Source organism: Knoellia sp. B-D-2 (assembly GCF_057714695.1).
Genome location: NZ_CM173189.1, coordinates 2,657,460 through 2,715,130, shown reverse-complemented (window position 1 = coordinate 2,715,130; position 57,671 = coordinate 2,657,460). Strand labels below are relative to the sequence as shown.

At 72.5% G+C, this 57,671-nt stretch carries 51 protein-coding genes (2 of these 51 cut by a window edge); 27 read left to right on the top strand and 24 right to left on the bottom strand.

The genetic code is table 11. The features are described from left to right. The 3 genes from AC3EU2_RS12855 to AC3EU2_RS12845 form a co-directional block, all read left to right on the top strand. Window positions 1-293, top strand: partial view of a hypothetical protein gene (locus AC3EU2_RS12855; protein WP_488176693.1) — the 3' end only. 322 nt of this gene lie to the left of the window's left edge; only the last 293 of its 615 coding nucleotides appear in the window; the start codon falls outside the window, past its left edge; its stop codon occupies window positions 291-293. Window positions 294-443: 150 nt separating this feature from the next. After that, window positions 444-2,321, top strand: coding sequence for an HNH endonuclease signature motif containing protein (locus AC3EU2_RS12850; protein WP_488176692.1), 1,878 nt, complete (start codon window positions 444-446; stop codon window positions 2,319-2,321). A gap of 97 nt (window positions 2,322-2,418) precedes the next feature. Continuing rightward, window positions 2,419-3,987, top strand: coding sequence for a vWA domain-containing protein (locus AC3EU2_RS12845; RefSeq protein WP_488176691.1), 1,569 nt, complete (start codon window positions 2,419-2,421; stop codon window positions 3,985-3,987). 79 nt (window positions 3,988-4,066) lie between these two features. On the opposite strand, the gene AC3EU2_RS12840 is transcribed toward AC3EU2_RS12845, so the two are convergent. The 7 genes from AC3EU2_RS12840 to AC3EU2_RS12810 all read right to left on the bottom strand — a co-directional run bounded on the left by AC3EU2_RS12840 (window position 4,067) and on the right by AC3EU2_RS12810 (window position 11,680). After that, window positions 4,067-4,951, bottom strand: a complete 885-nt coding sequence (locus AC3EU2_RS12840; protein ID WP_488176690.1) for a DNA-3-methyladenine glycosylase family protein — start codon at window positions 4,949-4,951, stop codon at window positions 4,067-4,069. Between the two features lie 70 nt (window positions 4,952-5,021). Beyond that, window positions 5,022-5,843 carry a class I SAM-dependent methyltransferase gene (locus AC3EU2_RS12835; protein WP_488176689.1) on the bottom strand — a complete coding sequence of 274 codons (822 nt, stop codon included), beginning with the start codon at window positions 5,841-5,843 and terminating at the stop codon, window positions 5,022-5,024. After that, window positions 5,840-6,769, bottom strand: a complete 930-nt coding sequence (locus AC3EU2_RS12830) for a lysylphosphatidylglycerol synthase domain-containing protein (RefSeq protein ID WP_488176688.1) — start codon at window positions 6,767-6,769, stop codon at window positions 5,840-5,842. Before AC3EU2_RS12830 ends, AC3EU2_RS12835 begins: the two co-directional genes overlap by 4 nt. 12 nt (window positions 6,770-6,781) lie before the next feature. After that, window positions 6,782-8,740 carry a glycosyltransferase gene (locus AC3EU2_RS12825; RefSeq protein ID WP_488176687.1) on the bottom strand — a complete coding sequence of 653 codons (1,959 nt, stop codon included), beginning with the start codon at window positions 8,738-8,740 and terminating at the stop codon, window positions 6,782-6,784. Beyond that, on the bottom strand, window positions 8,733-9,791 hold the full coding sequence (locus AC3EU2_RS12820) for a glycosyltransferase family 2 protein (protein WP_488176686.1): 1,059 nt from the start codon (window positions 9,789-9,791) through the stop codon (window positions 8,733-8,735). The genes AC3EU2_RS12825 and AC3EU2_RS12820 overlap by 8 nt, the downstream gene beginning before the upstream one ends. Then, window positions 9,775-11,061, bottom strand: coding sequence for an MFS transporter (locus AC3EU2_RS12815; RefSeq protein ID WP_488176685.1), 1,287 nt, complete (start codon window positions 11,059-11,061; stop codon window positions 9,775-9,777). The genes AC3EU2_RS12820 and AC3EU2_RS12815 overlap by 17 nt, the downstream gene beginning before the upstream one ends. Beyond that, entirely contained in the window at window positions 11,054-11,680 is a 627-nt protein-coding gene (locus AC3EU2_RS12810) for a trimeric intracellular cation channel family protein (protein WP_488176684.1), read from the bottom strand. Before AC3EU2_RS12810 ends, AC3EU2_RS12815 begins: the two co-directional genes overlap by 8 nt. A gap of 43 nt (window positions 11,681-11,723) precedes the next feature. On the opposite strand from AC3EU2_RS12810, the gene AC3EU2_RS12805 reads away from it, so the two are divergent. After that, on the top strand, window positions 11,724-12,491 hold the full coding sequence (locus tag AC3EU2_RS12805) for an alpha/beta hydrolase family protein (RefSeq protein ID WP_488176683.1): 768 nt from the start codon (window positions 11,724-11,726) through the stop codon (window positions 12,489-12,491). Window positions 12,492-12,535: 44 nt separating this feature from the next. After that, window positions 12,536-13,324 carry an inositol monophosphatase family protein gene (locus AC3EU2_RS12800; RefSeq protein WP_488179488.1) on the top strand — a complete coding sequence of 263 codons (789 nt, stop codon included), beginning with the start codon at window positions 12,536-12,538 and terminating at the stop codon, window positions 13,322-13,324. Window position 13,325: 1 nt separating this feature from the next. On the opposite strand, the gene AC3EU2_RS12795 is transcribed toward AC3EU2_RS12800, so the two are convergent. After that, entirely contained in the window at window positions 13,326-15,431 is a 2,106-nt protein-coding gene (locus tag AC3EU2_RS12795; RefSeq protein ID WP_488176682.1) for a hypothetical protein, read from the bottom strand. A 43-nt stretch (window positions 15,432-15,474) separates the two neighbouring features. Between AC3EU2_RS12795 and AC3EU2_RS12790 the strand changes: the two genes are divergently transcribed. Further along, entirely contained in the window at window positions 15,475-16,200 is a 726-nt protein-coding gene (locus AC3EU2_RS12790) for a TIGR03089 family protein (protein ID WP_488176681.1), read from the top strand. Between the two features lie 3 nt (window positions 16,201-16,203). On the opposite strand, the gene AC3EU2_RS12785 is transcribed toward AC3EU2_RS12790, so the two are convergent. Then, window positions 16,204-17,781 (bottom strand): peptidoglycan-binding domain-containing protein, encoded by a 1,578-nt coding sequence (locus tag AC3EU2_RS12785; RefSeq protein ID WP_488176680.1) that lies wholly within the window; start codon window positions 17,779-17,781, stop codon window positions 16,204-16,206. Between the two features lie 359 nt (window positions 17,782-18,140). Between AC3EU2_RS12785 and AC3EU2_RS12780 the strand changes: the two genes are divergently transcribed. Further along, entirely contained in the window at window positions 18,141-18,926 is a 786-nt protein-coding gene (locus AC3EU2_RS12780) for a CoA transferase subunit A (RefSeq protein WP_488176679.1), read from the top strand. 1 nt (window position 18,927) lies between these two features. Further along, entirely contained in the window at window positions 18,928-19,569 is a 642-nt protein-coding gene (locus AC3EU2_RS12775) for a 3-oxoacid CoA-transferase subunit B (RefSeq protein ID WP_488176678.1), read from the top strand. Between the two features lie 25 nt (window positions 19,570-19,594). Here the strand turns inward: AC3EU2_RS12775 and AC3EU2_RS12770 are convergent, their stop codons facing one another. Continuing rightward, window positions 19,595-21,127, bottom strand: a complete 1,533-nt coding sequence (locus AC3EU2_RS12770) for an N-acetylmuramoyl-L-alanine amidase (protein ID WP_488176677.1) — start codon at window positions 21,125-21,127, stop codon at window positions 19,595-19,597. 92 nt (window positions 21,128-21,219) lie between these two features. After that, the gene (locus AC3EU2_RS12765) at window positions 21,220-22,521 is read right to left on the bottom strand and encodes a nucleotide sugar dehydrogenase (RefSeq protein WP_488176676.1); all 1,302 of its coding nucleotides are present in this window, start codon (window positions 22,519-22,521) and stop codon (window positions 21,220-21,222) included. A gap of 160 nt (window positions 22,522-22,681) precedes the next feature. Here AC3EU2_RS12765 and wecB point away from each other — a divergent pair, with 160 nt between their 5' ends. From wecB to AC3EU2_RS12745, 4 genes are read left to right on the top strand one after another with little or no spacing between them, the layout of a single operon-like run. After that, window positions 22,682-23,752 (top strand): non-hydrolyzing UDP-N-acetylglucosamine 2-epimerase, encoded by a 1,071-nt coding sequence (gene wecB / locus AC3EU2_RS12760; protein ID WP_488176675.1) that lies wholly within the window; start codon window positions 22,682-22,684, stop codon window positions 23,750-23,752. An 11-nt stretch (window positions 23,753-23,763) separates the two neighbouring features. Further along, window positions 23,764-24,924, top strand: coding sequence for an LCP family protein (locus AC3EU2_RS12755; protein ID WP_488176674.1), 1,161 nt, complete (start codon window positions 23,764-23,766; stop codon window positions 24,922-24,924). Then, the gene (locus tag AC3EU2_RS12750) at window positions 24,921-26,291 is read left to right on the top strand and encodes a glycosyltransferase family protein (protein ID WP_488176673.1); all 1,371 of its coding nucleotides are present in this window, start codon (window positions 24,921-24,923) and stop codon (window positions 26,289-26,291) included. Before AC3EU2_RS12755 ends, AC3EU2_RS12750 begins: the two co-directional genes overlap by 4 nt. After that, window positions 26,288-26,764, top strand: a complete 477-nt coding sequence (locus AC3EU2_RS12745) for a hypothetical protein (protein ID WP_488176672.1) — start codon at window positions 26,288-26,290, stop codon at window positions 26,762-26,764. The genes AC3EU2_RS12750 and AC3EU2_RS12745 overlap by 4 nt, the downstream gene beginning before the upstream one ends. 12 nt (window positions 26,765-26,776) lie before the next feature. On the opposite strand, the gene AC3EU2_RS12740 is transcribed toward AC3EU2_RS12745, so the two are convergent. The 3 genes from AC3EU2_RS12740 to AC3EU2_RS12730 are packed head-to-tail and all read right to left on the bottom strand — an operon-like array spanning window position 26,777 to window position 29,448. Next, window positions 26,777-27,763, bottom strand: a complete 987-nt coding sequence (locus AC3EU2_RS12740; protein ID WP_488176671.1) for a Gfo/Idh/MocA family protein — start codon at window positions 27,761-27,763, stop codon at window positions 26,777-26,779. Window positions 27,764-27,766: 3 nt separating this feature from the next. Next, window positions 27,767-28,855, bottom strand: coding sequence for a DegT/DnrJ/EryC1/StrS family aminotransferase (locus tag AC3EU2_RS12735; RefSeq protein ID WP_488176670.1), 1,089 nt, complete (start codon window positions 28,853-28,855; stop codon window positions 27,767-27,769). Next, window positions 28,852-29,448 carry an acyltransferase gene (locus tag AC3EU2_RS12730; protein WP_488176669.1) on the bottom strand — a complete coding sequence of 199 codons (597 nt, stop codon included), beginning with the start codon at window positions 29,446-29,448 and terminating at the stop codon, window positions 28,852-28,854. The genes AC3EU2_RS12735 and AC3EU2_RS12730 overlap by 4 nt, the downstream gene beginning before the upstream one ends. A 163-nt stretch (window positions 29,449-29,611) precedes the next feature. Between AC3EU2_RS12730 and AC3EU2_RS12725 the strand changes: the two genes are divergently transcribed. The 8 genes from AC3EU2_RS12725 (at window position 29,612) to AC3EU2_RS12690 (ending at window position 39,725) form a co-directional block, all read left to right on the top strand. Then, window positions 29,612-31,468: a hypothetical protein gene (locus AC3EU2_RS12725; protein WP_488176668.1), complete on the top strand. Its 1,857-nt coding sequence runs from the start codon at window positions 29,612-29,614 to the stop codon at window positions 31,466-31,468. Further along, a complete protein-coding gene (locus AC3EU2_RS12720) occupies window positions 31,465-33,354 on the top strand; it encodes a glycosyltransferase family protein (RefSeq protein WP_488176667.1) in 1,890 nt (629 codons plus the stop codon). Before AC3EU2_RS12725 ends, AC3EU2_RS12720 begins: the two co-directional genes overlap by 4 nt. Then, complete coding sequence (locus AC3EU2_RS12715; protein WP_488176666.1) at window positions 33,351-34,343, top strand: glycosyltransferase family 2 protein; 993 nt, start codon at window positions 33,351-33,353, stop codon at window positions 34,341-34,343. Before AC3EU2_RS12720 ends, AC3EU2_RS12715 begins: the two co-directional genes overlap by 4 nt. Then, a complete protein-coding gene (locus AC3EU2_RS12710) occupies window positions 34,340-35,488 on the top strand; it encodes a glycosyltransferase (protein ID WP_488176665.1) in 1,149 nt (382 codons plus the stop codon). Before AC3EU2_RS12715 ends, AC3EU2_RS12710 begins: the two co-directional genes overlap by 4 nt. A gap of 81 nt (window positions 35,489-35,569) precedes the next feature. Further along, window positions 35,570-36,499, top strand: coding sequence for an ABC transporter permease (locus AC3EU2_RS12705; RefSeq protein WP_488176664.1), 930 nt, complete (start codon window positions 35,570-35,572; stop codon window positions 36,497-36,499). A 46-nt stretch (window positions 36,500-36,545) separates the two neighbouring features. Beyond that, the gene (locus AC3EU2_RS12700; protein WP_488176663.1) at window positions 36,546-37,319 is read left to right on the top strand and encodes an ABC transporter ATP-binding protein; all 774 of its coding nucleotides are present in this window, start codon (window positions 36,546-36,548) and stop codon (window positions 37,317-37,319) included. A gap of 98 nt (window positions 37,320-37,417) precedes the next feature. Continuing rightward, window positions 37,418-38,431: a glycosyltransferase gene (locus tag AC3EU2_RS12695; protein WP_488176662.1), complete on the top strand. Its 1,014-nt coding sequence runs from the start codon at window positions 37,418-37,420 to the stop codon at window positions 38,429-38,431. Continuing rightward, window positions 38,424-39,725, top strand: coding sequence for a glycosyltransferase (locus AC3EU2_RS12690; protein ID WP_488176661.1), 1,302 nt, complete (start codon window positions 38,424-38,426; stop codon window positions 39,723-39,725). Before AC3EU2_RS12695 ends, AC3EU2_RS12690 begins: the two co-directional genes overlap by 8 nt. A gap of 26 nt (window positions 39,726-39,751) precedes the next feature. Here AC3EU2_RS12690 and AC3EU2_RS12685 read toward each other — a convergent pair whose 3' ends face one another. Continuing rightward, window positions 39,752-41,809, bottom strand: coding sequence for a glycosyltransferase family protein (locus AC3EU2_RS12685; protein WP_488176660.1), 2,058 nt, complete (start codon window positions 41,807-41,809; stop codon window positions 39,752-39,754). Window positions 41,810-41,931: 122 nt separating this feature from the next. Here AC3EU2_RS12685 and AC3EU2_RS12680 point away from each other — a divergent pair, with 122 nt between their 5' ends. The 3 genes from AC3EU2_RS12680 to AC3EU2_RS12670 are packed head-to-tail and all read left to right on the top strand — an operon-like array spanning window position 41,932 to window position 45,544. After that, entirely contained in the window at window positions 41,932-43,281 is a 1,350-nt protein-coding gene (locus AC3EU2_RS12680; RefSeq protein WP_488176659.1) for a hypothetical protein, read from the top strand. Beyond that, window positions 43,278-44,447: a glycosyltransferase family 2 protein gene (locus AC3EU2_RS12675; protein WP_488176658.1), complete on the top strand. Its 1,170-nt coding sequence runs from the start codon at window positions 43,278-43,280 to the stop codon at window positions 44,445-44,447. The genes AC3EU2_RS12680 and AC3EU2_RS12675 overlap by 4 nt, the downstream gene beginning before the upstream one ends. Then, entirely contained in the window at window positions 44,444-45,544 is a 1,101-nt protein-coding gene (locus AC3EU2_RS12670; protein ID WP_488176657.1) for a hypothetical protein, read from the top strand. Before AC3EU2_RS12675 ends, AC3EU2_RS12670 begins: the two co-directional genes overlap by 4 nt. Window positions 45,545-45,554: 10 nt before the next feature. Here AC3EU2_RS12670 and AC3EU2_RS12665 read toward each other — a convergent pair whose 3' ends face one another. Together AC3EU2_RS12665 and AC3EU2_RS12660 are read right to left on the bottom strand one after the other, a co-directional pair. Continuing rightward, window positions 45,555-46,181, bottom strand: coding sequence for a class I SAM-dependent methyltransferase (locus tag AC3EU2_RS12665; RefSeq protein ID WP_488176656.1), 627 nt, complete (start codon window positions 46,179-46,181; stop codon window positions 45,555-45,557). Between the two features lie 35 nt (window positions 46,182-46,216). After that, complete coding sequence (locus AC3EU2_RS12660) at window positions 46,217-47,383, bottom strand: acyl-CoA dehydrogenase family protein (protein WP_488176655.1); 1,167 nt, start codon at window positions 47,381-47,383, stop codon at window positions 46,217-46,219. A 199-nt stretch (window positions 47,384-47,582) separates the two neighbouring features. On the opposite strand from AC3EU2_RS12660, the gene AC3EU2_RS12655 reads away from it, so the two are divergent. Then, window positions 47,583-48,587 (top strand): cell wall-binding repeat-containing protein, encoded by a 1,005-nt coding sequence (locus AC3EU2_RS12655; RefSeq protein ID WP_488176654.1) that lies wholly within the window; start codon window positions 47,583-47,585, stop codon window positions 48,585-48,587. A gap of 27 nt (window positions 48,588-48,614) precedes the next feature. Here the strand turns inward: AC3EU2_RS12655 and AC3EU2_RS12650 are convergent, their stop codons facing one another. Next, complete coding sequence (locus tag AC3EU2_RS12650; RefSeq protein ID WP_488176653.1) at window positions 48,615-49,631, bottom strand: LLM class F420-dependent oxidoreductase; 1,017 nt, start codon at window positions 49,629-49,631, stop codon at window positions 48,615-48,617. Window positions 49,632-49,797: 166 nt separating this feature from the next. On the opposite strand from AC3EU2_RS12650, the gene AC3EU2_RS12645 reads away from it, so the two are divergent. After that, window positions 49,798-50,250 (top strand): CoA-binding protein, encoded by a 453-nt coding sequence (locus AC3EU2_RS12645; RefSeq protein WP_488176652.1) that lies wholly within the window; start codon window positions 49,798-49,800, stop codon window positions 50,248-50,250. 71 nt (window positions 50,251-50,321) lie between these two features. Here AC3EU2_RS12645 and purE read toward each other — a convergent pair whose 3' ends face one another. Further along, on the bottom strand, window positions 50,322-50,861 hold the full coding sequence (gene purE / locus AC3EU2_RS12640) for a 5-(carboxyamino)imidazole ribonucleotide mutase (RefSeq protein ID WP_488176651.1): 540 nt from the start codon (window positions 50,859-50,861) through the stop codon (window positions 50,322-50,324). Then, window positions 50,858-52,030, bottom strand: a complete 1,173-nt coding sequence (locus AC3EU2_RS12635) for a 5-(carboxyamino)imidazole ribonucleotide synthase (RefSeq protein ID WP_488176650.1) — start codon at window positions 52,028-52,030, stop codon at window positions 50,858-50,860. The genes purE and AC3EU2_RS12635 overlap by 4 nt, the downstream gene beginning before the upstream one ends. Window positions 52,031-52,110: 80 nt before the next feature. Between AC3EU2_RS12635 and AC3EU2_RS12630 the strand changes: the two genes are divergently transcribed. Then, a complete protein-coding gene (locus tag AC3EU2_RS12630) occupies window positions 52,111-52,626 on the top strand; it encodes a GtrA family protein (protein ID WP_488176649.1) in 516 nt (171 codons plus the stop codon). A gap of 19 nt (window positions 52,627-52,645) precedes the next feature. Here AC3EU2_RS12630 and AC3EU2_RS12625 read toward each other — a convergent pair whose 3' ends face one another. From AC3EU2_RS12625 to AC3EU2_RS12610, 4 genes are read right to left on the bottom strand one after another with little or no spacing between them, the layout of a single operon-like run. Then, window positions 52,646-53,662, bottom strand: a complete 1,017-nt coding sequence (locus AC3EU2_RS12625; RefSeq protein WP_488176648.1) for a sensor histidine kinase — start codon at window positions 53,660-53,662, stop codon at window positions 52,646-52,648. A gap of 6 nt (window positions 53,663-53,668) precedes the next feature. Continuing rightward, window positions 53,669-54,349 carry a response regulator transcription factor gene (locus tag AC3EU2_RS12620; protein WP_488176647.1) on the bottom strand — a complete coding sequence of 227 codons (681 nt, stop codon included), beginning with the start codon at window positions 54,347-54,349 and terminating at the stop codon, window positions 53,669-53,671. Window positions 54,350-54,378: 29 nt separating this feature from the next. Then, window positions 54,379-55,446, bottom strand: a complete 1,068-nt coding sequence (locus AC3EU2_RS12615; RefSeq protein ID WP_488176646.1) for an adenylate/guanylate cyclase domain-containing protein — start codon at window positions 55,444-55,446, stop codon at window positions 54,379-54,381. A gap of 26 nt (window positions 55,447-55,472) precedes the next feature. Continuing rightward, a complete protein-coding gene (locus AC3EU2_RS12610) occupies window positions 55,473-56,234 on the bottom strand; it encodes a biotin--[acetyl-CoA-carboxylase] ligase (protein ID WP_488176645.1) in 762 nt (253 codons plus the stop codon). Window positions 56,235-56,258: 24 nt separating this feature from the next. On the opposite strand from AC3EU2_RS12610, the gene AC3EU2_RS12605 reads away from it, so the two are divergent. Continuing rightward, window positions 56,259-57,671, top strand: the 5' portion of a protein-coding gene (locus tag AC3EU2_RS12605) for an acyl-CoA carboxylase subunit beta (RefSeq protein WP_488176644.1). The gene runs 228 nt beyond the window's last position; only the first 1,413 of its 1,641 coding nucleotides appear in the window; it begins with the start codon at window positions 56,259-56,261; its stop codon lies beyond the right edge, outside the window.

Here is a 57,671-nt window from a genome sequence, read left to right as displayed (position 1 = left end):
CGGCCCACGGCTTCCACGTGTGTCGGCGCGACCTGGAGGACGAGCTGATCCGCGCGCTCGGCGTCGACGGAACGCGCATGGTGCTGGCCGAGGTGGGGCTCGATGGCGCGTTCGCCGCGTTCACCCGCCAGCCCGCGTGGCAGGGCCGTCCCGCTCACGAGCAGCTGCACCGGTTCTGCGGCACGACCTCCGGGCGCAAGGAGCTGCTTGCGGCGGCTCTCGCCGGCGCCATCGCCGAGGCGTCGTGCCCTCCCCCGCTGGCGGCCCTGCTGGACTCGATGCCCGTCGACTGACGGTCGAACAAGGGTCGGCCACTGGGCCGACCTTTCGGTCGAACGAAGGTGGCCTGAGGCAACCGCCGATCAACGGATTCGCTTGCAGCACAGACGAATTGACTGTGGACAACTCTTGTCTGCGAACGTGCGTTCGAGTAGAATCGGGGTATGGATCTCGGGGCGGTGAAGGTGGCGTTGACGGAGCTGTATGCCGCCGTCGCGGCGCCCGCGGACGAGGGTGGGGCGGGGTCGTCGGGTGTCGAGGAGCTGCTCGAGACCGTGGAGGTGTCGCAGCAGGTGCTCAACATCGCCTCCGCCATCCAGACCCGCGCGATCGCGCACGTCGCCGCGCACGACGAGGTCCGCGACGACGAGGCCGAGCAGGGCTGGTCCTGGCGCCGGCACGGCCTGGGGTTCGTCGCCGAGGACGCGCCCGCGCTGGTCTCGACCCGGCTCGGGGTCTCCGCACCGGTCGCGGCCCGGCGGGTCGAGGCCGCGGTGCACCAGGTCGGGGTCACCCCGCAGCTCGTCGACGCGATGGGCGCCGGGGACCTCGACCAGTGGCGTGCCGCGGTCGTCACCAAGGAGCTGGTCCGCTGCCCCGACCAGGTCGCCCACGACATCGCCGACCGGCTCGTGGCCCGGTTCGAGCACCCGCGCGGGTGGGACGAGACGGCCGGACCGTTGGCGTCGCGCACCCGCCGGCTCATCGCCCGCCTGGCCCCCGAGGTCGCCGACAAGGAGGCCGCACGGGCCCGCAAGGAACGCTCCCTGATCCGGCGGGCGGTCTCCGCCGCCGCCGACCAGTGGGACGGGCTGGTCCCGGTCGAGCAGTCCCTGGTGATGTGGCAGGCGGTCGACTCCCTGGCCCGCGACCTGCGCGCCGAGGACCCCACCCTCACCCTCGACCAGGCCCGGATGGACGCCATGGCCCAGCTCATCCTCCAGCAGGCCGACGTCACCCTCCACCTCCACGCCACCACCCCCGCCACCACAGCCGGTGACCAGACCCAGACCGAGACCGAGCCGGCCACCGACGACGCCGGACCCGAACCGGCACCCGCGCCTGCACCCGCGCCCGAGCCCGCGGCCCGCGCCGACTCCGCGACGACCAGGACGGCAGGACGCCGCACCCCCGCGTCCTCGCCGCGCGACGCAGCCGGCGACACGACCACACGGGCCGAACGTGAGGACCGCGACGACGTCGCCACTCCCGCAGGGCGGGGCGAGCCGCGCGACGCGGTCACCCGGGCCGATGGTGCTGCCCGGCGCGGGGTCGTCGAGCTCGGCGGGCTCGGACGACCGGGCACGACGACCGTGGACCTGGCCCAGCTCCCCGCCCACGTACGGATCGTTCACTCCACCGCACTGGACTGCGACCCCGACACCGGCGCCATCGTCGCCGGAACCGTCCCCAAGAGCCTCGCCCCCTGCGACCTGAGACCACCCCCACCGGGCACGGTCGAGGACCGCTACCGACCCTCCCCCGCACTCCAACGCCTCATCCGCCTGCGCGACGGACACTGCCGCTTCCCCGGCTGCGCCGTCAACGCCCGCTCCTGCGACCTCGACCACGTCACCCCCTGGCCCACCGGGGCCACCACCGCCACGAACCTCATCTGCCTCTGCCGGCGCCACCACCGCGTCAAGCAACGACCCGGCTGGACCGCCCACCTCGACCCCGACGGCACCGTGCACTGGACCGACCCCACCGGCCACACCACCGACACCCACCCCGTCGACCACCTCGACCGCATCCACCACCCCGCACCCGCACCCACCCGCGCCGCAGTGGCGGACGAGCACGCCCACGGCGACGCCCAATCCCCAGCCACGGCAGCACCCGTCGCGCGACCCGCCGACCCAGCACTCATCCCCACCCTCCTCGAGCTCAGCCTCACCCGGCTGCTCGACCTCGCCGAGGCCGACACCCGACCCCGCCCACCCGTACGCATCGACTGGCACACCGACATCACGCCCGTCCTCGTCGACATCCCCACCCCCAGAAGCGCTCCGCCGGACCCCTCGGACGACCCGCCGTTCTGACTTGAGGCACTTGCCTGTGTTGCGGTTCGGCAACGGCCGGAACCATGGAGACCCCAAGTCTCGTCCCAGCCGCATGAGACCCCGTCACGCAGCATGGATGGTTAGCATCGTCGTCGTCGCCTCCGGGTGTTCGGCCACAGGTGGGGACGACGCGTCCCCGGACGCGAAGAAGTACTACGACACCTACTCCGAGCAGCAGGACGACACGGCGTCAGGGAGCGTCTCCGGTCAGGCCGCCGGACCCATGGCGGGCCAGAACGGTTCGGGCGGCACCGCGCTGCCCCTGCCCGCACCGAGCGAGCCCGGGCTCCTTGACGACAACACCTTCGTCGACGCGGGCACCCAGGGGTTCGTCGACACCCGCGAAAACCCCCGGTCGACGTTCGCGGCCGACGTGGACACTGGCTCGTACCGTGTGGCCCGGACCCTGCTCGCGGACGGGCACCTCCCGCCGCCGGAGTCCGTGCGAGCCGAGGAGTGGGTGAACTCGTTCGACAGCGGCTTCCCCCACCCCGAACGACAGGACCTCGAGCTGCGCTCCGACCAGTCCGCGGCGCCATCCGGAACGGGCGGGACCCGGCTGGTGCGGATCGGCCTCCAGGCCCGCGAGATCGACCCGGAGGAGTGGCGGCCCGTGGCCCTGACGATGGTCGTGGACACGTCCGGCTCGATGGACATCCGCGAACGCCTCGGCCTCGTGAAGGCCTCTCTCGCACTCCTCGTCGGGAGTCTCCGCCCGAGCGACACCATCGCCATCGTCACCTACGAGACCAATGCCACGCCGCTGCTCGAACCCACGCCCGTGCGGCGGGCGGACGAGATCCTCGCCGCCATCGACCGACTCAGGGCCGGTGGCAGCACCAACCTCGAAGCCGGGCTCCTCCTCGGCTACGACCAAGCCCGCTCGGCCCACCGGGCGGACGCGACGAACGTCGTCATCCTCGCCTCGGACGGCGTCGCCAACGTCGGGGTGACCGACGGGGGCCGGCTCGCCTCGGCCATCCGCGACAACGGACGACGCGGAGTCCACCTCGTCACCGTCGGCTTCGGGATGGGCAACTACAACGACCACCTCATGGAGCAGCTCGCCGACCGGGGCGACGGCTTCTACGCCTACGTCGACACGTTCGAGGAGGCCGAGCGCCTCTTCGTCGACGACCTCCGAGCCACCCTGACGCCGGTGGCCAAGGACACCAAGATCCAGGTCGAGTTCGACCCGACGACCGTCTCCGCCTACCGGCTCATCGGCTACGAGAACCGTGCGCTGGCCGACGAGGACTTCGAGGACGTGGCCGTCGACGCGGGCGAGGTCGGCTCCGGGCACCGGGTCGCCGCCCTCTACGAGGTGCGGCCCACCGCGCGGGCCGAGGTCGGCGACAGCATCGGGACGGTGAGTGTGAAGTGGCGCTCCGTCGAGGGCGACGACCAGCGCGAGGACTCCCTGGCGCTGACCCTGGGCGCAGCGCAGCCGCCGTCCGGGACGCTTGGAGTCGCTGCGGCCGTCGCCGACCTCGCGCAGCTCGTCAAGGGCGGCGAGGGCGGCGTCGGCGGAGAGGAACGCAGCCCGAGCTCACTCCAGCGGCGAGTGGACGCCCTCCTCGAGCAGGAGGCTCCGGGAGCGTCCGAGCTCGCCGGGCTGCTGGCGGACGTGGTCGCCGCTCGCTGACCGGAGGCCCGACGCATCGCCGCTCGGTGACCGGCGCCGCGGACCCCACCACAGCGCCACACCTCATGCCCAACCCGGGTCAGCGGCGACCCGGCAGGTGCGTGGGCAGGGTGAACCGGGGACCGTGCCTGGGGCGCATCGCCCCCGAGAGCTCGAGCAGGCGCTGCACCCGGTAGCGGTGCCCGGCATACGGCTCGAGCAGCTCGGCGAGACCGTCGTCGTCGACGGGAGTGCCGGTCAGCGCCCAGCCGATGTTCTTGGCCACGTGGTAGTCGCCGAAGCTCACCGCATCCGGGTCGCCGAGCGCCCGTTGCGCCACCTCGGCACTGGACCACCGGCCCACCCCGGGCAGCGACTCGATGCGGCGACGCGCCTCGAGCAACGGCAGGTCCACGACGTCCTCGAGCCGGCCGGCGCGGGTGGCGACGGTCACGGCCGGGCGGGACCGGGCCCCGTCGACACCGGCGCGCAGCCACTCCCACGACGGGATGAGCGCCCACGTCCGGGCCTCGGGGGGCACGACGAGGCGCAGGTCGGCGCCGAGGCCAGGCGCAGTGGAACCGTTGCGGCGCACCAGCATCCGGTAGGCCGCAAAGGCCTCCTTGCCCGTGACGCGCTGCTCGATGATCGTGGGGATGAGCGCCTGGACGACGAGGCCGGACGCCGGCACCCGCCACCCGGCGAAGCGACGCCTGGCCTGCGCCACGACGTCATGGTGGCTGGTGAACCCCTCGTCGTCGTCGTGCTCGCCGAGCAGGTGCGGCAGCCGGTCGAGGATCCACGCGGCGCCGTCGCCCCACGCGTGCGCCTCGACCTCACCGAGCCGGTGCCGGTCGACGAGGCGCAGCGTCACCGGCCCCGTCGGTACCCGCCAGGCGAAGACCCACGTGCCGACCCGGTCGCTCCACGAGGTCGGGTCCCCGGACCCTCGACGGAAGGCGTTGACGACGCTGCCCAGCTGCAACGGCCGACTCGGACGGAACGTGCGCTCCAAGCCGGCTGAGCCGATTGAGCCGCTCATCCGGCTGTGCCGCTCATCCGACGTGGCGCGGAGCCACGCGCAGCGGCGGACCGGCCGGCCGCGCCGGCTCCTTGAACGCGAGCCACACATAGGTCGGCACGAGCGGAAGCGCTGCGGCGAGCGCCTGCTCGGGCAGCCGGCCCACCCACGCGGGCACGACGTCGCCACCCGCGAACGCCGCCGGGTCGGCGAGCACGGGCAGGGTGTAGTCCCACACGTCGAACGCCGCGAACATCCGTCGCAGCCCGGCCGGGGTCGAGTAGTGCTCGTAGTAGTGGTCGCCCTTGCGCGTGAGGCGCAGGTAGCGGTCGGCGGCCCGTTGCGGCAACCACGACAGGAACGGCAGTCGGTGGTGCGGCTCGATGACCTGCCACCGGTGGCCGATGCCGAGGTAGAGGACGCCGCCGGGCGCGAGGACGCGGTGGATGTCGGCGACGACCGCCTCGGGGTCCACGACGTGCTCGTAGATGTGGTTGAGCACGACGACGTCGACCGAGCCGTCCTCGAACGGGAGGTCCTCGCCGCGCGCGAGCCGGAAGTCGACCCGCTCGCCGAAGCGGGCGCGTGCCTTGGCCAGCCCGGGCTCGTCGATGTCGACGCCGGTCGTCGTCGCACCGGCGAGCGCGAGCTCGTCGGCGATGAAGCCGGCCGAGCAGCCGACGTCGACGGCGCGCAGGCCGGCCAGCGGCCCGCCGTCGTCGGAGGCGGTCCGGCCCAGCCCGTGCGAGATGACGGAGATGAGCTTGGCGGCCTTCTGCCGCCGACCCTGCTCGTCGAGCATCTTGTCCATCAGCTCGGAGTAGGCCAGCTGTTCCTCGCGGGGACGCTCGCTCATGTCCGTGATCCTAGGAGGTGGTGCGACCGCGCCCACCCCCACCCGACCGTCGCGACGAGGACGTCGGCGACCACCGAGAAGAACCGGGCGATGACGACGATCGTGAACGCGGCGGGGAACGGCATGAGCGCACCGAGCAGCAGGGCGAGGATGCCGTCGCGCACGCCGACGCCCGCCGGCACGATGATCGAGAACATCCCGATCGCCGACGCGAGGGCGAAGCCGCACACCGTCGTGACGACCAGCGATCCGACCGGCGCGGACGGCGACATGGCGTGGGCCAGCACGAGCACGGACAGCCCGGCGCCAGACCAGCCGAGGACGAACCACATCGCCGTCAGCGCGATCGCCGGTGCCGTGAGCCGGTGCTCGAGGGGCTCGCGTCGCAGCATCCGCAGCAGCAGCGCGATCCCCCAGTTGATCAGCCGCGGCCACAGCAGCAGGAGCAGCAGCACCGCCGGGAGGAACCACCACCAGCGGAAGTCCTCCGAGCGCGCCAGGAGCAGCGGGACGGCCGGCACCCCGATGATCGCGCCGGTGATCACCGAGAGAAGGATCGACAGCAGCCCGACGACGCCCATCCGCCGCCGTGGGACGCCGAGCCGCGACCCGAGGTCGGCCTGCGCGACGACGCTCCACACCGAGCCGGGCAGGTACTTGCCCAGCTGACCGACGAAGAACACGCTGGCGCTCGGCGGGAGCGGGAGACGCGTGCCGAGGTCGGCCAGGAGCACCCTCCACCCGAGGAGGCTGAGGACCGGCGCGAGCAGGGTGAGCGCGAACGCGCCGGCGAGCGTGCGCGGATCGATCTCGCGCAGGTGCGCCGACACCTCGCTCCAGTTGCGCCACACCGCCAGCGCGACGGCCACCGTGACGAGGAGCGCGACGACGACGCGTACGACGTCGAGCCACCGCTTGCGCGTCACCTCATCACCGGCTCACCGGCGCCGGAACGTCAGGCGCAGGATCCCGTATGCCGGCGCCACACCCTCGCTGCGCCCCTCCGGCCGCAGGCCCCGCAGCTCCCGCAGGTCCCGCGCGGAGGCCGACGCCTGACGGATGCGCTCGGTGATGTCACCGTCGACGTCACCGACGAGCACGAGCCCGAGGTCGTCGGCACGGGCGAGCACGCCCCGGATCCCGGCCGGGCTGACCGCCCACTCGGGGTCGTCCTCACCGATCGGGAGGGTGATGAGGAGCAGGCCGCCGGACCGCAGGGCCCAGGACGCCTGGGACACGGTGTGGTCGACGTCCTCGGCGCCGCACCCACCCGGGTGGAGGCGGGCGATGACGTCGAGGCTCGCGGTGTCGACCTCGAGCACCTCGACGGAGGTGCGGCGCCCGGTCACCTCGAGCTCGACAGGCTCGAACCCGAGCGCCCGCAGCCACCGCGCGAACGGGCTGCCGGTCCCCGACTCGTCGACGACGACCGCACCGCGGCGGCCGTCGTCCCTGATCCGCAGGACCGCGGCGAGGGCCCCGAGGGCGGCCCAGGCCGCGACGGCGTCGGAGCACCGGGGCAGCCCGAGCTGGCGGGCCATCGCCTGCGCGTCGAGGGCGTCGTCGTCGAGCGCGAGGACGTCGGAGGCGCGCACCCACTCGGGGATGTCACTGGGCCGCAGCGTGAGCCGGTGCCGGCGTCGCAGCCGGGTCGCGGCGACGAGGTCCTTCGCGCGCTGGACGATCCCGTCCGGCGCGGCCGGGTCCCCGGTTCCGTCCCCGGGTTCGGGACCGAGGTCGAGCACGGCGTTCGACTCGGCGCTGGCCAGCGCCTCGATCCCCCCGACGTAGTGCGCCCACGGACCGCTGAGGTCGGGCGGGCGGACGGCGGAGCGGAGCCGGCCGGCATACGCGGGGTCGGAGAGGCGACGCAACGCCTCGACGAGCGCGTCCCGGTCACCGGGCGGGACGAGGAGCCCGTCGACCCCGTCCCGGACCTGGCCGCCGAACGTGCCGACCCGGGACGCGAGCACCGGCAGGCCGTGGCGTCGGGCGAGCAGGACGTTCTGCGAGGCCGTCGCGGAGCGGTAGGTCAGGGTCAGCGCGTCGTGGCGGGCCAGCAGCGAGGCGATCCGGTCGGCGGGGACGTAGCCGCTGTGCACCTCGACGCGGTCGGCGAGGCGCGGGTCGGCGGCGAGCTCCTTGACGCGGCGGCCGCTGTCGCCCCACATCTCCCCGGCGATGGTGAGCCGGACGTCGGGGACGTCGAGCATCGCGTCGAGGAGGAGGTCGATGCCCTTGTAGTCGCGCACGATCCCCAACGAGAGCAGCCGCGTGGGGCCGCTCGAGTCGACGTGCTCCTCGGGATCCCCCCCAGGCAGGTGCGGCGGCAGGTCGAGCTCGCGCACGTGCACGGCGCCGAGCTCGGTGGCGAGCCGGGCCTGCGAGTCCGAGTGGACGACGACCGAGTCGACGCGCGAGAACAGCGACTGCATGAGGCGACGGTCGCCCGGGCGCGGCTCGTGCGGAAGGACGTTGTGGGTGATGACGATCGAGCGCGGTCCCACCCCGGACCCGGACGTGCGCCCGACGCCGGCGGCGCGCAGCAGGGCGAGGTGCGCCGGCACGACGGGCGGGATGACGTGGACGACGATGACCGCGTCGACGTCGCGCAGCCGGCGCCCGGTCCGCACCCACGTGTCGGGGCGGGCCCAGGACAGGGAGCGGACGGTGCGTGGGAACGGCTCGACGTCGGGCGCCCCACCGGGGACGGCCTGCTCCCCCGGGTACAGCAGTGTCGGGTAGAGGTGGCTCCACGAGACGAGGGTGACGTCGTGGCCGGCCTCGGCGAGCTCGTGGCACAGCTCGGTGGTGTGCGAGGCGACGCCGCCCTTGTAGGGGTGGGTGGGGCCGACGACCGCGAGCCGGAGCGACGCGGATTTATCCCCCTCAAACACCGTCCCTGGACCTCACCACGAGGTCGGAGAGGAGCGCGAGCGAGGCGATCATGATCCCGCTGACGATGAGCAGCACGGTCGAGGCCGGGAAGTAGAACGGGTGGCGGACCATGTCGACGACACCCTTGACGAAGCCGAGGACGATCATCCACAGCGCCGGCGGCATGAGGACCTTGAGCGGGTCGAAGTACATGACCATCCGCAGCACCTGGAGGATGTAGCGGTAGGCGTCGTTGACGAAGTGGAACTTGCTGACCCCGGCACGCTTCGCGTACGACGTCTCGACGTACTTGATGTCGTGCTGGTTGGACAGGAACGCGATGGTGATCGTCGTGACGCAGGAGAACCCGGCCGGTAGCAGCCGCAGGTAGGGCAGGCTCACGTCGCGGCGGAACGCCCGCAGGCCGCTGTTGAGGTCCGGGATCCTCGTCTTGGTCAGCCACTCGGCGACCTTGCGGATGAACCACTTCGCGGGGACGCGCGCCCACTTGTGGGTGCCCTCCTCGGTGGTCCGGGCCCCGACGACCTGGTCGTAGCTCGCGTCGTCCACCAGGATGCGGACCAGCTCGGGGATGCGCTCGTTCTCGTAGGTCATGTCGGCGTCGGTCCACACGACGATCTCGCCGTGCGCCTGCTGCGTCCCGATCCGGCGGGCCGTGCCCGAGCCGCCGTTGCGACGGAACGGCATGATCCGCAGGTTCGCGTAGCGGGTCGCCGCGTCCTGCAGGACCGCGAGGGTGTCGTCGGTCGACGCGTCGTCGATGCAGAGCAGCTCGTAGGTGAACTCGCTGCTGTTCATCGCCGCCGTGATGCGGTCGATCTCCTTGAGGACGTGCGCCCCCTCGTTGAAGCAGGGCAGCACGATCGTCACGTAGGGACGCGGGGAGCCGTCGGCGAGCACCGCCGACCGGGTCTCCGTCTCAGGCGTGTCGTATGCCGGCCGCGCGGCGACCGTGCCCGTCTCGCCGGGGTCGTCGCTGCCGCCCGCGAGCTCCCCCGTGCGGACGGGGATGCGCTCGGTCAGGGCGGAGGTCTCACGGTGCTCGTTCATCGCTGTCGAGCGTACCCGCCGACCCCAGCTCGCCCCGTCCCCCGCTGGTCCCCCCGCTGGTCACCCGCACCCCGGCGACCGGGAGGACGCGCGGCAACCCGACGGCATACACGGCGCCGGCGATCCCCACGGCACCCAGCACCGCCCAGATGGTGAAGGTGCCGTTCCCGAGCAGCCAGGTGAACAGGACCGGGGTGACGGTGCCGCCGACACCCCAGGTGAGCTGCACGAGGCCGAGGTAGCGCCCGCGCAGGTGGTCGGGCGCCGCCTCCGCCGCCGTGGCGCTGTAGACGGGACCGGCGGCGAGCTCACCGGTGGTGTAGACGACCGCGCCGAGCAGCATCGCCACCACGGCCGCCCACACGGGCAACCAGCCGGCGACGACGAAGAGGACGTACCCGGCGACGAACAGCACCTGCGCCAGCGCCATCATCCGGGCCCGCACCCGCCCGGTCATCCAGCGCACCATGAGCCCCTGCCCGAGACCCACCATGACGGTGTTGAGCGTGAAGATCGCCCCCACGAGCCAGCCCGGGAGGTCGAGCGTCTCGGCGGCGTACACGGGCAGGGCGAAGTTGAGGACCATGGTCGCGACGACGAAGGCGAGCTGGGCGATGACGAGGCTCAGGTAGGACCGGTCCCGCAGCACCACGCCCCACCCCTCGGCTGGAGCGTCCACCGCCCGCGGTGAGCGGTGGTCGGGCACCCCGAGCAGGAGCACGAAGGCGAGGACGAACGTCAGCGCGTTGGTGACGACCACGGTCTTGAACGCCGCCTCGGTGTCGACCTGCAGCGCGACGCCGGCGAGCAGCCCCCCGACGGCGAAGCCGAGGTTGCGCAGGGCCTGGAGGAACCCGAACCACAGCTCCCGCTCCCCCTGTCTCGTGATGGCGGTGACGACGTTGCCGAACGAGCCCCAGAAGGCCTGGCGCCCGAGGTTGAGGAGCACGGTGCACAGCGCCACCGGCCAGAACGCCTCCACCCAGAGGTACGCGAGCATGCCGGCGGCCTGGAGGAGGTTGCCGACGAGCATCATCCGGCGTCCGCCGAACCGGTCCACGAGGGACCCGATGACGAACGCTGCTGGCAGCGTGAGCAGGGCTGACAGCGACAGGGCCGCCCCGATCCGGACGAGGGAGAGGTCGGTGACCTTGAGGAAGTACAGGATCGTCACCGGCATGAACAGACCGCTGCCGAGCGTGTCGGTGACGATGGCCGTGACGAAGCGGCGATGGCTCCCCACGCGCGGGAAGCCGAGGCGCTCAAGCACGCCGACGACCGGTCTGCCAGTTGAGCGACCAGGACGACATGCGGACGGTGATGACGACCCCGACGGCGACGACGGCGGAGACGAGCACCGGGAGCTCGAGGGTGCGCAGGGCGAAGTAGGCGATGCAGCCCGGGACGGCCGCGAGCACGTAGAACGAGCCGGGCTTGAAGTGCTCCGGCTGCTCGTTGATGAGGACGTCCCGGATGAGCGCCCCGCCCACCCCTGCCACCGTGCCGACGAAGACGCACGAGATCGGCGGCAGCCCGACGGTCATGGCGCGGTCGGTGCCGAGCACCGAGTACATCGCCAGCGACATGGCGTCGAGCAGCGTGAACGCGACGTCCCGCCGGAAGCGCAGCGGTCCGACGACGGCGAGCAGCGGGGCGACGAGCAAGCCGCCGAGGAAGGCCGACGGGAGCAGCCACGGGGAGGTGAGGGCCCGCACCGGGACCTGGAGGAGCAGGTCGCGCAGGAGCGCCCCGCCGAGCCCGCCGATCACGGCGAGGAAGAGGACGCCGACGATGTCGAAGCCGCGCCGCCGCGCCGCGAGCGCACCGGCCAGCCCGCCGAACCCGACCGCCACGACGTCCAGCCACAGCGGGATCGCGAGCGAGTTCACCCGAGCAGGCTAGGGCACCTCGCGGCGGTGCGAGGATGCAGCCATGCACAGCACCACGGAGCGCGTGCGCTTCCCCAGTTCCTCCGGCGAGGTGCTCGCCGGGATCGTCGACCTGCCGCACGGCACGGTCCGCGGCTGGGGCGTCTTCTCGCACGGCTTCACCCTCGGCAAGGACTGCCCGGCCGCCTCCCGCATCTGCAAGCAGCTGGCCGCAGAGGGCGTGGGCATGCTCCGGTTCGACAACCTCGGACTCGGCGACTCCGAGGGCGACTGGGGCGACGGGTCGTTCTCGCACAAGGTCGCCGACACGGTCGAGGCGACGCGCTTCATGGCCGCGACGGACCGGCCGGTCGAGCTGCTCGTCGGGCACTCGTTCGGCGGCGCCGCCGTGCTCGCCGCCGCGGCCGACACCCCGCACGTCCGGGCGGTCGCGACGGTGGGGGCGCCGTTCGACCCGTCGCACATCGAGCACCAGTACGACGCCGTCGTCGAGCGCGTCATCGCCGAGGGCGAGGCGCCGGTGACCTTCGGCAACAAGGCCCTCACGCTGCGCCGCGAGTTCGTCGAGGACGTCCGCCGCGCCGACCTGCGCGCCTGCATCACGACCCTGCGCCGCCCGCTGCTCGTCATGCACTCCCCCACCGACAACACGGTCGGCATCGCCAACGCGAGCGACATCTTCCGCACCGCCCGCCACCCCCGCAGCTTCGTCTCCCTCGAGGGCTCGGACCACCTGCTCACCGCTCCCGGGCAGGCGAAGCGGGCCGCGCGGATCATCAGCGCCTGGGCCGACCAGTACCTCCTGCTCTGACCCGATGCCGCGTCCCACCGCAGGGTGTGGAAGCGTGTGTGACCGTGGACACAGGCGCAGTTCTCGAGCTCATGAAGCAGGTGGCCGCCGAGGTCATCACCCCGAGGTTCCGGTCGTTGGCCGACGGTGAGGTGATCGAGAAGAACCCCGGTGACCTCGTCACCGTCGCGGACCGCGAGGCCGAGGTGCTCATCACCCGGGCGCTCCTCGCCGCCCACCCCGACGCCGTGGTCCTGGGCGAGGAGGCGCACGCCGCTGACCACGGCGTGCTCGAGCGCTACCTCGCCGCCGAGCACGCGTTCACCGTCGACCCGGTCGACGGCACGAAGAACTTCGTCCACGGCAACCCCGACCACGCCGTGATGATCGCCGAGACCGTGGCCGGCGAGACCGTGCGCGGCTGGATCTGGCAGCCCGAGCACGAGGTGGCGTGGGTCGTCGAGCGCGGCGCCGGCGTCGAGCGCAACGGCGAGCGCGTGACGCGCCGCCCCGTCGGCGACGACGAGTACCCGCGTGGTGCGACCTCGATCTGGTCCCTGCGGGGGCACACCCTGGACGGCCTGCCCCCGCTGCAGCCGTCGTGGGTCTGCTGCGGCGTCGACTACCCCAAGCTCCTCGAGGGCGAGATCGACTACATCCTCTACAGCCGCTCCAACGCGTGGGACCACGCGCCGGGATCGCTCATGGTCACCGAGGTCGGTGGCTTCGTCGGCCACCTCGACGGCACGACCTACGGCCCTCGCTCGACCCAGCCGGGGATGGTCGTCGCCGCCGACCGTGCGACGTACCGGGCAGTCCAACGGCGTATGCCGCAGGAGTTCGCCTCGCGCTGAGTCACCCCTGCCGGCTCGGCACCGGCGGGACGCCGACCCACACCCGCAGCGGCAGCGTGACGAGGTGGTCGGGTCGTCGCTCGAGCAGGCGCTGGTCCTCGAGGACGCTCATGTCCAGGGCCGGACGGACCGAGCCCGGCGTCAGCGTCTCCAGCACCTCGGGTGAGTCCGCGGCGAGCAGGAGCAGCCGGCCACCGCCCTCCTCGACGCGCGCTGCCACCGCCGCGACCGACTCCGCGAGGGCCGCCTCGTCCTTGCGCAGGGCCGACGTCGTCGACAGCGCGGACCGACCGCACTGCCCGCGGACCACCTGTGGCCACTCGTTGGCCGCGCGGGAGTCGACCGCGAGGACGACGTCGTCCTCACCGAGCTGGAGGCAGAGGGCCTCCACGGCGTCGAGCTCACCGAGCTCGACGCGCTCGGCGCGGTGCGGCCACGTCGCCGCGGCTGTCGGGACCAGGGTCGCCGCGATGACGACGACGCCGGCAGCCGCGGCGAGCGCGACGGGCGCGCGGCGCGCGAGGTGGCGGACGGCATACGCCGCTGCTGCCACGCAGAGGACGATGACGAACGGCAGCACGATGAGCAGCCGGCGCTCGGCCCACGGGTGGTCCGGCGTGATCCCCGGCCGCCACAGGGTGAGGACGGTCGAGCCGCTCGCGACGAGCAGCGGCCCGGTCCACGCCGGCAGGAGGACTCCGGCCGTCCATCGAGCGGCCACCTGACGCAGGGCCCAGGCGAGCGCGGCCAGCGCGACGACGAGCGCCGGGACGCCGACCCACCACGAGAGCCACGAGACGGTCTGCTCGGCGTAGGTGCGGCCCCCGTCGACGGTGAGGCCCTGGCGCAGCTGCAGCCCGGCGACGACGCGCGACCCGGGGTCGTCCGGCGACTGGCGCACCGTCTGCCAGAGCGGCCGGCTCGCGAGGAACAGCCCCGTCACCACGACGCCGACCCCCACGACGTTTGGGAGCACCCGCGAGAGCCGCGGTGGCAGGGCGCCGCCACGACGCTGCCACCACAGCAGCCCGACGGTGACGAGCCCCAGGAGGACACCGAGGGCGAGCAGCGGGACGAGGCTGGCGGCGATGGTGGCGAGGTACTGGTTCGACAGCCACAGCGCCGCGAGGCCGGCGAGCAGCGTCGAGACGCCCGCGCCGAGCAGCGTCGCGCGCGGCCACCGCTGCCCCTGGGCCAGCGCGAGAGCCGCCACCGGGACGAGCAGGATCGTCTCGCGCAGCCCGTCGATCCGCACGAACGCCGTTCCCCCGACGAGGACCCCGGCGAGCAGCGCCGCTCGGCCGACGGCGCCGTCCCTGCCCTGACGGGCGGCGACGACGAGGGCGAGCAGCCCTCCCCCGAGCGTCACCATGGCCAGCGGCTCGGAGTAGGTCGAGCGGGCGGTGTGCAGCACCGGGAAGAGCAGGGCGACGCCGAGCGAGGCCAGCGGAGACCAGCGCGGGGCGCCGATCCGCGCCGTGAGGAGGCCGATCCCGAGGATGCCCAGGGCAGAGAACAGGGCCGGGAGGAGCATCGCCCCGGCCGGCCCCCCGAGCCAGACGCCCAGAGACCAGACGGCTCCCGGGCCGATGACGAACTGCGGCTGGACCGCCGGCCCCCGCCACGTCCCCACCTCGTAGAAGGCGGGGCTGTCGAGGGTGATCCCGTCGATGTCGAGCAGGTCCTCGCCGCCGAAGCGCTCGAGGTCGGCCGGCACGACCCGCTCGTGCGTCTGCGCCATGGAGATCGCGGCCTGCAGGTAGCTGCCCGAATCCCGCCGCGGCAGCACCTGCTCGGCATGCGTCGCGGCCGTCCAGATCCCGGCGCCGGCGGCCACGACGACCAGCAGGGCGGCCGTCCACACCGGCAGCGCACGTGCCGGTATGCCGTTCGCCCACCACCCGCAGCCGACCGCGGCCACGACCGCCAGCGGCAGGACCAGCCACGGGAACCACAGACCGAGGCCCGCGAGCACGACGGCGAGCAGCGACATGACGACCACCCAGGTGCCCGCCCCGAGGACGAGGGTCTGGTGCCAGCGCCCGACGTTCCGCTCGAGACCCGACGTCGGCAGGTCCTCGTCGGCGGTATGGGGCGGGCGGGTCATGGTCGGCCACGCTATCCGGCCGCCGACGCCATAGCCTGCTGGCGTGACCCGACCCGCTGACGTGCTCCGGCAGATGCTCCGCTCCGACTCCGCGAGGCCGCGGATCACGACCTACGACGACACCGACGGCCCGACCCGGGGCGAGCGGATCGAGCTGTCCGCGCGCGTCCTCGACAACTGGGTCAGCAAGGCCGCGAACGCCCTCCAGGACGAGTTCGACGTCGTGCCCGGCTCCGTCGTGCGCCTCGACCTGCCGCCCCACTGGCGCACGGCCTACTGGGCGCTGGCGACGTGGTCGGTGGGCGGCACCGTCTCCGTGGACGCGGACGCCGACGCCGACGCCGACGGCAGCGGCCCCGACGTGCTCGTCACGACCGACCCGGCCGCCGCGGTGACCGCCGGCTGTCCCGGCGTCCTCGTCACCCTCGCCGGCCTCGCCCGGTCGGCTGCCCTCGCCGTGCCGTCCGGGGTGATGGACGAGGCCAAGGAGCTCAGCACCCACGGTGACCAGTTCGTCGCGTGGGAGCAGCCCGCCGACGACGACGCGGCCCTGGTCGCGGGAGGCGAGCGGACGGCATACGCCGACCTCGTCGCACCGCACGCGGGCGGAGCCGAACGCCGACACCTCACCACGACGAGCACGGCCGACTTCCTCCGCGCCTGCCTCGCCCTGTGGGCGGCAGACGGCTCGGTCGTGCTCAGTCGCGGCGAGGCGCCGGCGGACGTCCTGGTGGAGCGGTCCCGCACCGAGGGTGCGGTCGGCCCCTGAGGGTCACATCTGCTTCTCGAGGGCCCTCCACGTCACCGTGGCGACCACACCGGTGGTGGCGATCTTGGCGCGGGTCTGGGCGGCCTTGACCGCGGCCTCCGTCCCCGGACCGAAGGCGCCGTCGGCGGCGACCCGCACCGCCTTCTGCAGCGCGACGACGTTCGCCCCCGTCGACCCCCGTCTGGCCACCGTGCCCCAGTAGGGCAGCAGGGGGTGGACCTGCAGCTCGACCGCGTCCCACGTGGTCCGGTCCACGACACCGGTCGCCGGGCGACCCGCGAGCTTCTGGAGGGCCACCACCCGCGACGTCGTCGCCGGACCGAACGACCCGTCGACCGCGATGCCGCCGAGGCCCGCCTGGAGCACCTTGACCGCCGCCCCCTTCGCGCCGGGACGCAGGACGGTCGCCTTGTGGGCCGTGAACGCCGTTGCCGTCGCCGCCGGTGCGGTGGTCGTGGGCGGCGGAGTGGGCGTCGTCGGCGCCGTGGGCGTCGTGGGCGTGCCGGTCGAGGACTGACGCATGAGCGCGGTCCACGTCGACGCCGCCACCACCCCGGTGGCGGGGATCCCCTTGGACTTCTGGTAGGCGACGACCGTGGTGTGCGTGCCCGGCCCGAACGAGCCGTCGGCGGTGATGCCGAGCGCCTTCTGCAGCGCGACGACCGCGGCGCCGGTCGACCCCCGCTTGAGGATGGTCTTGACGTATGCCGTGAGCGGGCTCGGCGTCGTCGTGCTGGTGCCGTTGCGCGCCGGGACGAGGCCCAGCTGGATCATCTTCGTCCAGGTCGCGGCGTCGAGCTGCTTGGTGACCGGGACGCCCTGACGTGACTGCCACGACGCGAGGGTGGTCTCCGTCGCCGGCCCGAACTGGCCGTCCTTGGGCAGCCCGAGGACGCCCTGCGCGAGCATGACGTCCTTGTGCGTGTCACCGCGCTTGAGCAGCGGATAGCCGCTCGTCGTCGGCAGCGGTGTGCTCACCACGGGGGTCGGGAGGGTCGCGCCCGAGGTGGGGCCCGTGAACCGCACGGCCGTGAGCGCCGTGCCCGTCCACCACGAGGTCTGCTGGTAGGCGCCGTCCCACGTGAACGAGATGTGGATGTGGTCGGTGTGCGGCGACGAGCCGACGTAGGGCGCCCAACCGCGGGCCGGGTCGTAGGCGCGCCACATCTGCCGGTTCCAGATGATGTAGTTGATGCCGAAGCGGCGGGCCATCGCTCCCGGCCGGCCCTGGGCGTCAGGCGCCGAGAGCCACCGCGTGATCGCGTTGCCGAGGGCGAGACCGTCGGCGGTGTAGGCGTTGACCATCCAGTCGAGCGCGCGACCCTCGCCGTGCTCCGCGGCGCAGGTGCGGTTGATGCCGTAGATGTGGTTGCCGTAGTGGCCGTTGAGGAGCTTCGCGAAGGCCGTCGGCCCGGGCAGGTTCCCGCTGAGGCAGCGGTAGCCCTCCTGGTACTTCGGCGCGATGTCGAGCTCGGCCGGCAGGGTCTTGGTCGGCGGCGGCTTCACGCCCGTCGCGAGTCCGGATGCGCTCCCTCCGGCGAAGGACAGACCGAGCGGGATCGACAGGAGGGAGACGGTCACGGCGCCGAGGGCGCGGACCGGCCCTCGGGTCGGCGACGGTGCAAACGGTGTGGCGCGCGTCAACGAGGGCTCCTCAGGTGCGGCTGGGTCAGGGGTGCGTGCCCGGAGGTGGCGTCCCAGACGTCACTTCAGACACATCGGCTGGACAGTTGTCCCACTGGTCCCACCCGTTGCGCAAGTAGTGACTAGGTAATTACATGCATGTACTTCAGGTCACCCCGCTTGTCGGAAGAGATTCTCCTGTCCAAACGCCAGAAGTCAGGAGATCCTGCGGTGAGCGGCCAGACCCCATGGCCCGGGTCTGCCCATGGACCCCCACCACATCCGCGGCGCGAGACGGGGTGGCTAGAGTTCCCGCCATGGACAAGGTCGTCTCCTCTGCAGCCGCAGCCCTCCAGGACGTCCGCGACGGTGCGAGTCTGGCCGTCGGCGGGTTCGGGCTCTGCGGCATCCCCAGCATCCTCATCGCCGAGCTGCACGCCAAGGGGGTGCGCGACCTCGAGGTCTACTCGAACAACTGCGGCGTCGACGACTGGGGCCTGGGCATCCTGCTCGGGGCCAAGCAGATCCGACGGATGGTCTCCTCCTACGTCGGCGAGAACAAGGAGTTCGCCCGCCAGTACCTCGAGGGCGAGCTCGAGGTCGAGCTCACCCCGCAGGGGACGCTGGCCGAGCGGCTGCGCGCCGGCGGCGCCGGCATCGCCGCGTTCTTCACCCCGACCGGGGTCGGCAGCCAGGTCGCCGACGGTGGCCTTCCCTGGCGGTATGCCGCCGACGGCAGCGTCGCCCTCGCCTCACCTCCCAAGGAGACGCGGACCTTCACCCTCGGTGGTGAGGAGCGCACCTTCGTCCTCGAGGAGGGCATCGCCGCCGACTTCGGGCTCGTGCGCGCCTGGAGGGGCGACCGCCACGGCAACCTCGTCTTCAACAAGTCCTCACGGAACTTCAACCCGCTCTGCGCCATGTCCGGGCGGGTGACGATCGCCGAGGTCGAGGAGCTCGTCGAGCCCGGCGAGCTCGATCCCGACGAGGTCCACCTCCCCGGGATCTACGTCCAGCGCGTGGTCCCCCTCACGCCCGAACAGGCTCGGGACAAGCGCATCGAGAAGCGGACGGTCCGCGCAGCGGCCGGCGAGGAGAACTGACATGGCGTTGACGCGTGACGAGATGGCGGCCAGGGCCGCCAGCGAGCTGACCGACGGGTCCTACGTCAACCTCGGCATCGGGCTGCCGACGCTCGTGCCCAACCACGTCCCGGACGACGTCGAGATCGTCCTCCAGTCCGAGAACGGCATCCTCGGCGTCGGTGCGTACCCGGCCGAGGACGCCGTCGACCCCGACCTCATCAACGCCGGCAAGGAGACCGTGACGACCCGGCGCGGCGCCAGCTACTTCGACAGCGCCACGAGCTTCGGCATGATCCGCGGCGGCAAGGTCGACGCCGCGATCCTCGGGGCGATGCAGGTCTCCCGGGCCGGCGACATCGCCAACTGGATGATCCCCGGCAAGATGGTCAAGGGCATGGGTGGCGCGATGGATCTCGTGCACGGTGCCAAGCAGGTCATCGTGCTCATGGAGCACGTCGCCAAGGACGGCAGCCACAAGATCGTCGACGAGTGCGACCTCCCGATCACCGGGCTCGGCGTCGTCCAGCGGATCATCACCGACCTCGCGGTCATCGACATCACCACCGACGGCCTCGTCGTGCGTGAGCTGGCCCCCGGCGTGACCGAGGACGAGCTGCGTCAGAAGACCGGCCCTGAGCTGACCTTCGCCCTGACGTCCTGACGTCCTGCCGTCACCGGGGACGCGGTCAGCCGCGGGGGCGCGGGGGCATCCGGTCGGTCCGGCCGAGCAGGTCGTCGAGCGAGGTGTCCCTCGTGACCCGGACCGTCGTGCGGAACGGCGGCACTGCTCCGGCGGCACCAGCCGCGCTGCCCGTCGCGGTGAGGGTGAGCTCGTAGGAGCCCGCGGGAGCGTGGAGTCCGCCGACGAGCCCGTCCCACCGCGCGACCACACCCCCCGTCGCCGTCGCCGTGCCGCTGCGTGAGGTGAGGACGGACGGGCTTCCTGCCGACCTGACGTCAAGGCGCCAGCTGAGCGTGGTGGTGGCCCGGGCCCGCACGGTGAGGCCGCCCTGTGCGCCCTCCGCCCACGTCTCACGGTCGGTGGTCGGCTCGTAGAACATGTCGCCCTGGGCAGCCTTCACCTTCGGGCGAAGGCCGTCGATCAGGGCGTAGAGGCGGGCGCCGGGGCACGCCGTGGACTTCCCGGAGTCACCGAAGTCCCGGTGTCCCGAGATGTTGCGGAACGTCTTGGTCGGCGCGCCGTCGGCGTCGGTGAGCGAGGTGACCCCGGTGGGGTCGACGTGGTGCTGGCCGAGCTTCCACGCGAAGAGGGACGTGTACGCGTCCTGCACCGCGACCGGGACCGCGGTGGAGTCGTAGGTGCCCAGGGCAGCCATCGCGAAGGAGTGCGAGTTGTAGCCCAGGGTGTGGGCCCCGACCACGGGTCGGTCCGTGCCACCGGCACGCCCTTCCCAGATCCGCCCCCACTTGTCGACGAGGAAGTTGTACCCGATGTCGTTCCAGCCCAACGACTTCACGTGATAGGCGTAGATGCCGCGGATGACGCCCGGCACGTCGCTGCTCGTGTACGAGTTGGTCCCCGCCGTGTGGTGGACGTAACCGACGTCGACCGTCCCGTAGGACGGCGTGCCGCCCCGGATGGACTCGTCGGCACCCCAGGCGGACCGGGCGAAGATCGAGGGGCGCACTCCGCCGGCTGCGGCGGTCGGGATGCGCGGGCCACTGTCGGCGGCAGAGTCTCCCGCGTCGACGCGCTCGACCCTCAGGTCCCGGGGGACGCGACCGCTGGACGTGGCCACCCGCACCTGGACGTCTTCGGCGCCGAGCACGACGAGCGGTGCGCTGCCGCGCCGCGACCTGGCCGCCTCCGGGGTGCCGGGGTCGGGCCCGTGGCTGTCGTCGACGTGCAGCTCCTCCCACGCCGACCACGTGTCCTCGCTGCGCGTCCGGACCATCACGTCACCGACGTCGCTGTGGCCCGCACCCGCATCTTCGGACCACGTGACCCCGACGACGGCGTGCCTCGTCACGTCGATGGGCGGCGAGATGGCCGCGACCCGCAGCCGGGCCGGGACCTCCGGTGACGTCGCGAGGTCCCGGGCACCCCGGGCGTCCACCCCGGAGAGGGGCACCGCAGCCGTCTCCGGCGCGACCGGGCGCGGCGTGGCGCCGCTCGACACCAGCGGTGTGACGACGAGGGCGAGGGTGACGAGCAGCGCCGCCGAGGATCGGCGGGCGAACGGGCGCAGCGGCCACATGACAGGTCTCCAGTGCAAGGGACGGACTAGTGCGGACAGGCTAGTCGCAACAGCCCGAGTGGGCCATCGACGGCATGGGTACGCCCCTTCGTTCAGCCCGCGGTGGCGAGACCGATCACCCGGTGGGCGACGCCCTCGAAGTGGGCCGGGTCGGTGATCTTGCGGCCGTCGACGAGGGCCGTGATCCCGGGGAGGTCCGCGGCCGCGAGGTCGCGGTAGGCGGCGTGGTCGGCCTGGATCACGGCGGCGTCGGCCCGGTCACCCAGGTGGTAGGGCTCCCAGCCGAACGCCTCGATCTCGGCGTCGCTGAACATCGGGTCGTGCACGGCCACCTCCGCGCCTCGGTCGCGCAGGGCCTGCACGAGGGGGAAGACGCCCGAGAACGCCGTCTCCTTGACCCCGCCACGGTAGGACGCACCGAGGACGGCGACCCGGGCACCCGCGAGGTCGCCGTAGGCGCCCTCGAGGAGCAGCGTGGCGTGGGTCGGCATCCCCATGTTGGCCTCGCGGGCCGCGCGCACCACGGTGGCATCGGGGTCGTTGAAGAGGTAGAGCCGCGGGTAGACGGGGATGCAGTGGCCGCCGACGGCGATGCCGGGGCGGTGGATGTGGCTGTACGGCTGCGAGTTGCTCGCGTCGATGACCTGGTGGATGTCGATGCCGTTGCTCTCGGCGAACTTGGCGAACTGGTTGGCCAGCCCGATGTTGACGTCGCGATAGGTCGTCTCCGCGAGTTTCGCGAGCTCGGAGGCCTCGACCGAACCGAGGTCCCAGACACCGTTGGCGCGCTCGAGGTCGGGGCGGTCGTCGAAGTCGAGCACCGCCTCGTAGAACTCCGTCGCCCTGGCGGCACCCTCGGGGCTGAGGCCACCGACGAGCTTGGGGTACTTGCGGAGGTCGGCGAAGACCCGGCCGGTGAGGACCCGCTCGGGTGAGAACACGACGTGGAAGTCCCGGCCCTCGGTGAGCCCGGAGCCCTGCTCGAGCATCGGCTTCCAGCGGTTGCGCGTGGTGCCGACGGGGAGCGTGGTCTCGTAGGAGACGAGGGTCCCGGGCGTGAGGTGGGCGGCGATCGACTCGGTCGCGGAGTCCATCCAGCCGAAGTCCGGCTGCCAGGTCTCGTCGTTGACGAACAGCGGCACGACGACGACGACCGCGTCCGCATCGGGGATCGCCCGCGAGTAGTCGGTCGTCGCGACGAGGCGACCCTCGGGCACGAGCCGGGACAGGCGCTCGTCGAGCTCGGCCTCGCCGGGGAAGGGCTCGCGCCCCTCGTTGACGACGTCGACGAGAGCCTGGTTCACGTCCACCCCGACGACGTCGTGACCCTTGCTGGCGAACTGGACGGCCAGGGGGAGGCCGATCTTGCCGAGGGCGACGACGGCGATCTTCACGGGTGACTCCTTGGGATGGGGGGCTCTCCGACCGAGCAACGCGTGACATCGTACCGACGCGTCACCGGGACGATGTCCGACGCGTCACCGGGACGATGTCCGACGTGTCCGGCGCCGGTCGGTCCCGAGCACCACACGGTGCGCCCTCTACATTGGTCCCGTGAAAGTACTCAGCATCGTCGGCGCCCGCCCCCAGTTCGTGAAGCTGGCCCCGATCGCCAAGGCGCTCGAGGAGGCCGGCCACGACCACGTCATCGTCCACACCGGACAGCACTACGACGCGAAGATGTCGGACGTGTTCTTCGACGACCTCGAGATCCCGGCGCCGGACGTCCACCTCGGGGTGGGGTCGGGCTCGCACGGCGTCCAGACCGGCTCGATGCTCGTCAAGCTCGACGACGTCCTCCTCGAGCACGACCCGGACTGGGTGCTCGTCTACGGGGACACGAACTCGACCATCGCCGGCGCACTCTCGGCCGTGAAGCTGCACCTCCCGCTGGCCCACCTCGAAGCCGGACTCCGCTCGTTCAACCGGCGCATGCCCGAGGAGCACAACCGGGTCCTCACCGACCACGCCGCCGACCTCTGCCTCGCCCCGACCGCCGTCGCGTCCTCGCACCTCGCGGACGAGGGCCTCGCCGAGCGCTGCGTCGTGACCGGTGACGTCATGACCGACGTCTGCCTCGTCACCGCCGAGCGGGTCCGCGACCTGGTTCCGCAGCTGCCAGCGGGCGTCTCCCCCGACGACTACGTCCTGTCGACGATCCACCGAGCGGAGAACACCGACGACCCGGTCCGTCTCGGCGCCATCATCCGCGGCCTCGCGGCCCTGCCCCACCCGGTGGTCCTCACCGCCCACCCCCGCCTCGTCGCGAAGGCGGCCGAGCACGACATCGACCTCACCCAGGGCTCCCTCCACACGGTGGAGCCGCTCGACTACCCGGCGATGGTCAACGCCATCCAGCACGCCAGGGCGGTCGTCACCGACTCGGGTGGTCTGCAGAAGGAGGCCTTCCTCCTGCGCACCCCGTGCACGACGGTCCGCACGGAGACGGAGTGGACGGAGACGGTCGACCTCGGCTGGAACGTCCTCGCGCTCGACCTGGACGCACTGACCGACCTCGTCGGCCGCCCCGCACCACAGCCCACCGACGCGGCGCCCTATGGCGACGGCCGAGCGGCGCAGGCCACCGTCGCGGCCCTCTCCGCCCGGCTGCGCCCGCGCGGCTGAGCGGAACGACGATGACGCCGCAGCCCCCCGGCCCCGAGGACGACGACGCCTACGTCGTCGACACCCGCCGCGGCCCCCGTCGTCCCACGCGCGAGCCCCGGGAGCCCCGCGCGCCCCGGGAGCCCCGCGCGCCCCGGGGTCCCCGGGAGGCTGGAGAGGCTCGGCAGCCCCGGCCTCGTGGACGGGTCGGCGTCCGTACGGTCGTCGTCGTCGGGCTCGTCCTCGTCGCCGCGTGGGTCGCCTTCCTCGTCCTGGTGCCGGCACGGGCGTGGAGCAACGTCCCCCGCGTCGACGCCACCCCCGCCGGTGACCGGCCCGCCGAGGGCTCCGGGCGCAACTACGTCCTCGTCGGCTCCGACAGCCGGGAGGGACTGACGCCGGCGCAGCGCAACGAGCTCACCACCGGGAGCGCCGAGGGGCGGCGAACCGACACGATCATGCTGGTGCACGTCTCGCAGAGCGGCGGCAAACCGGTCCTCGTCTCGATCCCCCGCGACTCCTACGTCCCCATCCCGGGCCACGGTCGGCAGAAGATCAACGCGGCCTACTCCATCGGCGGCGCCAAGCTGCTCAACCAGACCCTCGAGCAGGTCACCGGCATCCACATCGACGGGTACGTCGAGATCGGTCTGGGCGGCTTCGCCACGATGGTCGAGGCGGTCGGCGGCGTCAACGTCTGCGTCAAGACCGACATGGTCGACCCCAAGGCCGGCATCGACCTCAAGAAGGGCTGCCAGGTCCTCGACGGCAAGAACGCCCTCGGCTACGTGCGCAGCCGCTACGTCGACCCGCTCGGCGACATCGGTCGCGCCGCCCGCCAACGCCAGTTCCTCAGCGCCCTGATGAAGCAGGCCGCGACACCGTCGACCGTCCTGCTCCCGTGGCGCTACAAGGGTTTCGTCGAGGCCTCGGTGGGCGGACTCACCGTGGGTGAGGACACCTCCCTCGTCGATGCCTACCGGGTCATGTCGGCGATGCGTGCAGTGAGTGCCGACAAGGGGCTCTCACTCTCGGTGCCGACGTCGGACACGTCGTTCCAGACCCCGGCCTCCGGTGTGGCCGTCAAGTGGGACAGCGAGAAGGCCCTGGCCCTGTTCACCGCCCTGAGGGATGACGAACCGCTGACCGAACCCCCTGCCGGCACGGTCCCGGAGGGGTCGACGGCCCGATGACGACGCCGGGCCCGGATGCCGGGGACGAGCACACTGAGGCCCCTCACCTGCTCTACCTCGCGTGGGGGTTCCCCCCGGCGGCGAAGTCGTGCGCGTACCGCATGCTCGCGACGGCGAACTCCTTCGCCCGGGCCGGCTGGCGGGTCACGGTCCTCACCCTCACCGAGGACGCGTGGCTGCGCGAGCACGGGCTCGACCCCTCGCTCCTCCCCCTCGTCGACGACCGGATCGTCGTGCACCGGCTCCCCCTCTACCGCGACGACCTGGACACCGACATCCGCTCCTACGGACGACTGCGGGCGCAGCGACCCTCCCAGTGGCTCGCATGGCACCGGCGCCGGGACCAGCGCGCCTTCCCCGAACCGGTGTTCGGCCGGTGGCGCGACTCGCTCGTCGCAGCGACGAGGGCTGTCCACGCGCGCTCGCGCGTCGACCTCGTCCTCACGTCCGCGGCTCCCTACACGTTCTTCGCGCCGGCCCTCGACCTGTGGCAGCGCGAGCGGGTCCCGTTCGTCCTCGACTACCGCGACGCATGGGCCATCGACATCATCGGTGACCGCAGCGCCTTCACGCCCGACAGCCGGCAGGGTCGGCTCGAGCGGAGCCTCGTCGACGCCGCCCTCGAGATGTGGTTCGTCAACCGCCCGATCCGGGACGCGTACGCCGGGCTCTACCCCGACCGCTCGGCGTCGATGCACATCGTCCGCAACGGCAACGACCCCGTGCCGGAGCGGGCCGACCGGGCAGACTCCCCCCCGGATCCCGGGTCGGGGCTGACCTTCGGGTACCTCGGCACGATCACGTTCGGCCCGGCGCTCACCGAGGCCGTCTGTCGGGGATGGCGGCTGGCCCGCGAGCGCCACGACGTCCTGGCCCGGTCCCACCTGGTCTTCCGGGGGCACCTCGGTGCCGGTGCAGCGCGCGGGGTGAGCGGGCACGCGAGGATCCTCGCGGCATACGCGATGGACGGGGTGAGCACCGGTGGGCCGGTACCCAAGACGCGGACGTCGGACCTCTACGCGACATGGGACGCCCTCCTGCTCTGTCTCGCGGGTGGTCGGTACGTGACGTCCGGGAAGGTCTACGAGTACATGTCGACCGGCCTGCCGATCATGTCAGCGCACGAGCCCGAGCACGCGGCCACCGAGGTGCTGCAGGGCTACCCGCTGTGGGTGCCCTCCACCGGGGTCGACCCCGAGTCGCTCGCCGACGCGTTCGTCCGCACCGCCGACCTGGCTCTGGCCGCCGGCGAGGAGGACCGCCGGGCCAGCCTGGCGCATGCCGCGCAGTTCGAGCGCTACGCCCAGATCGCCCCGGCCGTGCGTCGGCTCACCGACCACGTCGGCCGTCGCCGCGAGAGCGCATGACCGCCCCGGCGCACCAGCGGACCGTGGTGCTCGTCCACACCCGCGCACTGCTCGACGTCGTCGTCGACGCGGTCGGGACGATCCGTGCGTCCGGTGCCCGCGTCGTCCTGGTCGGGCCGGAGCTGCCCGACACGCCGCGGCTGCGCACGGTCGCGGACGAGGTCGTGGTCCTCCGCCGCCGCGACACCCGCGAGGCGGTGCAGGCCCTTCGTGGCAGCCCGCTGTCGGCGGCGCGCGGCGGGTTCGGCGCGGCCCTCGACCGCCTCGTCGGCCGCTCCCTCGGGGTGGCGACCCTGTGGTGGCGAGCCGCCCGGCGCACGCCGGCGGCCCTGGCGGCCATCGACGCCGCCGACACGATCACCGCGGTGGACGCGGGAGCCGTCTACGTCGTCTGGCAGGCCGCCCGTCGCACGCCGACCGCGGCGGCCGTCAACGGCATCGGGCCGACGCTGGAGCACCTGGGCCTGGCCTGAGCGCAGCGCCCGTCAGAGGTGGATCGTCACGCCCTGTGCGGCCGACTCGATGCAGGCCTCGGCCACCCTGACCGTCGTCATGCCCTGCTCGAGCGTGACGATGTCGGCGTCCTTGCCGAGGACGGCGTCCCGGAAGTTCTCGTGCTCGACGCGCAGCGGCTCGGGCTTGGCGATCGCGTAGCGGATGACGTCACCCTCGGCCACGCCGCGGAACCGCGCGATGTCGTTCCACGTCGTCTTGATGCTGCCGTTGGCGTAGAAGGTGAGGTCCGCCGAGAGGGTGTCGGCGACGAAGGCACCCAGCTCGCCGGTGATGATGGTGACGCGCTCCTTGAGCGGTGAGAGCCAGTTGACGAGGTGGCTCGTGACCGTGCCGTTGGCCAGCTGGCCCACGACGGCGACGAGGTCCTCGAACTCCCGACCGGACTTGTATGCCGTGCGGGCGGCCACCGACGTGAACGGCTGCTGCGTCACCCAGGCGGTGAGGTCGATGTCGTGGGTCCCCAGGTCCTTGACCACGCCGACGTCGGCGATCCGCGCCGGGAACGGGCCCTGGCGGCGCGTCTGCACCTGGTAGACCTCACCGAGCTCACCGGCCTCGAGCCGGATGCGGGCCTGCTGCAGCGCGGGGTTGTAGCGCTCGATGTGACCGACGGCACCGACGAGGCCCCGGTCGGCGAAGGCCCTGACGAGCCGTTCGGCCGACGGCGTGTCCTGGGCCAGGGGCTTCTCGATGATGGCGTGCACGCCGGCCTCGGCGAGGGCCAGGCCGATCGGCTCGTGGTAGATGGTCGGCACCGCGACCATGCAGTAGTCGATGCCCTGCTCGATGAGCCGCTCGACGTTCTCGAGCACGGGGCGGCCCCCGGCCACACCGTGGGCGTCGCCGCCGGGGTCGGCGACGGCGACGAGGTCGACCCCGTCGAGCGAGGCGAGGACGCGCGCGTGGTGGCGCCCCATCATGCCCAGGCCGATCAGGCCGGCGCGCAGGTTCGCCACCGGTCAGGCACCGGCCTTGGCCAGGGCGTTGACCGCGGTGACGATGCGCTCGAGGTCATCCTGGCTCAGGCTCGGGTGCACCGGGAGGGACAGGCACTCTGCTGCGGCCCGGGCCGTCTCGGGCAGGTCGACCTCCACCTGGAAGGGCTTGAGCTCGTGGTTGGGCACCGGGTAGAACATGCCGGACCCGACGTTGTACTCCTCGCGCAGCGCCTTCGCCAGGCCGTCGCGGTCGTCGGCGACACGCACGGTGTACTGGTGGTAGACGTGGACGGCGCCGTCCGCCACGGGCGGGGGCGTGACCCCTTCGAGGTGCGCGGAGAGGTATGCGGCGTTGTCCTGACGGGCGGCCGTCCAGGCGCCCACCTTGGTCAGCTGCACGCGGCCGATGGCGGCGTGGATGTCGGTCATGCGGGCGTTGAAGCCGACGACCTCGTTGTGGTACTGCTGCGCCATCCCCTGGTTGCGGTAGAGCCGCATGAGCCGCTCGGTCTCGGCGTCGGCCACGGAGACCATGCCGCCCTCACCGGAGGTCATGTTCTTGGTCGGGTAGAGCGAGAACATGGCGAACTGTCCGAACGCGCCGACCGGTGTGCCGCCGAGCGAGGCGCCGTGCGCCTGCGCGGCGTCCTCGAAGATCTTGAGGCCGTGCTTGTCGGCGATCGCCTGCAGCTCGGGCATCCTGGCCGGGTGGCCGTAGAGATGGACCGGCATGATGCCGACCGTGCGGTCGGTGATCGCCGCCTCGACCGACGCGGGGTCGAGGCAGAAGTCGTCGGCGCCGATGTCGGCGAAGACGGGGGTGGCACCGGTGAGGGCGACCGAGTTGCAGGTCGCCGCGAAGGTGAACGACGGCACGATGACCTCGGCGCCGGGACCGACCCCACTGGAGAGCAGACCGAGGTGCAGTCCGGACGTGCCCGAGTTCACCGCGACGCAGGCACGGCCCAACCCGAAGTGGGCGTCGAACTCCTCCTCGAAGGCCTTGACCTCGGGGCCCTGTGCCAGCATGCCGCTGCGGAGGACCCGGTCGACGGCCTCGCGCTCCTCGTCACCGATGAGCGGCTTCGCGGGGGGGATGAAGTCAGTCACTGTGCAGCCTCCGTCAGGCGGTCGTGGTCTTCGAGGTATCGCTCGCCGGTCGTCGGGCAGACCCAGCTGCCGTCGACGCCCTGCTCGAGGGGCACGCCAGCACGGCCGACCCACCTTATCCGGCGTGCGGGGACACCGGCGACCAGCGCGAAGTCGGGAACGTCCTTGACGACGACCGACCCGGCGGCGACCAGGGCCCACCGCCCGATCGTCACGGGAGCCACGCACACGGCGCGGGCGCCGATCGAGGCGCCGTCGCCGACCGTCACACCGACGGGCTCCCAGTCGTCGCCGCGCTTGAGCCTGCCGCTCGGGTCGACGGCCCTCGGAAAGTGGTCGTTGGTGAACACCACGGCCGGACCGACGAACACCCCGTCGCCGAGCCGGGCCGGCTCGTAGACGAGGGCGTGGTTCTGCAGCTTGCAGTTGTCGCCCATCGTCACTCCGGACCCGACGTAGGCGCCGCGCCCGACGATGCAGTTGTCGCCGAGCACCGCTCCCTCGCGTACCTGGGCGAGGTGCCACACCGTCGTGCCGTCACCGAGGACGGCATCCTCGGAGACGTCGGCGCCGGGCAGGACACGAACGGGCATGGAGGCTCCTCGGGAGGGGGCGAACGGGTCGCCTCATCCTAGACACGCCCCACAGCCACCGTCGTGAAGGCCGGGCCCGGCCCGGTGCAATAATGACGGCCGCTTGTCCGCTGCCCCGGGACGGCTCGCGGTGACAGTCACCCCACAGGATGGAGCTCGGTTCGTGCCAGTTCAGGACGACAACGCCCAGGGCCCCCCGGACGTCCCCTCCGTGCCCCGCGAGCGCCCGACCCTCCACGTGCCGCACAAGGAGACTCCGGCAGCCACCGCGTGGCGTCTGGCCAGGGCCACCGCCTCGGGCCTGCCCCGCTCCCGCACGCAGCTGCGCAAGCGTGGCCGGCGCATCGTCAACCAGCGGGTGTTCGGAAACCCGCGGGCAGCGCACGGCCTCATCACCGGCTGGCAGGTGCTCGGGCGCGCGTCCCACGCCTCGCAGGGCGCGCAGACGTCGTACGTCGAGACGTCGGAGCGCCTGGCCGCCCGCATGGCCCGGTCAGGCCACCACGATCTCGCCGCGACCCTGCTCGAGGTGGCCGAGCGCCGAGTCGCCGACGACCTCGTCCGCAGCCCCCTGTCCGTGCGACGGGCGGTCGCGCAGATGAACGCCGGGCGTGCCGACGCGCCGGTCGACCGGCTCGTCCGGGACGCGCTGGCCGCGGCCGACCGTGCCCACGCGTCCGGTGACCTGCAGCGGGCAGCGACGCACCTCCAGGACGCCTTCAACGTGGCCTTCCACCGGGTGCTGCACTTCGAGGACCACCCGTCGCCGCTCGCCGCCGACCCCGACGGGTTCCTCGCCCCCTTCCACGAGTCGTCGACCTTCACGGCCACGACGACGCTCACCCCGCGTCCCCACGAGCCGGTCCCGGCGGACCGGCCCCAGCGCCTGCTGTTCGTGACGGGCAGCAACTTCAACTTCGCGAAGTCGCTCATCGACGACTACGGCGGCCGGCCCGACGTCGAGGTGCGCGCCGTCAACCTGCTGACGCAGGAGGACGGGCCGACCCGGCTGAGCTACGTCAACGTCGTGCGGGACCGGCTCACGCTCAGCGCGGGCCGCACCGTGACGATGCCGACCTCGGTGGCCGAGGAGCTCGACTGGGCCGACACGATCTTCGTCGAGTGGGGGCACCGGGCGCTCACCTGGATCTCGTCGCTGAGCACCCTGCGCGCGCGGGTCGTCGTCCGCCTGCACAGCTACGAGGCGATGACCCAGTTCCCGCTCACCACCAACTGGGCCGGGGTGCACGACGTCATCTTCGTCTCCGACCACATCCGCCGTCTCGTGGAGAGCGCCGTACCGCAGATCCTCGATCCGGCGGGCCCGCGCATCCACACGATCCCCAACAAGAACGACTTCGAGCCCTACCTGCTGCCCAAGAAGCCCGGCGCCGAGTTCACTCTCGGCCTCGTCGGCTGGGGCCAGGTCGTCAAGGACCCGCTCTGGGCGCTCGAGGTGCTCGAGCTGCTCCGGGCGCACGACCCGCGCTACGGCATCCGCCTCCTCGGGAACGACTTCGCGGCCCCGGACAAGCTCACCCGCGCCGCGGCGACCTACCGTGACGTCCTCCACGCCCGGATCGCTGAGCTGGGTGACGCCGTCCACGTGCCGGGCCACTCCTCCGACGTGGCCGAGTCGCTGCGGCGGGTCGGCGTCATCCTCTCCACGAGCCACCGTGAGGGCACCCACGAGGGTTTCCTCGAGGGCGCCGCCTCCGGTGCGTTCCCCGTCGCGCGGAACTGGCCCTTCGTCGCACGATGGGGCGGCGCCCGCAGCATGGTTCCGGACGCGTGGGTGGTGGGCTCACCCGCCGAGGCCGCGCAGCGGATCCTGGCCGCCCAGGAGGCCGGGACCCTGGTGGATGAGGGCACCCATGCCGCGGCGTGGGTGCGTGAGCACTACGACTGGTCCGTCATCGGGCCCAGGCTCGACGCCGTCGTCCTCGGCAGCGCGGCGGACAGCCCGACCACACCCGGGCCCACGGCCGAGTCGCTGACCGAGGCCGAGGAGCCGGCATGAGCGCGCCACACCTGATCTACCTCGCGTGGGGCTTCCCGCCGGCCGCGAAGTCCTGCACCTACCGCATGCTCGCCACCGCCAACAGCTTCGTGCAGGCCGGGTGGGACGTCACCGTCATCACGCTCACCGAGGACGCGTGGAAGCACGAGCAGGGTCTCGACACCTCGCTGCTCAGCCTCGTCGACCCACGCATCGTGATCCGTCGGGTCCCGCTGTACCGTGAGGACCTCGCCACCGACGTGCGCCACTACGACCAGCGCCGTGCCGAGCAGCCGGTCCAGTGGCTCAAGGCGCTGCGCCGTGGCGACACCGAGCTCTTCCCCGAGCTCGTCTACGGGCGCTGGCGCGACGATGCGGTCGCAGCCGTCCGGGCGGCCCACGCCGACAAGCCCGCGGACCTCTTCCTCACCTCGGCGACGCCCTACACCTTCTTCGCTCCCGCGCTGGACCTGTGGCAGCAGTCGGGCGTCCCCTACGTCCTCGACTACCGGGACTCCTGGGCCGTCGACATCCTCAAGGACAAGCCGGGGTTCACCCCGGACAGTCCGCAGGCGGTGTTCGAGACCGAGCTGCTGTCGCATGCGAGCGAAGCCTGGTTCGTCAACCGCGAGATCCGTGACGCGTACGCCGGGATCTACCCCGACCACGCCTCCGCGTTCCAGGTCGTCCGCAACGGCAGCGACGAAGCGACCGGAACCGACCGGCTCGACATCCGGATCCCGAACCCGGAGGACGGCCTCACCTTCGGCTACCTCGGAACGGTCACCTTCGACGTCAAGCGGATGCGCGCCCTGTGCGAGGGCTGGCGGATCGCCGCCGAGCGAAGTGAGGTCATCGGCCGCAGCCGGCTGGAGTTCCGCGGCTACATGGGTACCGGCTCGGCCCGGGGTCACACGGCGCAGGCCGAGATCATCCAGCAGGGCAGCGACGTCGGCATCTCCTACGGGGGGCCGGTCCCCAAGGCCGAGACGGCCGCGGTGTACGGCTCGTGGGACGTGCTCGTGCTGTGCCTCGTCGGGGGCAGGTTCGTGACGTCGGGCAAGGTCTACGACTACATGTCGACGGGGCTGCCGGTCCTGTCGGTCCACGACTGGGAGCACGCGGCCGTCGAGGTGCTCTCCGGCTACCCGCTGTGGGTGCGCAACGAGGGCACCGAGGCCGACGACATCGCCGACGCCTTCGTCCGGGCCGCAGAAGCGGCCTGCTCGGCGACGGTGGGCCAGCACGAGGAGGCGCGTGAGTTCTCCCGCCGCTACGAGCGCTACGCCCAGATCCGCCCGGCGGTCGAGCGGCTCAGCGCCGGCTTCGGTCTCACGGTCGAGTGGCCCCCCACACCCCCTCGGCCCGTGGCATCGGAGCAGGTGGAGGAGCGGTCGGCGAGCGCCCCCGTCGACCTCAGCGCCGAGGAGGTCGTCCTCTTCCACACACAGCCGCTGCGTGACCAGGTCGTCTCCGCCGTCGCGGGCCTCCGGCGAGCGGGCGCGTGCGTGCACGTCGTCGGACCGGCGTCGGTCATGGTCGACCCCGCCATCGCCGACTCGGTCATCGGCCTGCCCAAGGCGACGTCCCCGGTGCGGCGCGACCAGACCGTCGGGGTACGCAAGTTCTCCCCGGAGTGGGCGAGGATCGTGGCCACGAACACGTACCGCAGACGAGTGCTCAAACCGGTGGTCCGCAAACTCGGCCTCCCGGCGATGTGGTGGGTCTCGGCCGCCCGCTCGTCCGAGGTTCAGGACCGCATCGCCCGAGCCACCGCGATGGCCGCGATCGACGACGGTGCCATCGCCATGGCGTGGAACGCCGCCCGGGTCAACCACACCGCCCCGACGCTCAACGGGATCGGACCCCTGCTGGAGGAGCTGGGACTCCACCACGGCGAGCGATGACCTCCGAGTCCTCGCCGCCTCCGCAACCGGCGGTCAGCGTGATCATCCCGGTGCTCAACGAGGAGCGCCACCTCGCCGACGCCGTGTCGAGGGTCCTGGCGCAGGACTATGAAGGAGCCTTGGAGGTCGTCCTCGCCCTCGGCCCGTCACGTGACAGGACCGACGAGGTGGCGGCGAACCTCGCCGCCGGTGACGCGCGCGTGCGCACCGTGCCCAATCCCAGCGGTCGCACCCCTGACGGGCTCAACGCCGCCATCGCCGCGAGCACCGGGGAAGTCGTGGTGCGGGTCGACGGGCACTGCGAGATCCCGCCGAGCTATGTGCGCGTCGCCGTGGCCGCGCTGGCTCGCACGGGCGCTGACAACGTCGGCGGACTCATGGACGCCCGGGGCAGGACGGCGTTCGAACGAGCCGTCGCCTGCGCGATGCGCAGCCCCATCGGGGTGGGCAGCTCCCGCTTCCACGTCGGGGGCGAGGCTGCCGAGACCGACACCGTCTACCTCGGGGTGTTCCGGCGCACCGCACTGGACCGGGTCGGCGGGTACGACCCCCACTACTCGCGCACGCAGGACTGGGAGCTCAACCACCGGATCCGCGCCAGTGGCGGTCGCGTCTGGTTCACCCCGGAGCTGGCCGTCACCTACCGGCCCCGCGGCTCGCTCCCCGCACTCGCGCGGCAGTACTTCCAGTACGGCCGGTGGCGGCGAGTCGTCGCACGCCAGCACGCCGACTCGGTTACCCTGCGCTACCTCGCGGCTCCGGCCATGGTGAGCGCGAGCGCGTTCAGCCTCGCCGCATCGGTGCTCTGGCCGCCGGCCCTGCTGGTGCCGGCGGCCTACGCCGCAGGCATCACGGTGGGCGGGCTGGCCATCAGCTCGGGGGAGTCGGCGCGCGCGCGGCTTCTCACGGTTCCCGTCCTCGCCACCATGCACTGGTCCTGGGGCGTCGGCTTCCTCACCAGTCCTCGGCGCCTGGCCGCGCCGTCGTGAGGATCCTCATGCTCGTGTGGACCGGCGTGGCGACGGACGCGCGGGTCCTGCGCGAGGCAAGCACCCTCGTCGCGGCCGGACACACGGTCCACATCATCGGCCGCGCCGTCCCCTCCGGGTTCGAGCCACCCGACGGGGTGACCGTGGAGAGCGTCGGCCGGCCGCCCCTGGCCCAGGAGCGCTCCCGAAGGCTGAGCGGGCCCGAGCGGCTGGTCCGCTGGGCGCTGCTGCCCGCGCACGTGTCGCGACGCCTCGCTGCGTGGCAGCGGGCGGCGCTCCCCCTGGCCCACGCGGCCGCCGCGCGTGACGGCGTGCCCGACGTCGTCCACGCCCACGACTACACCGCCCTGCCGGTGGGTGCCGCACTGGCCCGAGACTGGCGCAGACCGTTGGTCTACGACACCCACGAGTACTGGGTCGGCCGCCCTGTCGAGGGACGACCGGCCCCCGCACGCCGCCGACGCGAGGCGCGGGCGGAGTCACGCCTCGGGTGCGAGGCTGCCGCCGTCATCACCGTGGGGTCCGGAGTGGCCCGGGCCTTGCGCGAGGACCATCCCGAGTGGCCGGCGATCTCGGTCGTGCGCAACACCTTCCCGCTCCGGGCCGGCGCCGTCGTCACCTCACCTCCGGCCGGGCTCGTGTATGCCGGCCGCCTGGCCAAGGACCGCGAGCTCGAGGTGGTCAGTGCCGCGAGCCGCCTCGTCGACCTGCCGGTCACGCTCATGGGCCCGGGCGACGCCGAGTGGCTCACGACCTTCGACCCCGGGCTGGCGACCGTCGTCCCGAGCCAGCCCCTGGATCGCGTGGCCGTCCGGCTGCAGGCAGCCGGCGCCTCGCTCGTCACGCACAGCGATCGGTGGGCCAACCACCGGCTCGCCATGCCCAACAAGCTGTTCCATGCGGTGAGCCTGGGCGTGCCCGTCGTCGCGACCGACGTCGGCGAGCTCGCCGCCGTCGTGCGCGAGCACGACCTCGGCACCCTCTACCGGCCCGGTGACCCCCAGTCGCTGGCGCGAGCAGTCCGCGACCTCGTCGACCGCCACGAGCACTACCGCGCTGCCGTCAGCGCGGCCGCCCCGCTGCTCTCCTGGGGGCACGACGAGAGCGTGCTCCTCGACGTGTACGACACGGTCTCCACGCGCTGACGGCGCAGAGGGGCGGGCCCTGCCTTGCGGCTATGCTGGATCGCCCGGCCACCGCCGGGTGTTCGCTACGAAGGGTGTCCTATGAGCGCGGTCCCTCCCGACAACCAGTCCCCGCCCCCCGCGGCGACTGACGGTCACGAGGCGAACCGGCAGGCACGCGAGCGGGCGAGCGAGTCCGGCTACCTGTTGGCGGTGCAGGTCTACGAACCACACCGCGTGGGACTCCCGCCGGTCGGGCCGTACTTCCGTGAACTGTGGAACCGGCGACAGTTCGCGGCCGAGCTGTCGCGAGCCGAGATGCGCTCGGCCAACACGAGGACCTTCTTCGGCCAGGTGTGGCTCGTCATCAACCCGATGCTCCTCGCGGGGGTCTACTACGTCCTCGTGACGATCCTCAACAAGAACCGCGGCGGCCTGCCGTTCCTGGCCCACCTCGTGGCCGGCATCTTCGCCTTCTACTTCATTCAGGGGGCCATCACGGCCGGCGCGCGCTCGGTGGTGGGCGGAGGCGCGCTCATCGCGAACCTCGCCTTCCCCCGCCTGCTCATGCCCCTGTCGGCGGTGCGGACCGCCTTCTTCCGGTTCCTCCCCACGGTGCCCGTCTACTTCATCTTCCACATCCTCGCCGACTCGCCGTGGACCTGGAAGATCCCCCTGTCGCTGTACTTCCTGGCCTGCATGACCGCGTTCGCCGCCGGCCTCGGGTCGGTCTTCGCCACCTTCCAGGTCTACTTCCGCGACACCATGAGCTTCCTGCCGTACTTCCTGAGGATCTGGCTCTACCTCAGCCCGGTCCTCTGGTTCGCCGAGGACGTCCGCGCCAGCTGGCGTCCGTTCATGAAGGTCAACCCCCTCTACTCCATCCTCGGCGGATGGACCGACCTCATCGTGAGGTCACAGATGCCACCCCTGTCGGTCTTCATCCAGGCCGGCCTGTGGGCCCTGGCCGCGGCCGTCATCGGGTTCCTGTTCTTCATGTCGAGGGAGCGTGATTTCGCTGTCCGCCTCTGAGCCCCGGACCACACCCGTCCCCGAGACGGCGGCGTCCCTGTCCCGCATGGACGACCCGATCGCCGTCAAGGTCGAGAACGTCTCGGTGACCTACCGCACGACCTTCGAGCGGACACCGACCTTCAAGCAGGCGATCGTGCGGTTCGGACGCCGTGAGCGAGCGGTCCGCGTCGTCGAGGCCGTCAAGGACGTGAGCTTCACGGTGCCCGTGGGGACCTCCCTCGGCATCGTCGGCGCCAACGGCGCCGGCAAGTCGACGCTGATCAGGACGATCGGCGGCATCCTCGCGCCCAGCGCCGGGCGGATCGAGGTGCACGGCAAGGTCAGCGCCCTGCTCGCCCTCGGAGTCGGGTTCAACCCGAACCTGTCCGGGCAGGAGAACGTCGTCCTCGGTGGCCTCGCGAACGGACTGACCCGCGCCCAGGTCGACGACAGGGCGGCGCAGATCGCCGACTTCGCCGGCATCGGCGACTTCATGGACCTGCCGATCCGCACCTACTCCTCGGGCATGCGCTCGCGGCTGGCGTTCGCCGTGTCGGTCCACATGGACCCGGACATCCTCATGATCGACGAAGCGCTCTCTGCCGGCGACGCTGCCTTCAAGAAGAAGGCCGCCGACAAGATGAGCGAGCTCATGGAGTCCGCCCGCGCGATGTTCCTCGTGTCCCACGCCCTCGGCAGCATCAGGGAGCTGTGCAACCAGGCCATCTGGCTGCACAAGGGGCAGCTCGTGCTCCAAGGCACTCCGGACGAGGTCATCGCCGCCTACACGAAGTTCCTCCAGGTGGGCGAGGACGCCCTGTCGCTCGAGGACCTCTGATCCCACGCCGCACGCGAGGTCCACGCGCTGTCGGACGCCCCGACGTCAGCATCGTCTCATCGGGACACGACGTCGCCGACGCCCGGCTGCACCGCATCGTGACCGCCATCCAGCGCACCGGTGCCAGCGTCGAGGTGCTGGGCCTGGGTGATCCCGGCGGTTCGCCCGAGGGATGCCCGGTCCGCACCTGGGAGCGGGGCACGATGGTGCGCCGGGCGTTCCTGGCGGGCCGGATGGCGTTCGCGGCACGCGGGCGATGCCTCTACTCCCCGGACCCGGACGCGCTCGTCGCCAGCCGGGTGGTCGGAGCGCTCACCGGCCGCCCGGTCGTGGCCGACGTCCACGAGGACTACCTCCGCCTCCTCGGGGACCGGAGCTGGGCCGCCGGTGCCGCCGGCCACGTCGCGCGCCTCGTCGTCCACCTCGCGAACCGGGCCGCCGCCACCGCCGCCCTCACCATCGTCGCCGACGCGCACGTGCAGCCCACGACGGCGCGGCGTCGCCTGGTCGTCCGCAACGAGGCCGATGCGAGGCTCGTGGGTCCTCCCGCCGACCCCGACCCCTCTCCCCGCGCGGTCTACGTCGGCGACGTCCGCCGCAGCCGCGGCCTGTTCACCATGCTCGACGCCCTCGCGGCCGCCCCCGGGTGGACCCTCGACGTCATCGGACCCGTCACCGCCGCCGACCGGTCGGCGGTCGACGCCCGGATGGCGCAGTCCCCCGAGCTCGCGTCCCGGGTCCGCTGGCACGGTCGCCTCGCCCCCCACCGCGCCTGGGAGGTGGCCCGCGGGTCGTGGGTGGGCCTGGCCCTCCTCGACGACACCCCGGCCTTCCGCGAGGCCGTCCCCAGCAAGCTGTACGAGTACATCCAGGCGGGCCTGGTGCCGCTCGTCTCTGACCTGCCCCGGCAGCGGGAGGTGGCGACCGACGCCGGGGGGATCGTGGTGCGCGACGCAGCCGATGCGGCTCGTGAGCTGCGCCTCCTCAGTGCGAGCCCGGACGTCGCTCGGGCGCTCCGGCGGCGGGTGCTGGAGCACTCAGCCCTCCTCGGCGGCGGGGGCGGCACCTACGACGAGGCCGCGCGGGCGATCGTGGGGCTGGTCCGTGGCTGAGCGGCGGGCGCACGTCGTCATGGTCGTCAACAACGGCATCACCAACGACGCGCGGGTGATCAAGTCCGCCGCCACGCTGGCTCGAGCCGGCGCGACGGTGACCGTCCTCGGTGTGGCGTCCGCGGGCGCACCCCGCCAGGAGGCGAACGCCGGCGGCGTCCGCTACGTCCGGTTGGCCGCGCTGCCGCGACGGGGCGTCTCGAGGGGCTACCTCACCTTCGCCGTGCGGCGCCGCCTGGGCCGGCTGGCCCCGGCACGGCGGTGGTCGGCCGCACTTCCGGTGCTGCGGCTGTATGCCGGTGCGTTCGTCCCCGAGCTGCGGGCCCTTCGCCCCGACGTCGTCCACGTGCACGACGTCCACGCCCTCGACGCCGTCCGCCAGGCCTTCCCCGGCCCGGACGGCCCCCCCGTGGTCTACGACGCCCACGAGTTCGTCGCCGGCCTGGCCGTCTCCGGTGCTCGCACCGAGCGCGTCGTCCGCGGGTGGTCGGCGCTCGAGGCGGACCGCATCCGCGGGGTCGACAGGGTCATCACCGTGGCGCCGGCGATCGCCGAGCGGCTGGCCTCCGAGCACCCGCTCGCGGCACCGGTGGCGGTGGTCTACAACTGTCCCCTGCTCTGGCCGGAGTCGGTCTCGTCGCGTGACCTGCGCGCCGAGGCCGGGGTCGGGCGTGACACGACCCTCGCGGTGTACTCCGGGGCTGTCAGCGCGGCCCGCGGTCTCGACACCGTCATCCGGGCCATCTCCCGCACGGACGGCGTGCACCTCGCCGTGGTCACGGTGCCCTTCCCCCATCCCATGGCGGGCGAGCTGGAGCAGCTGGCAGCCGACTGCGGAGTCCGTGACCGCGTCCACCTCGTCCCCCCCGTTCCGTCGCACGAGGTGCCGGCCTACCTCGGGGACGCCGACGTGGCCGTGAGCCCCATCCGCGGGGAGTCCGCGAGCTACGACATGGCCCTTCCGAACAAGCTCTTCGAGTTCATCCACGCCGGGCTGCCCATCGCGTCGAGCGACCTCGCCGGGATGTCCGCCTTCATCCGCCGCCACCGCCTGGGCCAGGTCTTCCGTCAGGGGGACCCGGCCGACTGCGCTCGGGCCATCCTCGCCGCCCTGGGCTCGCCCGACTCGCCGGACCTCGCCGACCTCGCCCACGAGTTCTCCTGGCAGGCCCAGGAGGCCGTGCTCGTCGAGACCTACCGTGGTCTGGGCGCCGCACGGCCCGTGCTCGCCGGCCTCACCGCCTCGAGCGCTCCGTGGCACCGGGACGACGTCACGGTCGACTTCACGACGTGACGGGCGGCTCGAGCCGTGGTGGACGGTCAGGCTCCGAGCAACGCTGACCTCAGTCGGGAGCCGACGTCGCCGGGCGAGTAGCGGCGCGCGATCCAGGCTCGCGCCTCGGCTGCGCGGTCGTCCCACCGGTCCTCGGCGGCCAGCGCGGCGATGCGTGCGACCGCCTCGTCCACGGTGGACACGACGGCGTCGGAAGGGAAGACGGAGGCGGCGCCGGACACCCCGGCATACATCGGCCAGTCTCGGATGACCGGGACGCTTCCCGAGCCCATGAGCTCCGCGGCGCCCAGGTGGAACGACTCGCGTCGGCTGGTGCTCAGGCCGATCCCGATCGTGGGAAGCACCTCGCGCACCTCGTCATGGGTGAGCCGACCGGTGAAGCACAGCCCTCCACGGACGTCCTCGGCCAGCACCCGGTCACGGGTGGCGCGCTGGTAGTCGGCATCGGGGACGGAGCCCGCCCGGGGGAAGTCGGGCCCGATGAGGGTCAGCCGCCACCGCGGATCCTGACCACGCAGGGCTCCCAGCACATCGAGGGCGAACAGCGGGTCCTTGACCCGTTGGCCCCACCCCACCATGCCGAGCGTGAACCGCGCCCCTGCCGTCTTCCCGCTCGGCAGCGAGCCCACGGCCAGCGCGGGCGGGACGACGACGACCTCGGTTCCCGACAACCGGTCGCGGAGCAGCCCGACCATCGTCCGGCGCAGGTGGTCACTGACACAGATCAGGGTGTCCACACGTGACCAGTCGATGACGTGCACCCACGAGCTCAGCGAGTCGGCTCCGTGACAGCGGACGACGAACCTCGTCGAGGGGTCGAGGGTCCGCGAGGCGATCGCGGCGCCCTTGTCGGCCCAGTCGGCGAAGACGAGGGAGGCGCCGGCCCACGGGCGTGGCTCCCCGCGGTCGCTCGACGTCGGCGAGGCGCCCGCACCGGTGAGCTCGTGCACCTCCTGCAGGGTCACCGACTCGGCCTCGGTGTTGTGGAACCGCACGTTCGTGGCTCCCAGGTCGTGCCTCAGCACCTCGTGCGTCTGCGCCAGCACGGCCTCGACGTCCCGGGCGAAACTGGGGTAGGCACCCGGCAGCACCACGGCTCGCGGGCGCGCGGTCTGCGGGCGCGCGGTCTGCGGGCGCGCGGTCTGCGGGCGCTCGGGCTGCGTCCCCTTGGGCGCGCCCGGCTGCTGGCCACGACCGCTCCCGGGGTGGCGCAGGTCGCCGAGGAGCGTGGAGCGAGCGAGCAGCGTCGTCACCTCGGCGGGGTCGCTGACGAGCAGCGACTGCTCGGCTGCCGCGTGGAGCTCGCGGTGGAAGAGCAGTCGGAGGGTCACGGCCGTGAGCTCGAAGGAGCGCCTCGCGTCGGTCCCACGGTCCTCGTCGGCGGCCGCGAAGCCCTCCGTGACGAGCTCCGGGAGTGCGGTGACGCCCTCCCCGAGGTTGAGTCGGGCGATGGCGGCCAGGACGGCCAGGGCCGCCCTGCCCTGCCGGCTGCCCGGTGGTGCCGACGGCGTCGTCACCACCCGGGCGAGCGCCGCCCAGTGGGCGCCGGCGAGCAGCGGTCGAGCCAGGTCCAGGAGCGTCGGGACCGCGATCGACCGGCTCCCGGCGGCGTCGAGCGCGGCCGTCAACGCGACGACGTCGGTCGCCTTGAGCGCGTCACGTGCCGCGAGGTCGGCGATGACGAGATCGGCAAGGCGTTCCGGCCCGGAGACGATTCGCTCGGTGCCCCCGGGATGGGGGACCTGCTGGCGTCGCCGGGACGGGACGAGGCGGGCCAGACCACGTCGCTCCGGAGCGACCACCGCTCGCGCCTCGTCATCGACGACGACGAGCTCGAGGGGGCCTGCGGGCAGCCACGCGCTCTCGGGATCCGGGGTCGTGACCACCTCCGTGTCGGGAGGCATCCCCCACGGCGGCCGGGTCGACCACGCGGTGACGGTGACGGTCCATCCCGTCACGTGGAGGTGCCGGATCAGGGGCGCCAGCGGCTCCAGACGGGCCGCGTCCTGGGCCACGACGACGACGCGGGGACGGGGCTGTTCGGCCGTACCCGTGGGGTCCGACGGAGGCGCGATCTCGGCCATCCCGCACCTCCTCGTGTCGCCGACGCCCTCCCGAGCCGTGGGCAACCTTCGGGTAGGCTAGCGCAGGCTCGAGGCCGCCCGGCGAGGCGCCTCACGACACTACGGATGAAGGCGGAAACCAGGTGAAGACCCCGCCGACGCTGTCCCTTCGTGGTGCCCATCGCGAGGACGCCACCGTGATCGGGACGCTCGTCCGGCTGGCCGTGATCCTGGCCCTGCTCCAGGTCGCCTTCTTCGCCCTCCTCGTCGTCGGGCAGCTGGTTCCCGACCGCCCGATCGTCCAGAACCTTGCACACGCCGTCGAGACCGGCACGTACGGACCGTCGAGCCTGCCGGACCGCATGGGCGGCATCGGGGACTCGTTCACCGAGTGCGTCGTCGTCGGCACCGGGCTCGGTGCCTCGTCCGGCGAGTCGGCCGTGCACCGTGCCGCAGTGATGCCCCGGATCAGCAACTGCACCCGGGGTGCCGGCGAGATCACCGCCCTCTCACAGGGGCGGGCCGTCGAGTCGGACCCGTACTTCAAGTACTGGGCCGGCTACACCGCCATCGTGCGACCCGTCGTCGCCCTCACCGGCATCGAGGGGATGCGACTCGTGGCCGGGGCCGCTCTTGTGGGCGGGCTGCTCTACGCCTTCGCCTCCCTCGCCCGGACCACGTCGACCCTGACCACGCTCCTCCTCCTCGGTCCGTTGCTGCTCACGAGCAATGTCATGTCGACACCGTCCACGGCGTTCTCCCACGCGCTGTCGATGAGCGTCGCCCTCGTGGGCATGGGGGCCTGCGCGCGCTTGGCGCCGCGAGGGGTCGCCCCGGCGGCGACCGTGGCCATGATCGCCGGGGCGGCGTACTGCTACGTCGACCTGCTGACCAACACCCCGCTCGCGTGGATGCTGACCGTGGCGGCCGCCACCCTCGCCAGCGCCTGGGCCCGGCAGCCGATGAGGCAGGTCGCCAGGACCGCCGTCGCCACCACGGTCCTCTGGATGGCCGGCTTCGGCCTCACCTGGGTGAGCCGCTGGGTCATCGCCATGCTCTGGGTGGGCCCGTCCGAGGCCATGTCGGTCATCCGCGAGAACGTCGCCTTCCGCACCGGCGGCGCCAACCCCAACGTCGAACCGGGTCTGGGCCGGGCGGTCGGGAGCAACATCGGGTACTGGTGGGCGCACGTCCCCACCACCCCGGTCGTGGTGGCCCTGTTCGCGCTGGCGGGCGTCGGAGCCGCGCTCTGGTGGGTCCGGCAGGGGCGCCCCACCCCGGCAGTGAGGATGTCGCTGCTCCTGGCCGCCCCCGTCCTCGCCCCCCTCGGGTGGTTCACGATCATGAACAACCACTCCCAGATCCACTCCTTCCTGACCTACCGTGCCGTCCCCGGCGCCCTCGGGGTGCTCGGCGCCGCTGTGGCGACCGGTCTCGCCGTGACGACGGCGGCCGAGTGGTCGCCTGCTCCCCTGAAAGGGCCACGGTCATGACCGAGTCCGCACTGCTCGTCAGCGTCGTGCTGCCCTGCCTCAACGAGGCCGAGACCGTGGCCACGGTCGTGGCCAAGGCCAGGGCGTGTCTTGAACGGCTCGACGTCGAAGGCGAGGTCGTCGTCGCCGACAACGGCAGCACCGACGGCTCGCAGGACCTGGCCCGCGCCGCCGGGGCCCGGGTCGTCGACGTCCCGGTCCGCGGGTACGGAGCAGCCCTCCAGGCCGGGATCTCGCAGGCCCGAGGGACGTTCGTCATCATGGCCGACGCCGACGACAGCTATGCCGTCGACGACCTCGGCCCGTTCATCGACGCCTTGCACGGCGGCGCGGACCTCGTCATGGGCAACCGCTTTGCGGGGGGCATCGAGCGAGGCGCCATGCCCTTCCTGCACCGCTACCTCGGGAACCCGGTGCTGTCCCTCATCGGGCGCCGGTTCTTTCGGGTCCCCATCTCCGACTTCCACTGCGGAATCCGCGGTTTCCAGCGATCACGGGTCCTCGAGCTGGGGCTGCGTTCACCGGGCATGGAGTTCGCCTCGGAGATGGTCGTGCGTGCCGGCATCGAGGGCCTGACCATCACCGAGGTCCCGACGACCCTGTCGCCGGACGGCCGCTCCCGCCCCCCGCATCTGCGAACGTGGCGGGACGGGTGGCGGCACCTGCGGTTCATGCTCGCCTTCAGCCCGAGGTGGTTCCTGCTCTACCCCAGTCTGGTCCTCACCGTCCTCGGCCTGCTCGGAACGGCGCTCCTTCTCGCCGGTCCACTCACGGTCGGCGAGACCACCTTCGACCTCCAGACGTTCGTCGTGGCCGCGACCGCCCTGATCCTCGGGGTGCAGCTGGGCGGCATGGCCCTGGTGGCCCGAGCCTTCACGTCGGCACTCGGCATGCTGCCGACCAGTGCCCGGCTCACCCGCCTCGTCGCGCAGTTCGCTCTCGAGCGCGGGATCATCGTCGGCACCGCGCTGTTCGTCGTCGGGGCCGCGCTGTTCGCCACGGCCCTGACGCGCTGGGGGCAGTCCGGCTTCGGGGACCTCCCGACGACCGCGGCGCGCCGACCCATCCTCGGCATGACCCTGGTCATCGTCGGGGTCCAGGTGGTCATGGTCTCCTTCGTGCTCAACCTCCAGAGGTTCGCCGTCCCCGACCGCCGCGAGCCGTGACGCGCACGCTCGTTGCACCCGTCCTTCCTCCCTACCGGGACCCGGGCGGTCTCCTCCTCGCGGCCATGGTGGGCGCGACCGCCGAGGTCGTCGACACGGTCGTCACGACGGACCCGGCGCGCTTCCGGCACGTCGACCCGACCCTGGCTGACGGTGTCGGCGGGGTGCTCGACGGGGTGCCACGCCTGGCGTGCGAGCTCTCCGCGCCCCCGGAGACCTGGGCCTCGCTCACGCAGTTCGTCACCCATGCCGAGTCCGTCCTCCCTGCGGACGTCACCGAGATCTGGTCCTGCTCCTCCTCCTGGCACTCGCTCGCTGCGGGCGCGGCGCTGCGTCGCGCGGCACCAGGGGCGCGAACCGTCGTCCTCGTCCCCACCTGGCCCACCTCGCTGCCCGCGCTCCGAGGCGCGGACGGGTCCGGTGAGCCGTCGACGGCCTGGCCCGAGGTGCTCGCCCACGCCGACCTGGTCATCTCACCGTCGCCGGCCATGACGCGCGAGCTGCTCGCCCGGTGGCCGGAGGCCGGCGTCGGTGTCGGTGTCGGTGTCGGCGAGCAGGCCGGGACCCCGCCCGAGTTCCGGACCCTCGTCCCGGCCCTCGGCTCGCTCGGCGCCACGGACGCGATGCCACCCCGGGTCTCGTCCGGGCTGCGCATCCTCCATGTCGACGACGGCACCGGAGCATGGGCCCTCCGCCAGCTCTGCGCGGCGGTGGAGCTGCTCCCCGCGGAGCTCGCCTCCACCATCGCCATCGAGGTCGTCGGTGAACGCCCCGTCGACGTCGGGCGCTGGTTGCCCGCGGGGTCGCCCGTGTCGATCTCGTCGACGGTCGTCACGGACGGCGCCGGACGCCGCGCGCGCCGGCTGGCGTCGGACGTGGTCTACGTGGCGGAGCGCACGGAGCCCGGGCAGGGCCCGTCGGTGTCCTGGACCTGGGTCGAGGGATGGGACGACCGGCCGGTGCTCGCCGCCGGACCGAGGGCCGGCGTCCTCCACGACCTCCTGGGCCACGCGCCGGTCCCGGCCGATCACGCCACCGCCCTGGCGTATGCCGTCGCGACCGCCGCCGCCGCTGCCACCGCCACCGCGCCCGCCTGATCGGAGGCCGTCAGGCCGTGACGGGGGCCAGCCGCGCGACGAAGTGCAGCCCGTTCTCGAACAGCGGGCGCACCGGCGGGGGATAGAGACCCAGCGCGGTCTCGACCCGCAGGGGGCGGGTCCCCAGCGACTCGTAGAGCTCGGCCCACTCCTGCGGCGAGAGGTAGCCGTAGGGCAGTCGCACCCCGTGCCCGCGGTTGCCGACCCAGTCCATGAAGGAGAGGCGCCGGTGCGCGAGCGGGCCCTGTCGGAAGTGGTCCTTGATGATGACGCCGTGCCGGGCCACACGCAGGCATTCGGCGAGCAGCTCGGCCGGGTCGTCGACGTGGTGGAGGACGTCGACGAGGGTGACGACGTCGACCTCGGCGTCGGCGAACGGCAGCGTCCTGCCGTCGAACGACTGCACCGGGATCACGGTGTGCGGGCGGATGAGCACGTCGACCCCCTCGACGAGGGTCCCGGGCCGCTGGTCACGGACCATGGCGGCGATCGTGCCGTCACCACTGCCGACATCGAGGACGCGGGTGGCCTCCTGGGGCATGAGGTCCACCAGCCACTCCGACAGCACCTCGGTGCGTCGGCGGAAGATCCCCCGGTCGTGGGCCCGGATGAGAGCGTCCTTCGCGTGTGTCAGCACGGCCACACTCTAGCGACCGGTGCCGGCGGGCCGGGTCACCCCTTGAGGAGCTGGCGGGCCATGACGACGCGTTGGACCTGGTTGGTGCCCTCGTAGATCTGGGTGATCTTGGCGTCGCGCATCATCCGCTCGAGCGGGAAGTCGCGGGTGTAGCCGGCCCCGCCGAGGAGCTGGACGGCGTCGGTGGTGACCTTCATCGCGACGTCGGAGGCGAAGCACTTGGCGGCCGCGCCGAAGAAGGCCAGGTCGGGGTCGGAGCGCTCGGACTTCGCGGCGGCGACGTAGACGAGCTGGCGGGCGGCCTCGAGCTCCATGGCCATGTCGGCGAGCATGAACTGGATGCCCTGGAAGTCGGCGATGTGCTTGCCGAACTGCTTGCGCTCCTTGACGTATGCCGTGGCGTGGTCGAGCGCGCCCTGCGCGATCCCGACCGCCTGGGCACCGATGGTGACGCGGGTGTGATCCAGGGTGCGCAACGCGATCTTGAGGCCCTCGCCGGGGGCGCCGACGATGCGGTCGCCGGGGATGCGGACGTTGTCGAGGATGAGCTCACGCGTGGGGCTGCCCTTGATCCCGAGCTTGCGCTCCTTCTCCCCGAACGAGAACCCCTCGTCGGACCGCTCCACGACGAAGGCGCTGATGTTGTTGCCGCGGGCCCCGTCGGGGTCAGTGACCGCGAGGACGGTGTAGTACTGCGAGACGCCGGCGTTGGTGATCCACGACTTCTGGCCGGACAGCACCCAGTCGTCACCGTCCTGCTTCGCCCGGCACCTCATCGCCGCGGTGTCGGAGCCGGCCTCGCGCTCGGACAGCCCGTACGAGAACGTCGCCTCCCCTGCGGCGACCGGCGGCAGGTAGCGCTGCTTGACCTCCTCGGACGCGCCGAGGATCAGCGGCATCGTGCCGAGCTTGTTCACCGCGGGGATGAGCGAGGAGGACGCGCAGACGCGGGCGACCTCCTCGATGACGATGCAGGTCGCGAGCGCGTCCGCGCCGACACCGCCGTACTCCTCCCCGATGTGCGGGGCGAAGAAGTCCGACGCGACGAGGGCGTCGTGCGCCTCCTGCGGGTAGCGCGAGTCCTCGTCGACCGCGGCCGCGAACGGCGCGATCTTGTCCCGGGCCACGTCACGCACCGCCTCGCGGATCGCCTCGTGGTCCTCGTTGACCTGGAACAGAGGGAAGTCGGGGTTGGCATTCACCCGGCGATGGTACCGACGCTCGTGCGGGGCGGGTCCAGGGCCTCGTGACGACACGGTCGGGGCAACGACGCTCCCGGTCCGCACCCGCACGGCAGCAACGGGATACTCTACGGAACGCCCGGGCCAATGCTCCGGGGGCGAGGGTCACGGTGGGGGCCACGAGACGATCGGGGATCACATGCTTTCTGTACGTTCAGCCATGTCGGGCGTCGCTGTCGCCTGCCTGGCCGCCACGGGGTTCGCGGCGCCGTCCTGGGGTGCCGCCTCGGCCGCCGAGCGGGACCGCATCGCGGGGAGCAACCGCTACCTCACGGCGGTGGAGATCTCCAAGCGGCACTTCCCGAACGGCACGTGGCCGGGCAACGCCCCGGTCCAGGTCGTGACCGTCGCCTCCGGCACCGACTACCCCGACGCGCTCGCCGGTGGACCCTTCGCGGCCGGTCTCGGTCCGCTGCTCCTCGTGCCCGCGGCCGGAACCGTCCCGGCCGGGGTCCTCAACGAGATCAAGCGACTCAGCCCCGACTCCATCGTCGTCCTCGGTGGCCTCGGAGCGGTCAACGCCGCGGTGGAAGGACAGCTGACGCCGCTGGCGCCGACGGTTCGCATCTCGGGGGCCAACCGCTTCGACACCGCCGCCCAGATCGCGACGGCGACCAGCAAGGACCTCGGCGGGGCCGGCACCGTCGTGCTCACCTCCGGTGAGGACTTCGCTGACTCACTGGGTGGTGGCGCCTCTGCCGCCGTCCAGTCCGGCGTCCTCATGCTCACGCGCCCACTGGGGTTGCCCACGGAGACCGCCGCTGCCCTCCGGAGCATCAAGCCGCCGACCGTGCAGATCCTGGGAGGCCCGCTCGTGGTCTCCGAGGCCGTCGTCACCCAGGTGAAGGCGGCCGTGCCCGGTGCGTCCGTGACGCGGGTCTTCGGACCCGCCCGCGCCGACACCGCCGCGGCGCTGTCGAAGGCCACCTTCCCGGGCTCTGAGACCAGCGAGGTGTTCCTGACCAGCGGCTCGGACTACCCGGACGCTCTCGCGGCCGCCCCGCTCGCGTGGTTCTGGAACGCGAGCGTGCTCCTCAGCCGTCCGGGGTGCGCCCCGGCGGCCACGGTGAGCGAGGACGCGCGCATCGCACCCGACCACCGCAGCGCCATCGGTGGGCCCTCCGTGGTCTCGGACGCGGCGCTGAACCTCACCCCGTGCGGGTGACCACGCGGAGCTGACGGGCGACCCGCCTCAGCGCAGGGCGGGGATGACCTCGCGCTCGAACAGCTCGACGCCCGACAGGTCGTACGCGGACTCGACGAAGTTGGTGATCGCATAGGTCATGCCGACGTCCTGCATGTCGGCGAGGGCGCTCGCCACCTGGTCGGGCGTGCCGACCGCGACACCCTCGCGGTAGACCTTCATCGACCGCGCGACGGCGTCCTCGGGGACGCCCGCGCCGCGCAGGTGGTTCTCGATCCACCCGAACCGCTCCTGCACCTCCTTGGCATCGCGGCCGATGACGACGTTGAAGTTCGAGGACCGCGTGATCGTGTCGGCGTCGCGGCCGACGTCGACGCAGTGCTGCTGCAGGATCCTGCTCTTGTGCGCGAACGCCGCAGGGTCGCCGGAGAAGTTGGTGTAGTCGGCGTACTCCGCCGCGATGCGCAGCGTCTTGCGCTCGCCGCCGCCGGCGACCCACAGCGGGATGCCGTTGCGCTCGGACCCCTCGAACACGGTGCCCTGCAACGGCCGGGGGAAGCACAGGGCGCCGTCGACCTGGTAGTGCTCCCCGGCATACGTCGCAGTGCCGGTGGTCCACATCTGACGGAAGATCTCCACGCCCTCGCGCAGGCGGGCGAGCCGCTCCCCCGCCGTCGGGAAGCCGTAGCCGTAGGCGCGCCACTCGTGCTCGTACCAGCCCGCCCCGATGCCCATGTCGAGACGGCCCTCGGAGATGACGTCGACGGTCGCGGCGACCTTGGCGAGGTAGGCCGGCTCGCGGTACCGCATGCACGTGCACATCTGGCCGATGCGGACCCGCCCGGTGACCCCCGCGAACGCCGCCATGAGCGACCACGCCTCGTGGACCGCCTCCTGCGTGGGGTGCGGGGTGGGGTGGAAGTGGTCGTAGACCCAGATCGACTCCCAGTCGCGGATGCCGTCCGCCCGCCTCGCGAGCCCCGCCATCACGCCCCAGTGCTGGTCGGGCTCGATGCCGGCGAGGTCGTGACGCCAGCCCTGGGGGATGAAGATGCCGAAGCGCATGCCCCCACCCAACCCGTCGGTGCATCTCCACGCAAGGCAGACGCGCACCCCGGCCCCACGGGTTCGCGGCCGGTGGCAGGGTGAGACCCATGACGTACCCACTGTCAGCCTCCTCGGCCTTCCGGGCCTCGCTCCTTCGTCGCTCGTGTCCTCAGGCGATCGTCGGATGACATACCGGCACCAGAACGACCCCGACCTCATCCGCGAGCTGCTCAACGACCCCGGCGTGTGGGTCGTCGTCGGGCTGAGCACCAACACCAAGCGGCCCGCGTACGGCGTCGCCCAGTGGCTCAAGCACGAGCTGCACAAGGGGATCATCCCGGTGCACCCCAAGGCCGAGACGGTCCATGGCGCGCAGGGCTACGCCAGCCTCGCCGACCTCCCGGACCAGGACGTCAAGGTCATCGACTGCTTCGTCAACTCCGAGCACGTCGGCGCCGTCGTCGACCAGGCGATCGAGCACAAGGACCGGCTGCAGATCGACGCGATCTGGATGCAGCAGGGCGTCGTGGACGAGGCCGCCGCGGACCGGGCCCGAGCGGTCGGCATCGACGTCGTCATGGACACCTGCCCGCGCATCGAGTGGCCCCGGGTCCGCGGCGAGGGTTCGGCCCGCTGACGTCCCGACTTATTGCGCGTTCGGGTCACGCTCGCTGGCGCTCGCTGACCCGAACGCGCAATAAGTCGGGGTCAGGAGCTGGAGCTGCGTTGGGCGCGCAGGGCCTCGCCCTTGGCGTGCGCCTGGTCGCGCAGCTCCTTGCGGAACTCGCCCATCGCCGCGCGCAGGCGTGCTGCCTCGTCGGTGTCCCCGGCCCCGAGGATGCGCGCCGCGAGGAGCCCGGCGTTGCGGGAGCCGCCCACCGACACCGTCGCGACCGGGACGCCGCTCGGCATCTGCACGATCGAGAGCAGCGAGTCCATGCCGTTGAGGTGCTCCAGCGGGACCGGCACCCCGATGACCGGCAGGGAGGTCACCGACGCGAGCATCCCCGGCAGGTGCGCCGCTCCGCCGGCCCCGGCGATGATGACGCGCAGCCCGCGCTCCTCGGCCTCGAGACCGTAGGTGATCATCTCGTCCGGCATCCGGTGCGCCGAGACCACGTCCACCTCGTAGGCGATGCCGAAGTCGTCGAGCACCTTGGTCGCGAGCTCCATGACGGGCCAGTCGCTGTCGCTGCCCATGACGACGCCGACGACGGCGGCTCCCGTGGACGTGGACGATGGGCTCATTCGGTGACGGCTCCCTCGATGTAAGCGGCGGCGTGCCGCGCGCGCCTGCGCAGGTCGGCGAGATTATCACCGCTGACGTTGACGTGCCCGATCTTGCGACCGGGTCGCACACCCTTTCCGTAGAGGTGCGCCTTGGCCTCCGGGTCGCGTGCCATGACGTGCCGGTATGCCGGGTACAGCTCGGGGTGCTGGCCGCCGAGGACGTTGCCCATCACCGTCCACGGGTGGCGCGGTCGGGGCGACCCGAGCGGCAGGTCGAGGACCGCCCGCAGGTGCTGCTCGAACTGCCCCGTCACGGCTCCGTCCATCGACCAGTGGCCGCTGTTGTGCGGGCGCATCGCCAGCTCGTTGACGACGAACTCCCCACCGAGCAGCTCGAACATCTCGACGGCGAGGACCCCGGTGACACCGAGCTCGCCGGCGACCCGAAGGCCGGCCTGCGTGGCCCGGGCGGCGAGGTCCGGGTCCATCCCGGGTGCGGGAGCGATGACCTCGGTGCAGATCCCGTCGGTCTGGACCGTCTCGACGACTGGCCACGCGGCGGCCTGACCGGAGGGGCTGCGGGCCAGCAGGACGGCGATCTCGCGGGTGAAGCCGACCTGCGCCTCGAGGAGCAGGCTCGACCCCTCGGACGAGGCGCGCTCCAGCCAGTCGGTGAGCTCGTCCGCCGAGCCGACGACCCGCACGCCCTTGCCGTCGTAGCCGCCCCGTGGGGTCTTGGCGACGACCGGCCACCCCACGTCGTCGCCGAACGTCGTGACCTCGGCGGCGGTGTGGACCTCGGTCCAGCGCGGGCACGGGATGCCGAGCGCGGTCAGCCGCTCCCGCATGGCGAGCTTGTCCTGGGCGAAGACGAGCGCCTCGGGCGTGGGGTGCATGGGGACGCCGGCGTCGGCCAGGGCGGCGAGCACGTCCGCCGGGACGTGCTCGTGGTCGAAGGTCACCACGTCGCACTCGCGGGCGAACGCGAGGACGGCCTCGACGTCGCTGTGGGCGCCGACCGGCGCCGAGGGGATGACGAGCGCGGCGCTGGAGTCGGCCGCCTCGGCGAGGACGCTGAGGGTGAGGCCCAGCTCGGCGGCGGGCCCGGCGCACATCCGCGCGAGCTGTCCGCCACCGATGATGCCGACGACGGGAAATCCTCCGGGGGCACGAAGCGGGGCGGTCACCCGGCGAGGATAGCCGCGCGGGTCCACGCGGGAGGCGCGCGACCGGCATACGGCGGGGTGTCGGCGGCTAGGCTCTGTCGGTGACGTCCACGAGCCCTGCCGGGGGCCTCCTCACCCGGCTCCGAGGCGCCATCGACGTCCTCTACCGCGAGGCCATCAAGTTCGGCGTCATCGGGGCGCTCGCCTTCGTCATCGACATGGGCAGCTTCAACCTCCTGCGGCGCACCCTGCTCGAGGACAAGCCCACCGCGGCCGTCATCGTGTCGGCGTCGATCGCCACCGCCTTCGCGTGGGTCGGCAACCGCAGCTGGACCTTCCGCCACCGCCGCAACCGGCCGGCCCACCACGAGGCGGCGCTCTTCGCCGGCACCAACGCGGTGGCCCTGGTCATCCAGGCGGCCGCCGTCGCGTTCTCCAACTACGTCCTCGACTTCAGCTCGCTCACCGCCGACAACGTGGCCAAGGTGGCCGGCATCGCGCTCGGCACGCTCTTCCGGTTCTGGGCCTACCGCCGGTTCGTCTTCGCCGGCGAGCCCCTCGACGTCGACACCTCGCCGCTCGCCGACCTCCGGCACCACCACGACCACCCGCACTGACACCAGGAGCGCTCCGGCGTCACTCCGCTTCGGAGAGGAAGACCGCGAAGACGGCGGGCTGGGTGCTGACCAGCTCGAGCCGGCCCCCGTTGTCCTCGGCGAGGTCGCGGGCCAGGGTGAGGCCCAGACCCGACCCCGACGACGAGACCGACCGCTCGAAGATGTGCGGCGCGATCGCCGGGGCGACGCCCGCCCCCTCGTCACCCAGCTCGACGACGACCGACGGGCCGGCCCGGCGCGCGGCGATGTCGACCGTGCCGCGGCCGTGGGCCAGGGCGTTCTCGACGAGGGTGGAGAGGATCTGGGCCAGCGCCACCGGCGTCGCCCGGACGCGCAGCCCGCGCTCGCCGTGGATCCGCATGCTCCGCTTCGACGCGGCGAACGCCGGCTGCCACTCGCGCTGCAGCGAGGCGAGCACCGCGTCGAGCGAGACGCTGGGTCGGGTCGGGTCGCTGACCCGGGTGCGTCCCATGAGGTCGTCGACGACCTTGCTCAGCCGCTCCACCTGGTCGATGGCGACCTGGGCCTCCTCCTGCACGACACCGAGGTCGTCGGTGGACGCGATCTCGTCGAGCCGCATGAGCAGCGCGGTGAGCGGCGTGCGGAGCTGGTGCGACGCGTCGGCGGCGAAGTCGCGCTCGGCGGCGAGGTTGCGGGTCACCTGGTGCGCGCTGCGGGAGAGGACGTCGCTGATCCGGTCGAGCTCGCCGATGCCGGAGTTGAGCGGCATGAACCGCGACTCGCCGGCGCCGAGGCGCTCGGCACGCACGGCCAGCTCGGTCAGCGGGTCACCGAGGAGGCGTGAGCGCCGCTGCGCGACGAACCAGCCGACCGCGAGGCCGAGCAGCATGAGCACGAGGATGAGACTCGTGAGGAGCATGACCCCCCGCAGCCCGCTCGTGACGCGCACGATGTCGGCTCGCCTCTCGGGAGGCGCCGTCGACACGACGACGGCCATGACGAAGAGCGGAACGGCGAAGATCGCCAGCGTGGCGCCGACGGCAGCGAGGGTGGACCTGAGGAGCAGCCGACGCATGCCCCGTCATTCCCCCGCAGGGTCGAACCGGAAGCCGACGCCCCGGATCGTCGTGATGTAGCGCGGCTGCATCGCGTCGTCGCCGAGCTTCTTGCGCAGGACGGAGATGTGCATGTCGAGGGTCTTGGTCGAGCCGTACCAGGCCGTCTCCCAGACGTCGCGCATGAGCTGCTCGCGCGAGACGACCTTGCCCTGGTGGCGGGCGAGCACCCGGATCAGCTCGTACTCCTTGGCGGTGAGCTGGATCTCCTCGTCGTGGAGGAAGACCCGCCGCGACTCGGTGTCGACCCGGATGTCGGCCTGGCCGGACGCCGGGGCGTCGGGGATGCCGCGCCGCAGCAGGGCCCGGGCGCGGGCGAGGAGCTCGGCGAGCCGGAACGGCTTGGTGACGTAGTCGTCGGCCCCGGCGTCGAGGCCCACCACGGTGTCGACCTCGTCGGCGCGGGCCGTGAGCACGATGACGGGGACGGTGTGCCCCTCCCCGCGCAGGCGGCGGCAGACCTCGAGGCCGTCCATCGTGGGGAGCCCGAGGTCGAGCACGACGAGGTCGGGGGCGTCGCTGCGAGCGGACTCGAGGGCCTCGCGGCCGTCGGCGCGCACGTCGACGTCGTACCCCTCGCGCCTCAAAGCCCGGGCCAGGGGCTCGGAGATCGCCGGGTCGTCCTCGGCGAGCAGCACGCGGGTCATGGGGGCGATGCTAGTGGTGGGGGGACTGGTCACGCGTGATGGTCCCACGACCTGGCCCGGCGCGCCCCGGTGGAGCGGGCCAGCTCGAACGGGGTGACCGTCCCGATCCCCCGCAGGTGGCGCCGCCGCTGCTCGATCATCGAGAAGCCGGAGAGGGCGCCGAGAGCCCGCGCGACCTCGTCGTCGACGAAGACCCGCCCCGGCGGGGTGACGGCGGTGAGCCGCGAGGCCCGGTTCACCGTCGTGCCGAACACGTCACCGAGCCGGCTGATGACCTTGCCGGAGGCCATGCCGACGCGGACGTCGGGCAGCAGCGGGTCCTCCCCCATGGCGTCGACGAGGTCGAGCCCGATCGCCGCGGCGGCCGCGGCGTCGACGTGGACGAAGAGCACCTCGTCGCCGACGGTCTTGATGACCCGGCCGCCGTGCGTGGTGACGACGTCGCTCGCGAGCTCCTCGAAGCGCTGCACGAGGGTCGCGAGCTGCCGCTCGGTCATCCGGCGCACGAGCGAGGTGAACGACACGAGGTCGGCGAAGCCGACGACGCGCAGCGGCGCGCTCGGGTCGTGGTCGGTGTCGCGCGCGTCGGCGAGCATGCGCGTGATGGCCGCGGTGAGGTGGCGCCGCCACACGTAGACCATGAGCGGCTCGAGCTGGTCGACGAGGTCGACGAGCAGGGTCGCGGCCTCCTCGGCGACTCCCCGCTCGGGCACGGCCCGGGCGTCCTTCTCACCGATCTCGGCCTCCTGCTCGGCCGGGGTGATGTACTCGGCGACGAGCTGGGTCTGCCAGACGGCGAGCCGGTCGGCGGTGCGGGCGAAGGCCCGGGTCATCGCGAGCGCGAGGTCCTCGTCGAGGTCGTTGTCCCGCACGAGGTCGGCGACGCGGCGCAGGGCGTCGAGGTCGGCCTCGGTGAACATGACGTCCTCGTCGTCGACGATCTGGAAGCCGAGCGCGTGCCAGAGCTTGCGGGCCTGCAGGACCGAGACCGAGGCCTCACGGCTCACGTCGCGACGACCCATCGTCGCGGGGCGGCCGAGGAGCCGCTCCTCGATCTGGGCCTCGAGATCGCCCGGGCCCTCCGGCACCTGCGCCACTGCACCCTCCTTCCACGACTCGGATCTCACCGGACGTGGACGACGTCCCCGGCGGCCACGGCACACGGACCGTCCCCGGTCCTCAGGCACAGTCTGCCGTCTGCGTCGATCCCGGTCGCGACTCCCCGCAGCTGCGACGTCGGCAGGTGCACGACGACCTCCCGTCCCACGGTGGTGCAGGCGGCCTCGTAGGCCGCGCGGACGGCATACGCGTCCTTGTCGAGCTCGCGCAGGAGCGCGGCCAGACGAACGAGGTATGCCGTGAGCACCCGTTCGCGGCCCACCCCCGGTGCGCCCGCGATCCGGAGCGAGGTCGCGGTGGCGACGGGGAGGTCGTCGCGGCCCTGGTCGATGTTGACCCCCGTGCCGACGACGACCCCCTCCGGCGTGAGCTCGGCGAGGATGCCGGCGACCTTGCGGTCACCGTCGGCCGGGAGGAGGAGGTCGTTGGGCCACTTGAGCGAGACCTCGAGCCCGCTCACGGTGGTGAGGGCGTCGCGCAGGGCGAGCCCGACGACGAGCGGGACCCAGCCGAGGGGTGCGGTCGCGGGCCGCGGCACGAGGACGCTCGCCGCGATGCTGCTCCCGGGCGTCGTGGTCCACGCGCGGTCGAGCCGGCCGCGGCCGGTGCGCTGCTCCTCGGCGGTCACCACCCGCCACGGCCGGGGGTCGCGGGCGAGCTCGGCGTTGGTGGAGCCGACCGACCCGTGGACCTCGACGGTGAGCCACGGCGGACCGGGTGTGACGAGGTCGGCATCCAGGGGTGGGCGAGCAGCAGGAAGGGTCACGGGGTCAAGGCTAGAGTCGCCATCATGGCGCAGACCGACACCCAGCCCACCGGCGGAACCGACGTCCCCGCCGCGGACACCGGCATCGACATCCACACGACGGCGGGCAAGCTCGCCGACCTCAAGCGGCGCGTCGGCGAGGTCGCGAACGCCGGGTCCGAGCGGGCCGTGGAGAAGCAGCACGCGCGCGGGAAGAAGACGGCTCGGGAGCGGTTGGCGATGCTGCTCGACGAGGGCTCGTTCGTCGAGATGGACAAGTACGCCCGGCACCGTTCGGTCGCGTTCGGCCAGGACGGCAACCGGCCCTACGGCGACGGCGTCGTCACCGGCTACGGCACGGTCGACGGGCGCACCGTCGCGGTGTTCGCGCAGGACTTCACCGTGTTCGGCGGGTCGCTGGGTGAGGTCTTCGGCGAGAAGATCACCAAGGTCATGGACTTCGCGATGAAGGTCGGCTGCCCCGTCGTGGGGCTCAACGACTCCGGGGGCGCCCGCATCCAGGAGGGCGTGGTCTCGCTGGGGCTCTACGGCGAGATCTTCCGCCGCAACGTCCACGCGTCCGGGGTCATCCCGCAGATCTCGCTCATCATGGGCCCGTGCGCCGGCGGGGCGGTCTACTCCCCCGCCGTCACCGACTTCACCGTCATGGTCGACCAGACCTCGCACATGTTCATCACCGGACCCGAGGTCATCAAGACCGTCACCGGTGAGGACGTCTCGTTCGAGGAGCTGGGCGGGGCCCGCACCCACAACTCGAAGTCCGGCGTGGCCCACTACATGGGCTCCGACGAGGACGACGCCGTCGAGTACGTCAAGGCGCTGCTGTCCTACCTGCCCTCGAACAACCTCGAGCAGGCGCCCGTCTTCGGCGACGAGGAGCTCGACCTCGACGTCAACGACGACGACCGTGCCCTCGACACGATCATCCCGGACAGCCCGAACCAGCCCTACGACATGCACCGGGTCATCGAGGCCGTCGTGGACGACGGTGAGTTCCTTGAAGTCGCACCGCTGTTCGCGCCCAACATCCTCTGCGGGTTCGGCCGCGTCGAGGGCCGCTCCGTCGGCGTGGTCGCCAACCAGCCGATGCAGTACGCCGGCACCCTCGACATCGACGCCTCCGAGAAGGCCGCCCGGTTCGTCCGCACCTGCGACGCGTTCAACGTCCCGATCCTCACCTTCGTCGACGTGCCCGGCTTCCTGCCCGGCGCCGACCAGGAGTGGGACGGCATCATCCGCCGCGGCGCCAAGCTCATCTACGCCTACGCCGAGGCCACCGTCCCCCTCGTCACCGTCATCACCCGCAAGGCCTACGGCGGCGCCTACGACGTCATGGGCTCCAAGCACCTCGGCGCCGACATCAACCTCGCCTGGCCCACCGCCCAGATCGCCGTCATGGGCGCCCAGGGCGCGGTCAACATCCTCTACCGCAAGCAG

Excerpts from the sequence above, each read along its gene's own strand:
- AC3EU2_RS12650 (WP_488176653.1), bottom strand. The coding sequence starts at position 49,631 with ATGCGCTTCGGCATCTTCATCCCCCAGGGCTGGCGTCACGACCTCGCC.
- AC3EU2_RS12780 (WP_488176679.1), top strand. The coding sequence starts at position 18,141 with ATGGACAAGGTCGTCTCCTCTGCAGCCGCAGCCCTCCAGGACGTCCGC.
- AC3EU2_RS12685 (WP_488176660.1), bottom strand. The coding sequence starts at position 41,809 with ATGGCCGAGATCGCGCCTCCGTCGGACCCCACGGGTACGGCCGAACAG.
- AC3EU2_RS12625 (WP_488176648.1), bottom strand. The coding sequence starts at position 53,662 with ATGCGTCGGCTGCTCCTCAGGTCCACCCTCGCTGCCGTCGGCGCCACG.
- AC3EU2_RS12770 (WP_488176677.1), bottom strand. The coding sequence starts at position 21,127 with ATGTGGCCGCTGCGCCCGTTCGCCCGCCGATCCTCGGCGGCGCTGCTC.
- AC3EU2_RS12850 (WP_488176692.1), top strand. The coding sequence starts at position 444 with ATGGATCTCGGGGCGGTGAAGGTGGCGTTGACGGAGCTGTATGCCGCC.
- AC3EU2_RS12620 (WP_488176647.1), bottom strand. The coding sequence starts at position 54,349 with ATGACCCGCGTGCTGCTCGCCGAGGACGACCCGGCGATCTCCGAGCCC.
- AC3EU2_RS12820 (WP_488176686.1), bottom strand. The coding sequence starts at position 9,791 with ATGAACGAGCACCGTGAGACCTCCGCCCTGACCGAGCGCATCCCCGTC.
- AC3EU2_RS12720 (WP_488176667.1), top strand. The coding sequence starts at position 31,465 with ATGAGCGCGCCACACCTGATCTACCTCGCGTGGGGCTTCCCGCCGGCC.
- AC3EU2_RS12675 (WP_488176658.1), top strand. The coding sequence starts at position 43,278 with ATGACCGAGTCCGCACTGCTCGTCAGCGTCGTGCTGCCCTGCCTCAAC.
- AC3EU2_RS12835 (WP_488176689.1), bottom strand. The coding sequence starts at position 5,843 with ATGAGCGAGCGTCCCCGCGAGGAACAGCTGGCCTACTCCGAGCTGATG.
- AC3EU2_RS12745 (WP_488176672.1), top strand. The coding sequence starts at position 26,288 with ATGACCGCCCCGGCGCACCAGCGGACCGTGGTGCTCGTCCACACCCGC.
- AC3EU2_RS12845 (WP_488176691.1), top strand. The coding sequence starts at position 2,419 with ATGGTTAGCATCGTCGTCGTCGCCTCCGGGTGTTCGGCCACAGGTGGG.
- AC3EU2_RS12750 (WP_488176673.1), top strand. The coding sequence starts at position 24,921 with ATGACGACGCCGGGCCCGGATGCCGGGGACGAGCACACTGAGGCCCCT.
- AC3EU2_RS12715 (WP_488176666.1), top strand. The coding sequence starts at position 33,351 with ATGACCTCCGAGTCCTCGCCGCCTCCGCAACCGGCGGTCAGCGTGATC.
- AC3EU2_RS12775 (WP_488176678.1), top strand. The coding sequence starts at position 18,928 with ATGGCGTTGACGCGTGACGAGATGGCGGCCAGGGCCGCCAGCGAGCTG.
- AC3EU2_RS12755 (WP_488176674.1), top strand. The coding sequence starts at position 23,764 with ATGACGCCGCAGCCCCCCGGCCCCGAGGACGACGACGCCTACGTCGTC.
- AC3EU2_RS12795 (WP_488176682.1), bottom strand. The coding sequence starts at position 15,431 with ATGACCCGCCCGCCCCATACCGCCGACGAGGACCTGCCGACGTCGGGT.
- AC3EU2_RS12645 (WP_488176652.1), top strand. The coding sequence starts at position 49,798 with ATGACATACCGGCACCAGAACGACCCCGACCTCATCCGCGAGCTGCTC.
- purE (WP_488176651.1), bottom strand. The coding sequence starts at position 50,861 with ATGAGCCCATCGTCCACGTCCACGGGAGCCGCCGTCGTCGGCGTCGTC.
- AC3EU2_RS12805 (WP_488176683.1), top strand. The coding sequence starts at position 11,724 with ATGCACAGCACCACGGAGCGCGTGCGCTTCCCCAGTTCCTCCGGCGAG.
- AC3EU2_RS12705 (WP_488176664.1), top strand. The coding sequence starts at position 35,570 with ATGAGCGCGGTCCCTCCCGACAACCAGTCCCCGCCCCCCGCGGCGACT.
- AC3EU2_RS12655 (WP_488176654.1), top strand. The coding sequence starts at position 47,583 with ATGTCGGGCGTCGCTGTCGCCTGCCTGGCCGCCACGGGGTTCGCGGCG.
- AC3EU2_RS12700 (WP_488176663.1), top strand. The coding sequence starts at position 36,546 with ATGGACGACCCGATCGCCGTCAAGGTCGAGAACGTCTCGGTGACCTAC.
- AC3EU2_RS12730 (WP_488176669.1), bottom strand. The coding sequence starts at position 29,448 with ATGCCCGTTCGTGTCCTGCCCGGCGCCGACGTCTCCGAGGATGCCGTC.